Consider the following 56,876-nt stretch of genomic DNA (forward strand, 5'->3'; position numbering starts at 1 on the left):
TGCATGACGCGATGTACCTGATTCCGGTGGCGCTGTTGCTGACCATGGTGTTCCTGTTCCTGGCGTCTCGCTGCTTCGTGCGCGATGCCAGGCGGATGAAGGAGGGGATGAGCGTGGTGGTGGAGCCGGGTGGCGTGGTGGCGACAGCTTGATAACGCCAGGCTCAATCTTTGGCGAGCGAGCTGTTGTGGCGAGGGGATTTATCCCCGCTGGGGTGCGGAGCAGCCCTCGAAAAGCACTCAGTTCACCTGCCACACAGCGGCGTCAGTTTTAGGGCTGCTGCGCAGCCCAGCGGGGATAAATCCCCTCGCCACAGGTGTTGTTCTGGCTACCGAGTCTTTTCTTCTCGTCCGCGCAACAGGCGATCGGGCATCGCCACCGCCGCCGCCAGCCCCAGCAACGACACCGCCGCGCTGATCATCAGCAGGTGACGGAACGTTGCCTGCAATTCTTCGCGCAAAGCGTCCAGCGCCTCGCCCGGTGCGGCATTCAGGCCATCGAGCAGCACGTTGCCTGAGTGCCCTTCGCCCACCACCGACGAACCGGCGAGCTGGGCAAAACCCGAATCCTGCAGCAACGCCAGCAGCAGCGCCGACATCAGCGCCACGCCCACCGCCCCGCCCAGGGAGCGGAACAGGTTGGTGGTGCTGGTCGCGACGCCGATGTCCCGTTGCTGCACCGAATTCTGCGAGCCCACCAGCGACGTGGGAAATTGCATGCCGGAGGCGATACCGCTGAGCAACATGAACAGGCTGCTCAGCCAGAACGCAGCGGGCGGCGTAAAGGCCATGCCGAGGATGGCGAACGGGAAGAGCACGGCGCCACTGAGGATCATCGGTTTGTAGCGCCCGGTGATCGAGGTCCGCCGCCCGGCAAAATAAGCACCGATCGGCAGCCCCATCGCCAGCGGCAGCAAGTGCAACGCGGCGCTGTCGGCGCCGGCGCCGGTCACGCTCTGGAAGCGCAACGGCACCAGCACCGTCAGGGAGATGGCCTGGAAACTGGTGAAAAACACCGTGCACCAGCACAACACCGCGCTGCGGTTGACGAACAGGTGCATGGGCAGCAACGGCTCGCGGGCGCGGCGTTCATGCCAGGCGAACAAGCCCAGCACGACCACCGCGCAACCCAGCGACCCGAGCACTTCGCGGCTGTGCCAGGCGTGGCCCTGGCCGATCTGGGTAATGCCCAGCAGCAACGCGGTCAGGCCGATGATCAGCAACACGGTGCCCAAATAGTCGATGATCGGCGTGCGTTGCGGCACCGGCAGCCCCACCAGCGTGCGCCGGGCCACCAGCCAGGCGCCCAGGCCCAGCGGCAGGTTGATCCAGAAGACCCAGCGCCACGACAGGTACTCGGTCATGTAGCCGCCGAGCACGGGTCCGGCCACGCTCGCCACTGCGTACATGCTGCTGAAATAGCCCTGGTAGCGACCGCGCTCGCGGGGCGGGATGATGTCGCCGATGATCGCCTGGCTCACGGAAATCATGCCGCCGGCACCGATGCCCTGGAAAATCCGCGCCAGCACCAATTGCTCCATGTTCTGCGCCATTCCGCAGAACAGCGAGGCGAGGGTGAACAGGCCCATGCCGAACAGCATCAGCGGTCGCCGGCCATACAAGTCGCCCAGCTTGCCGTAGATCGGCACGGCCACGGTCATGGCGACCATGTAGCCGGAGATCACCCAGGCCAGCAGGCTGACGTCCTTGAACTGCGCGGAAATGGCCGGCATCGAGACCGCGACGATGGTCTGGTCCAACGCCCCGAGGAAAATCGCCAGCATCAGCGCCACCAGCACGCTGCGGATGGCGGGCTGTTGGGCTTGGGGAGTATTGAGCTGAGTCACGGTGGAACCTGCGGGCATCGTGCCTGGCGGCGAAATGCCCGCAGTTTAAATCGATAGCCGGCTATTCGATAGCCTCGTAAGGAAGGCCGACGTAATTTTCCGCGATGGTTTTTCGACCTGCCTCGGAGTCGACGAAATACTCCAGCTCCGCTTCGCTGATGCGCTGGTTGAACGCATCGTCATCGAAGCGGTGCAGCATCGACGTCATCCACCAGGAAAACCGCTCGGCTTTCCAGACCCTTCGCAGGCAGATATCGGAGTAGCGTTCCAGCAGATCCAGGCGACCGTCGCGATAGACCTTGAGCAAGATATTGAACAGCGTGCTGACATCGCTGGCGGCCAGGTTCAACCCCTTGGCACCGGTCGGCGGGACGATGTGGGCGGCGTCGCCCACCAGGAACATCCTTCCGTATTGCATCGGTTCCACCACAAAGCTGCGCAACGGCGCGATGCTTTTTTCGATGGAAGGACCGGTCACCAGCGTTTCGGCCAGGTCGGCGGGCAGGCGGTTTTTCAGTTCGGTCCAGAAGCGCTCGTCAGGCCAGTCGGCCACCTGTTCCTCGGCGGGCACTTGCAGGTAATAACGGGTACGTGTGCGTGAGCGCATGCTGCACAGGGCGAAGCCGCGCTCGTGGCGCGCATAGACGAGTTCTTCGTGGACGGGCGGGGTATCGGCGAGGATGCCGAGCCAGCCGAACGGGTAGACGCGCTCGAAGACCTTGAGTTTTTCCGCCGGAATCGACTGCCGCGCCACGCCGTGGAAACCGTCGCAGCCGGCCACGTAATCGCAGTCCAGGCGCCAGGTTTCGCCGGCGTGTTCGAACGTTACGAAGGGGTGATCGTTCGTGAGGTCGTGGGGCTGGGCATTGTCGACCTGATACAGCGTCCGCGCGCCGGATGCCTCGCGCGCCGCCATCAAGTCGCGGGTGACTTCAGTCTGGCCGTAGACCATGACGTTTTGCCCGCCGGTCAGCCCCTTGAGATCAATGTGCACGCGGCGACCGTTGAGGACCAGTTCAAAGCCATCGTGGGGCAGGCCTTCGGCGTCCATGCGCTGGCCAACCCCGGCCTGGCGCAGCAACTGCACCATGCCTTGCTCGAGTACACCGGCGCGGATGCGGCTGAGGACGTAGTCGGGCGTCTGCCGTTCGAGGATCACGGTGTCGATCCCAGCGTTGTGCAACAACTGGCCGAGCAGCAGTCCAGAGGGGCCGGCGCCGATAATGGCGACTTGGGTCTTGAGGGTTTTCATTGTTGTTATGACTCGCAAGAGGCACGCGACCAGGGTCGACGTTTATTTTTAGTAATCCTGGCGTGCATTTTTCGCTTGCGGACCTGTCAATTGAAGGGGAAAACTGCGCTGAAACCTGTACTTTCTGCCAATCGGTGCGATTACCGCCCGTAACCCAAGGCCGATCCTCGTTATGAAGAAAACTGAGCTGCCTTCGATCCCGGTGTTCAAGCTCTATGGCGAAAGCCTGGATTGGCCCACGCCGGACCTGCTGCACTGCGAAACCATTTCCAGCCGCAGCAGCGAGCACCAATGGGAGATCAAGCCCCATCGGCATGCCGACCTGTGCCAGTTACTGTTTGTCTTCAAGGGCCAGGCAGAGCTGGAAATTGAAGGCCAGCGCACCCGACTCGACGAGCCGGCGGTACAGATCCTGCCGCCGCTGTCGGTCCATGGTTTTCGTTTTTCCGAGGATGTGCAGGGTTATGTCGTGACGCTGGCGGCGCCGCTGGTCACGCACCTGCAAGGGCAATTGGGCCATTCGGTCAATATCCTGGCCCAGGCCGAAGCCTACCCGGCCGGCGAGAACGCCGATTATCTCAACAGTTTGTTCAGTGCCTTGCAGGCCGAGTACGTCGGGCATCAACCGGCCCGGGAAATGCTGATGCATGCGCTGGTCAGCGTGATCATGGTCTGGGTCAGTCGCCAGGTGATGAGCCGGCGCACCTCGACCCAGCGCCCGCAACGGGCCCGGGAATACCTCAACGGCTTCATTCAGCTGGTGGAGGAAACCTATCGTCAGCACGTCAAGGTCGAAGACCTGGCCCATCGCCTGGGTATTTCGGTGTCGCACCTCAACGGTACCTGCCGCGAACTGGCGGGGCAGCCGGCATTGCAGATCATGCATGAGCGGCAATTGTTGGAAGCCAAGCGGCTGCTGACCTACACCGGCATGACGATCTATGAGATATCCGAACTGCTCGGCTTCTCTGACCCGACCAACTTCACCCGACTGTTTCGCCGGCGTGTCGGCATTTCGCCAAAGGCCTTCCGCGACCGGCTCAAGACCGATCAGCTAGACGACTGAAACCGCCTCAGCGCAGAGCGTTCAGGGATGCGTTGTGCGGTATGCAGCGTTCGAAGTTGCAACTGGCGTAGTCACGGGGCAACTGCCTGGCCTGCTCGACCCGATAAGCCGCGGTGCCGTACAGCGCAAGCGTGGCGGTGCAGGTGATGAAGATGGCGAGGCGTCTTCTTGTTTTGATGTTCATGGCGATGACCTCTGAACGAATACCCGGGGGTACTGCTTTCAGCATAGGTCAGCTGTGGCGGGTTGCCAGCGAGGCAGTGAGGGTGTTTAACCGATATTCAGAACACTGATATCCCTTGTGGGAGCGAGCTTGCTCGCGATGAGGGCGGGTCAGTCACCCTGAGTGTCGACTGATCTACCGCTATCGCGAGCAAGCTTGCTCCCACAGGGGATTGGGGTGGTCTTTTAACCGGGTTATGCCAGGTGCTCAGGCTTCATCGGATCCCCCGGCTTGACGTCCAGTTGGTGGCGTACGTCTTCGAACATTTCGTCGTAGTACTTGTGCATCGAGCCGATGCTGGCGGTCTTCGGCATGCCGTATTGCTGGGCGATGCGCGTGGCGTGGCGGGCGAAGTCGAAGGCCTGGTCCTTGGCCAGGAAAAACGTCTCGTCCACGTTCTTGTCTTCCACCGTGCCGTGCAGGCGGAAGGACATGCCCGTTCCCTCCTTGGGATCCTGTGCAATCTCGTAGTCGATGCACAGGTTGTAGCTGTAGTCGTCCTTGCTCAGCGCATGGCGCTCCATGTGCAGGTGACCGGGTTGGAACGTGGCCATAAGGTCTCTCCTTCGAAGGCGTGGAGAACGGCAGACACCGCGCCTGCCGCATAAGTTTTGCCGTTACCGATAAACGATCCCCGGCGTTGCCATGCTGATGCGGGTGCCAGCGGTGCCCTGGACGATAGCATCGATGTCCGACAGCGATCCGATCACCGCGTCCTTGCCGGTGTGGCGGGCGAATTCGCAGGCGGCTTGCACCTTCGGCCCCATGGACCCGGCGGCGAAACCGAGCCGTTCCATGTCGTCGGGGTGGGCCTGGGCGATGGCTTTCTGAGTCGGCTTGCCGAAGTCGATGAACGCGGCGTTGACATCGGTGGCGATCACCAGCAGATCGCTGTCCAGTTGTTCGGCCAGCAGCGCCGAGCACAGGTCTTTGTCGATCACCGCTTCCACGCCTTGCAGCTTGCCGTCGACGTCATACATCGTCGGGATGCCGCCGCCACCGGCGCAGATCACGATGCTGCCTTTTTCCAGCAGCCATTTGATCGGACGGATCTCGAAGATGCGCTTGGGCCTGGGGCTTGCGACCACGCGGCGGAACTTGTCGCCGTCCGGGGCGATGGCCCAGCCTTTCTCGGCGGCGAGTTTTTCCGCCTCTTGCTGGCTGTAGACCGGGCCGATGGGCTTGCTCGGGGTCTGGAACGCCGGGTCGTTGGCGTCCACTTCAACCTGGGTCAGCAGCGTGGCGAAGGGCACTTCGAAGTCCAACAGGTTGCCCAGTTCCTGTTCGATGATGTAGCCGATCATGCCTTCGGTTTCGGCCCCCAACACGTCCAGCGGGTACGGCGTGACCGAGGTGTACGCCGCCGCCTGCAACGACAGCAGGCCGACCTGCGGGCCGTTGCCGTGGGCGATGACCAGTTGGTTGCCCGGATGGATCTTGGCGATCTGTTCGGTCGCGGTGCGGATGTTGCTGCGTTGATTGTCTGCGGTCATGGGTTCCCCCCGACGCAGGAGGGCGTTACCGCCCAGGGCAACGACGATGCGCATGGTGTTGTCCTTTCAAAAATGTAACTAACAATGCAGTCCCCTGTGGGAGCGAGCTTGCTCCGGGCGGCGATCCGACGATGGCGGAGTGTCAGCTTGCATTGATGTTGGATGGGCCGCCGACATCGCGAGCAAGCTCGCTCCCACAATGAAAAGCACTTCAACCGGATTCAGATATCCGCCAACGCCGCCACCAGGATCGCCTTGATGGTGTGCATGCGGTTTTCCGCTTGTTCGAAGGCAATGTTGGCCGGGGACTCGAAAACCTCCTCGGTCACTTCAACGCCGTTGGCGAGATTCGGATAACGTGCGGCAATGTCCTTGCCGACCTTGGTTTCGCTGTTATGGAACGCCGGCAGGCAGTGCATGAATTTCACCCGGGGGTTGCCCGAGGCCTTCATCATCTGCGTGTTGACTTGGTAGGGCAGCAATTGCTCGATGCGTTCGTCCCAGGCTTCTACCGGCTCGCCCATGGACACCCAGATGTCGGTGTGGATGAAATCCACGCCCTTGACGGCTTCTTTCGGGTCCTCGGTGATGGTGATCCGCGCGCCGCTTTCGGCGGCGAAGGCTTGGCATTGATCGATGAAATCCTGGTGCGGCCACAGCGCTTTCGGCGCGCCGATGCGCACGTCCATGCCCAGTTTGGCGCCGATCATCAGGAGCGAATTACCCATGTTGTAGCGCGCATCGCCCAGGTAGGCGTAGCTGATGTCATGCAGCGGCTTGTCGCTGTGCTCGCGCATGGTCAGGGTGTCGGCGATCATTTGGGTCGGGTGGAATTCGGCGGTCAGGCCGTTGAACACCGGCACCCCGGCGAACTTGGCCAGTTCTTCGACAATTTCCTGTTCGAAGCCCCGGTATTCGATGGCGTCGAACATGCGCCCCAGGACGCGGGCGGTGTCCTTCATGCTTTCCTTGTGGCCGATCTGCGACGACACCGGGTCGATGTAGGTGACGTGGGCGCCCTGGTCATGGGCCGCGACTTCGAAGGCGCAGCGGGTGCGGGTCGAGGTTTTTTCGAAGATCAGCGCGATGTTCTTGCCCTTGAGGTGCGGCTGCTCGGTGCCAGTGTATTTGGCGCGCTTGAGGTCACGGGACAGGTCCAGCAGGAAGTGCAGCTCGCGGTTGTTGTGGTGCATCAAGCTCAGCAGGCTGCGGTTGCGCATGTTGAAAGCCATGGTGGATCTCCTTGGGTGTCGGTTATCCCCTGGGCCGTTCTCGATAAAAACGGCCCAGGCTCGAAGGTCAGTAATCGATAGGGTCGCGAATGATCGGGCAGGTCATGCAATGGCCGCCGCCCCGGCCCCGGCCCAGCTCGCTGGCGCTGATGGTGATGACTTCCACGCCGGCCTTTCGCAGCAGCGTGTTGGTATAGGTGTTGCGGTCGTAGCCGATCACCACGCCCGGTTCCAGGGCGACCACGTTGTTGCCGTCGTCCCATTGCTCGCGTTCGGCGGCGAAGCTGTTGCCGCCGGTTTCCACTATCCGCAGCGCCGGCAACTTGAGGGCGGCGGCTACTGTATCGAGGAAGCTGCTTTCCTCGCGGCGTACGTCGATGCCGCCGGGTTTGCTCTCGTCCGGGCGCAGTGAAAACGCCACGATCTGGCTGACGACCTCCGGAAAAATCGTCACCAGGTCGCGGTCACAGAAACTGAACACGGTGTCCAGGTGCATGGCTGCGCGGGATTTCGGCAGGCCGGCGACGATCACGCGCTCCACGGCGTTGTGCTTGAACAGGTTCAGCGCCAGTTGGCCGATGGCCTGGCGGGATGAGCGTTCGCCCATGCCGATCAACACCACGCCGTTACCGATCGGCATCACGTCGCCGCCTTCGAGGGTGGCATTGCCGTGGTCGTGGTCCGGGTCGCCGTACCAGATCTGGAAATCGGCGTGGGTGAACTCCGGATGGAATTTGTAGATGGCGGTGGCCAGCAGGGTTTCCTGGCGTCGCGCCGGCCAGTACATCGGGTTCAGGGTCACGCCGCCGTAGATCCAGCACGTGGTATCGCGAGTGAACTGGGTGTTGGGCAGCGGCGGCAGGATGAAGCTGGAGTGCCCGAGGAAGTCGCGGAACATCTGGATCGTCTTGCCGCCGAAGCTGTCCGGCAGGTCATCGGCCGAGACGCCGCCGATCAGGTATTCGGCGATATGGCGCGGCTCCAGGCTGCGCAGCCACGCGCTCACTTCATGCACCAGGCCCAGGCCCACGGCGTTGGCCGTGACCTTGCGATGCAGAATCCAATCCAGCGCCTCGGGGATGGCGACAATGTCGGTCAGCAGGTTGTGCATCTCCAGGACGTCGATCCCGCGTTCGCGCATCTTGGTGACGAAATCGAAATGGTCGCGCTTGGCCTGGTTGACCCACAGCACGTCATCGAACAGCAGCTCGTCGCAATTGTTCGGCGTCAGCCGCTGGTGGGCCAGGCCGGGTGAACAGACCATGACTTTGCGCAATTTGCCGGCTTCGGAGTGGACGCCGTACTTCACTTTTTCCGTGGTCATTACACATCCTCCAGATAAAACAGTTGACCGGTCAGAGGGTCAGGAAACCCGCGTAGAGCCCGTACGCAGCCACCAGGGCTCCGACGACCACGGCGGCGAAAATCAGCTTCTCGACCGAGGTGAAAACCGGCTTGCCCAGTTCATGCTTGGCCTTGGCGAACAGGATCGCGCCGGGGGCATAGAGCAGGGCGGAAAGCAGCAGGTATTTGATTCCGCCGGCGTACAACAGCCACATCGCATAGATCAGGGCGATGGCGCCGATGGCCAGGTCCTTGCGGCGTTCGACCAGGGCGTTCTGATAGGTCTCGCCGCGTACCGCCAACAGCACCGCGTAGGCGGCCGACCACAGATACGGCACGAGGATCATCGAAGTGGCGAGGTAGATCAGCGACAGGTAGGTGCTGGCGGAAAACAGGGTGATGACCAGGAACAGCTGGACCATCGCGTTGGTCAGCCACAGGGCGTTGGCCGGCACATGGTTGGCGTTCTCCCGCCGCAGGAACGCGGGCATGGTGTGGTCCTTGGCGGCGGCGAACATGATCTCGGCGCACAACAGGACCCAGGACAGCAGGGCGCCGAGCAGCGAGATGATCAGGCCAACGCTGATCAACACCGCGCCCCAGTGACCGACCACGTGTTCCAGCACGGCGGCCATGGATGGGTTCTGCAGCTTGGCCAGTTCAGGCTGGGTCATGATCCCCAGGGACAGCACGTTCACCAGCACCAGGAACAACAGCACCGTGATGAAACCGATGACGGTGGCCTTGCCGACGTCGCTGCGTTTCTCGGCGCGGGCGGAAAAAATACTCGCGCCCTCGATGCCGATGAACACCCACACGGTCACCAGCATCATGTGTCGCACTTGGTCCATCACGCTGCCCAGGTCGGGATTCTTCAGGCCCCAGATGTCGGCGGTAAAAATCTCCAGCTTGAAGGCGAATACCGCGATCAACACGAACAACAGCAGCGGCACGATCTTGGCGACGGTGGTCACCAGGTTGATGAAGGCGGCTTCCTTGATGCCACGCAGTACGAGGAAATGCACGGCCCAGAGCAACACCGAGGCGCCGATTACCGCGGCGACGGTGTTGCCCTCGCCAAAGATCGGGAAGAAATAGCCCAGGGTGCTGAACAGCAACACGAAGTAGCCGACGTTGCCCAGCCAGGCGCTGATCCAGTAGCCCCAGGCCGACGAGAAACCCATGTAGTCGCCGAACCCGGCCTTGGCGTAGGCATACACGCCGCCGTCCAGGTCGGGTTTACGGTTGGCGAGCGTCTGGAAAACAAAGGCGAGGGTCAGCATGCCCACCGCGGTGATGGCCCAGCCGATCAACACGGCGCCGACGTCGGCGCTGGCGGCCATGTTCTGTGGCAGGGAAAAGATCCCGCCGCCGATCATCGATCCTACTACCAGCGCGACCAGCGCACCCAGTCGTAGTTTTCCGGGGGTATCGGACATTGCATGACTCCCATGCGGGGGAAGAGAGTCAACAGCCTATGTCGATTGGGAAGGGCGGTAGCTGATCCAGGTCAGATAACTGTTCGACGTGGAGTTTGTGGTGGCTGGTTCGTCGCTATCGCGAGCAAGCTCGCTCCCACAGTTTCACGCATATCCCTGTGGGAGCGAGCTTGCTCCGGGCGGCGATCCGACGATGGCTCATCGGGCGATCACCACTGCGCCCGATGAGCCCCCAGTTCGCCGGCCGGCAACGTCCATTGCAGCGGCGTTCCGGTGATCCTCAGCGGTACCTGCAAACGATGCGCCGGGCCCCACGGCGTCTGTTCCACCAGCAGCCCCTGGTCAGCCTCGTCTTCAGGGCGCAATGCAACCTGAGTGCCAGCGCCGCCGTCGATCAACAGCTTCGCCGTGCGCGCCAGCGACAGGCGTGCCGAGCCGCCATGGCTGGTGGCCAAGCGGCGGGCGACCAACACAATCGCGCTGGCCGCCATCAGGTAACCCGTCCCATGGTCCAGGGCCTGGACCGGCAGCGGCGTCGGCTTGTCGGCGTGTTTCCAGGCCATGCCGGCCTCGGCGATGCCGCAGCTCATCTGCACCAGGCTGTCGAAGCCGCGGCGGTGTTGCCAGGGGCCGCTCCAGCCGTAGGCGTTGAGGCAGACGTCGATCAGGCCGGGGGCCAATCGTTGGCGCTGCGTGGCGCCATAGCCCAGGCGTTCCAGTGCGTCGGCGCGGTAGCCGTGTAGCAGGATGTCGGCCTCCTTGAGCAGCGCCTCGAACGTTGCGCGGTCGGCGGGTTGCTGCAAGTCGAGGCGGGCGCAACGTTTGCCGAGGGTGACTTCCGGCACCACGCCGGGTTCGTTCCAGGTTGGCGGGTCGATGCGCAGTACGTCGGCGCCTAGGCCGGCAAGAAAACGGCTGGCAATCGGGCCGGCCAGCACGCGGGTCAGGTCCAGCACCTTGAGGCCCGCCAGGGGCTGGGCGACGGAGCCGAGCCAGGGCGCAGGCGAACCTTCGGCGTCGTCATCCAACTGAACGAGAGGCTCGGCATTCACCGCCAAGCCCTGCGGATGGAGTTGCCACGCCTGCCACGAGCGCATCTGTGCGGCGCAACCGCCGGCGTCGACCACGGCTTGCTCCAGGTCGGCCTTGTTCCAACGGATCACTTTGCTGGCCATGTCGGCGCGGTCGGCGCAGGCCCCGAGGACCTTTTCCGCCGCCTGGCGATGATGCGGCGCGTTGGTGTGCAGGCGGATCCAGCCGTCGGCAGTGGCATAGTCGCCTGCCACCGGATCCCACATCGGCGGTACGCTCCAGCGGATGGGTCGCAGGGAGGTGGAAAACCAGAACGAGGCCAGGCGCTGGTCGACTTCAAGCGTCGGCAGGCGACCGGTTTGTTGGTAGATGAGCTCGGCGACCGCTTGACCGGCCACACCGATGCTCGCGCTGGCCAGCTCCGTGACCGCGAAGGCCGAGGGCAGGGCGCCTTCGCCTGTGAAGGGGATCGGTGTCGTGGGCAAGCCGATGGCGGTTTGCATGGATGAGAGTAGGTCTGACATTTGGAAGCCCTCCTGAACCAGAGAGCGAGCATAGATCAAACGAACATCGGGGGTCGCTACGCCCGAGGCGTCGGACCGGCCCAGCGGGAGCAAGCTCCCTTGCCACGGTGTTCCGGGCGTGACCAGATCCAGAGATTGCCCAGGCCCATGCCCGCGAGCGCGAGGTAAACCGGCCAGTGGTGTTCGAGCACCAGCAGCATCAACCCTGCGCAGCACAGCATGCTGGCCGTTGCGGCGATCTTGGCCCGGCGCGGGATGACCTTGCCGTTGCGCCAGTTGTGCAGCATCGGTCCGAATAATCGGTGGCCCTCCAGCCAGGCACTCAGGCGCGGGGAACTGCGGGTCGCGGCCCAGGCGGCGAGCAGGATGAATTCAGTGGTCGGCAAGCCGGGCACGGCGATGGCCACCAGGCCGATGGCCAGGCTGGCGTAGGCGAGGAGGGCGAAGAGCAGTTGGCTGAGTTTCGAGGGCGTACGGCTCATGTATTTCTATCCGACATGCGCTTGGCCCTGTGGGAGCGAGCTTGCTCGCGATAGCGGTGTGTCAGGCGACCAATAGGCTGGCTGGCAGTCCGTCATCGCGAGCAAGCTCGCTCCCACAGGGGATGGTGGGGATTCAAGCCAATTGCGCCGCGTAAGCCTGTTCCAGCAGCACGGTAAAGCGGTTGAAGGCGTCCAGCGCGCCTTTGTCCGCCTCGGCTTCCTGCTGTTCGGTGAAGGGCAACTCGTCGAGGGTCCGGGTGAAGGTTTTCCAGCCTTCGGCGCGGCCGCCCGCCGGTTCTGCCAAGTGGCGGGCTCCAAAGATTTCGTTCATTCCAAGGGTGACGGCGCGCTTGATCAAGAACGCAGCGCCAAGCTTGGAACCCTCGGAGACGAACAGCCAGCCGAGGGCTTCGGCCTGGGTCGGGTTCTTCACTGCGCCGGCCAGGGGAGCCGGCACTTCGGTGTCCAGGTCCGCGAGGTCGGCCTTGGCCGCTTCGGCGCGGCAGCGCGCGGGCAAATCGGCAATCAGCGCGGTCAGTTGCGTGTCGTTGTACAGCGCCGCCAGTTCCGACTGGAACTGGTACTGGGCGACAACGAAGCGGGCGTAGTTGGCCTGGGTTTCGAATGGGGCGTGTGCCTTGACCAGCGCGTCGAGCCTGCCGTGGGGCTCGTGGGTGATCTGGTTCAGGCGTTGGGAGCGGGTAACGGGGCGGTGTGTGGTCATGAAAAATTCCTTTGAGTGGAAGTTGTGGCGAGGGGATTTATCCCCGCTGGGGCGCGAAGCGGCCCCAAAGTCCGCTTCTTTCGGTCCCATTTTTGTTAGGGCTGCTGCGCACCCCAGCGGGGATAAATCCCCTCGCCACAGATAATTGTTTTGGCTGAACGCTGGATCAGATATCCCAGATCAGGTTGACCGCGAAGTTGCGCCCAGGCGCCGTGAGGCGATCGAGATTGGCCGGGTTCAGCACCGCCGCTTCGCCGACGCTGTCGTAGCCGCGCACGTCGTCCCACAGCCAGTACTTCTTGTCGGTGAGGTTGTAGAGGCCGCCGCTGACCGTGACGTCGTCGGTGACCTTGTAGTACCCGCTCAGGTCGACAATGCCGAAACCCGGCGTCTTGAATTGGCTGCTGACGCCATCAGGGGAGTTGAAGTTGCTGTCATCGACGCGGTCTTGCTTCTTCACCAGGGTCCAACTGAGCAAGGTGCCAAACTGCGCCTGGTCGTAACCCAGGCCGAACACGCCGGTCAGTGGGTTGATGCTGTTGAGCGGTTCGCCGGTGTCGTCGTTGCGGCCATGGAGGTAAGCCACCGAGCCTTGGGTGTAGAGCCCCCGTGGTGCGCCGAACATGTCCAGGTCCAGGCGACCCTTGGCTTCGATGCCCTTGATGGTGGCGTGCTTGATGTTGTTGCTCTGGAAGGTCAACCGGTCGGCGCCGGGGATGATGGCGTCCTCGTTGATGAAGTCGCGGTACTTGTTGTAGAACACCGCCACGTCGAACGAGCCGGAATCGAAGCGCCCACGCAAACCGGTCTCGTAGCCCTTGCTTTTTTCCGGTTCCAGGTCGGGATTGGGTTTCACGCTGTAGCCAATACCCGCATTGTCGAAACGGCCATACAGCGCCTTGGCGGTCGGCGTGCGGAAACCTTCGGCGTACTGGCCGTACCAGGTGTATTGGTCAGTCAGGTCATAGGTCAGGCCGAACTTGGGCGAGACGCGATGCCAGGTCTTGTCCTGGCCACTGACCGTGCCGCCGGCGGTGGGGTCCACGGTGCTGAGGAATTCCTCGGTCAGGTGTGGCTTGAGCCGGGTGTAGTCGTAGCGCAGTGCTGGCGTGAAGGTCCATTTGTTCCAGCTGATCTGGTCCTGGGCGAACAAACTGTAGGTGTTGATGGTCGGGTCCGGGAAGTCACTGGCTTTTGCCAGCACGTCCCGTGTGCTGATCGCGCCGACGGCGGAGCAGCCCACGCCGACCGCCAGGCACACGCCATTGCCGCTGCGCGAACCGGTGACCTTTTGCTGCTTGAGCGTGGTGCCGTAGGTCAGTGCGTGGTCGGTGTCAGCAATGCGGAATGACTTGTCCAGTTGCGCGTCGAACACCCACTGCTTCTCTTCGTAGAGCGTTTCTCGCGTGCGCAGTACCTGGCGCGTGATCGGGAAGTAGAATTCGGCGGTGCTCTGGTCGGTCTTGGCGACCTGGTGGTTCAGGCTCCACTTGATGGTGTCGGCCAGCAGGCTGTCGAGGTCGAAGTTGTGCTCCAGGCCGAAACGTTCGCGGGTGATGGTGTCGTTGCCGGTGCGCCACTGGTACATGCCGCCGGGCAGGATCGAGGCGGGAATGGCCGGTTGGCCGTTGGCGTACGGGCCGCCGTAGGCACTTTTCAGATCGATGTCGCGATCGTCCTTGTACTTCTCATACACCAGGCTCAGGCGCGCGTCATCGCTGTAGTTCCAGCCAAGCTTGGCCAGCACGTTGTTGGCGCGCACGTCTTCCGGGTTGGCCGCGGTGCGGTCCAGTCCGGTGCCGTTGTTGCTGCCGTAGGATTCGGTCTCGTGGCCGTCGCGCTGGCTGTAGTGCAGCAGGCCGTCGAATGGCCCTCTGCGACCGGCGACGGTGGAGGACTTGAGCCAGCTCTCGTCGACAGAGCTGTAGCCGGTCTTCAGGCGTGCGCCGACGTCCTGGCCGGGCTTGATGATGTCCTCCGCGTCGAGGGTGAAATAACTGACGACACCGCCAATGGCGTTGCTGCCGTACAGCACCGAGGCCGGGCCACGGAGGATTTCCACGCGCTTGATGATCTCCGGGTCGACATAGTTGCGCTGGGTCTTGGCATAGGGACCGTTGAAGAAACCGCCGGGCACTTCCACGCCATCGACCTGGGTCAGGATCCGGTTGCCGTCGATGCCGCGAATGTTGTAGCCGCTGATGCCGCCACGCTGGCCTGCGCCGCCCACCGAAACACCGGGCTCGTAGCGCACCAGGTCCTTGATGGTGTTGACGTTGTTGCGATCGAGTGCCTGGCGATCATGGATGGAAACGGTGCTCGGTACGCGGGTGATGTCCTGTTCCTGGCGGGTGGCACTGATGGTCACTTGCTGCAAGTCCAGCACATTGCCGGCGCTGCGTTTTTCCAGAACGATGTTGTTATCGCCCAGTTTGCGGTAGCTCAGGTCGGTCCCCACCAACAAGCGCTCCAGGGCTTTTTCCGGCGGCAGCGAGCCGTTCACGCCCGGCGAAGCGACGCCTGCGGCCAGTTCAGCCGGCAAGCCGACTTGCCAGCCCGTCACCGTCGTGAATGCGTTCAGCGCGGAGACCAAGGGCTGTCGGGCGATGTTGAAGGTGTAGTCACCCATGTTGTGGGCGGGCGATTGCCCATTGACGGCGAAGGCTGCTGGTGCGGCACCGGCCATCAGGATGGCGGCGGTCAGCAATGACAGCGCGCGGGAAGGTGCGAGGAACCGGCAAGTAAGGCGAGAGGACATCGATAGCGCTCCGTGTCGCATCTGTTATAGGTGCAGATCGGCATCGTGAAGATGCGAATCAATTGCATTGGCTATAACGAGACGAACCAGCGAAGGTTATCGAGTAAAAATAATTCTCATTTAGTTCAGGATCACCAGTGCCGGGAATTCCTGCAACCGCGCAGAGGTGATGTGCGCCAGGGAGCGGACCGCATCCAGCGGCTGGTCGAGGCGGTAATTGCCCGTCACCGCGATGTTGGCCAGACGTTCGTTGGTATTGATGATCCAGCCAGGGTAGTAGCGCCGCAGCTCGGCCAGGACTTGGCTCAGCGGCCGGTTTTCGAACACCAGCCGACCTTGTACCCAGGCCAGCTCGGTACCCGCATCGAGGCGTGTGGGGCGGTCGAAGCCGTTGGGGCCGATGCGGATGCTTTCTCCGGCCGACAACCGCACGTGGGTGTCGTACCGGGTGGCCCGCAGGTCGATGTCGCCGCGCTGCACCTGGACTTGGGCCACGCCGTCGAGGTAACGCACGGCAAATGTGGTGTCGCTGACGCTGGCGGTGACCGGGCCGGCATCAATTTCCAGCGGCAGGTTGCGGTTGCCTGGCACTTCGAAGAATGCCTCGCCCTTGTACAGGCGGGCCACATGCCGCTGTTCGCTGAACGTGCTGGAAAACGCCGAATCGGTGTTGAGCAGGACCTTGGAGCCGTCTTCCAATTGCAGGCGCTGGCGCTCACCGACCACCGTCAGGTGATCGGCTTCGAAGTGCAGGGGCAAGTCGCTGAAATTGAACAGGCCGAGAAACAGCACGGCGGCAGTCGCCAACGGTTTCCAATGGGCACGCAGGCGCGACAGCGCGGTGACTTTGGGTTGGTCGCGCAGTTGCCGGGCGCTTTCGATGACGTGCGGGCCATTCCAGATCGCCTGGGCCCTGGCGAACGCTTCGCCATGGCGAGGATCGGCCGCCAGCCAGGCCTGGAAGTGTTGGCGCTGCTCCTCGCTGGGGCTGTCGAGCAGGATCAACCAGTCCAGCGCCTGGTCCATGGCGTGGGCGGTGTCCTGTGCCTCGGCGGCGTCAGGTGGGCGATGGTTGTCCGTCACGGTGGATTCTCATTATTGGCGGCAGGCACACGCTACAAGCCGCAAGCGGTGGCTGGCAAGCTTGCGTCCAGCTTGCGGCCCGAAACGCCTGGCTTGTTGCTTGATTCATGGGTTGCGTTCGGCCACGCCCACGCAGATGGCCATGATCAGTTTCAATTCTTTTTGCACGGTACTCAGGGACACGTCCAATCGTTGCGCGATGTCTTGGTAACTGTGGCCATGCAGCCGACTGAGAATGAAGACCTGCCGTTGGCGCGGGCTGAGGGATTGCAGGCTGACGTTAAGGCGTTCGAGCATTCGTTCGGCATGGGCAGCGTCTTCGGCGCTGCTTTGGGGGGCGACCACATTGTTCACGACGTCCAACGGCACGTCATCGACCAGGGTCCGTGACTGGATTCGCCGCGCGCGCAAATGGTCCAGCGCCAGGTTGCGGGCGGTCTGGAAGACAAAGGGTTCGAGATGATCGACGGTGCGCTCGCTCAGGGCGCGGGTGACGCGCAAGTAGGTTTCCTGAAGCAAGTCTTCGGCGGTACTCGGGTTGTTGACCATCCGCTCGAGGGTGCGCAGCAGCGGGGTACGCTGGGCGAGAAAGACGTGATGAAAACGCGATTGACTCACGGTAGGGCCCGATCCGGTTCGAGTAGATGATAATGCTTATCATCTGCGCGACGGGTCAAGCCTTCATTTCACCGATGTTGTAACCCTGTGGGAGCGAGCTTGCTCGCGATGACGGAGTGTCAGTCGCCATTGATGTTGACTGATACACCGCTTTCGCGAGCAAGCTCCTCCCACAGAAAAGCTCAAAAGCTGCTGGGGCGGTTACTCCGCGTTACACAACGCCAGGCAGTTATCCAGCATGCGGTTGGAGAAGCCCCATTCGTTGTCATACCAGGCCAATACCTTGAGCAGCTTGCCGCTGGCCTTGGTGTGGTTGGCGTCGAAGATCGACGACAGCGGGTTGTGGTTGAAATCGCTGGAAACCAGCGGCAGGGTGTTGTAGCCGAGGATCTTCGAATGCTGGCTGGCATGGCGCAGCAGTTCGTTGACTTCTTCGGCCGACGCTTCGCGCTTGAGCTGCACGGTGAGGTCGACCAGGGATACGTTGATCACCGGTACGCGCACGGCCATGCCGGTCAGCTTGCCGGCCAGTTCCGGCAGCACCAGGCCCACGGCTTCGGCGGCGCCGGTCTTGCTCGGGATCATGTTCTGGGTGGCCGAGCGGGCGCGGTAGGGGTCGCTGTGGTAGACGTCGGTCAGGTTCTGGTCGTTGGTGTAGGCATGGATCGTGGTCATCAGGCCGCTTTCGATGCCCAGCTCGCGGTGCAGCACCTGGGCCACCGGGGCCAGGCAGTTGGTGGTGCACGACGCGTTGGAGATGATCTGGTGGGACTGGCGCAGGATGTCATGGTTGACGCCATACACGACGGTGGCATCGGCGCCCTTGGCCGGTGCCGAGATGATCACCTTGTGGGCGCCGGCGCTGATGTGGGCGGCTGCCTTGGCACGGTCGGTAAACAGGCCGGTGCATTCGAACACGACGTCGATCTTCTCGGCCGCCCAAGGCAGTTCGGCCGGGTTGCGGATGGCGCTGACCGAGATGCGGTCGCCATTGACCGTCAGGCTTTCGTGGTCGTGCTGGACGTCGGCATCGAAGGTGCCGTGCACGGTGTCGAACTTGAGCAGATGGGCATTGATTGCACTGTCGCCCAGGTCGTTGATGGCGACGATCTGCAAGTCGCGACGATAGCCTTGGGTATACAGTGCACGGAGGACGTTGCGGCCGATGCGGCCAAAACCATTGATTGCGATTCGAAGAGTCATTAACTGCGCCGCCGTCGATTTGTTGTTGGAATTACAAGATTATTCGCATAAAAATAGAAAACAAGCCTTTTTAGTGGCAATATTTTGTTTTATCTACAACGAGTGACCTGAATCAACTGGTCCGATGGGTCAAAAACCGTTTGTCGCCCTGTCTTTCCAGCGGTGTACAAAGGGCTTTTGAACCAGCATAGACAATCAGGTCGCCACACCCGTTAGCCTGGAGTTCTACCTATGCATCCCCGCGTACTTGAGGTCACCGAACGGCTTATCGCCCGCAGTCGCGCTACTCGTGAGGCTTACCTTGCACTGATCCGCGGTGCAGCCAGCGACGGCCCGATGCGCGGCAAGCTGCAGTGCGCCAACTTCGCCCACGGCGTCGCCGGTTGCGGCACTGAAGACAAGCACCACCTGCGGATGATGAACGCCGCCAACATCGCCATCGTGTCGTCCTATAACGACATGCTCTCGGCCCACCAGCCGTACGAAACCTTCCCCGAACAAATCAAGAAGGCCCTGCGCGAGATCGGCTCGGTCGGCCAGTTCGCTGGCGGTACGCCGGCCATGTGCGACGGCGTGACCCAGGGCGAGGCCGGGATGGAACTGAGCCTGCCGAGCCGCGAAGTGATCGCGCTGTCCACGGCGGTGGCGTTGTCCCACAACATGTTCGACGGCGCGCTGATGCTCGGCATCTGCGACAAGATCGTCCCGGGCCTGATGATGGGCGCGCTGCGCTTCGGTCACTTGCCGACGATCTTCGTGCCCGGCGGGCCGATGGTCTCGGGCATTTCCAACAAAGAGAAAGCCGACGTGCGCCAGCGCTACGCCGAAGGCAAGGCGACGCGCGAAGAGCTGCTGGAATCGGAGATGAAGTCCTACCACAGCCCCGGCACCTGCACCTTCTACGGCACCGCCAACACCAACCAATTGCTGATGGAAGTGATGGGCCTGCACTTGCCAGGCGCTTCGTTCGTCAACCCGAACACGCCGCTGCGCGACGCCCTGACTCGTGAGGCGGCGTTCCAGGTCACGCGCCTGACCAAGCAGAGCGGCAACTTCATGCCCATCGGCGAAATCGTCGACGAGCGCTCGCTGGTCAACTCCATCGTTGCGCTGCACGCCACCGGCGGCTCCACCAACCACACCCTGCACATGCCGGCCATTGCCATGGCGGCGGGTATCCAGCTGACCTGGCAGGACATGGCCGACCTCTCCGAGGTGGTGCCGACCCTGAGCCACGTCTACCCGAACGGCAAGGCCGACATCAACCACTTCCAGGCGGCGGGCGGCATGTCGTTCCTGATCCGCGAATTGCTGGAAGCGGGTCTGCTTCACGAGAACGTCAACACCGTGCTGGGTCACGGCTTGAGCCGCTATACCCAAGAGCCGTTCCTGGAAGATGGCGAGTTGGTGTGGCGCGACGGCCCGATCGAAAGCCTCGACGAAAACATCCTGCGCCCGGTGGCCCGTGCGTTCTCGCCGGAAGGCGGCTTGCGGGTGATGGAAGGCAACCTCGGCCGTGGTGTGATGAAAGTCTCGGCCGTGGCCTTGGAAAACCAGGTCGTCGAGGCGCCGGCCATGGTCTTCCAGGATCAGCAGGATTTGGCCGATGCGTTCAAGGCCGGTCTGCTGGAAAAGGATTTTGTCGCGGTGATGCGCTTCCAGGGCCCGCGCTCCAATGGCATGCCCGAGCTGCACAAGATGACGCCGTTCCTCGGCGTGCTGCAGGATCGCGGCTTCAAGGTGGCGCTGGTCACCGACGGGCGCATGTCCGGTGCATCGGGGAAAATCCCGGCGGCCATTCACGTCAGCCCCGAAGCTTATGTCGGCGGCGCGTTGGCTCGGGTGCAGGAGGGCGATATCATCCGCGTCGATGGCGTCAAAGGCACCTTGGAACTGAAGGTGGACGCCGAGGAATTCGCCGCGCGCGAGCCGGCCAAGGGCCTGTTGGGCAACAACATCGGCACCGGTCGCGAGCTGTTCGGTTTCATGCGCATGGCTTTCAGCTCGGCAGAGCAGGGCGCCAGCGCCTTCACTTCTGCCCTGGAGGCGATTAATTGAAACTGGCTTTGGTCGGTGACATCGGCGGGACCAATGCGCGTTTCGCCCTGTGGAAGAACCACAACCTGGAGAACATCCAGGTGTTGGCGACGGCGGATTACGCCTGCCCGGAAGATGCCATCAAGGTTTACCTGAGCGGCATGGGCATGGCGCCGGGTGCGATTGGCTCGGTGTGCCTGTCGGTGGCCGGCCCCGTGAGCGGTGATGAGTTTCGCTTCACCAACAACCACTGGCGCCTGAGCAACCTGGCGTTCTGCAAGACGCTGCAGGTGGAGAAGCTGTTGCTGGTCAACGACTTTTCCGCCATGGCCCTGGGCATGACCTGCTTGCGTCCCGATGAATACCGGGTCGTCTGCCAAGGCACGCCGGAGCCGATGCGCCCGGCGGTAGTGATCGGGCCGGGCACCGGGCTGGGCGTCGGGACGCTGCTGGACCTGGGCGAAGGTCGCTTCGCGGCGCTGCCGGGGGAGGGCGGCCATGTCGACCTGCCGATGAGCAGTCCGCGCGAGACCCAGCTCTGGCAACACATCTACAACGAAATCGGCCACGTCAGCGCCGAAACCGCGCTGAGTGGCAGCGGCTTGCCCCGCGTCTACCGGGCGATCTGCGCGGTGGACGGTCATGAACCGGTGCTCGATACCCCTGAATCCATTACCGCCGCCGGCCTGGCCGGGGACCCTGTTGCGCTGGAAGTCCTTGAGCAGTTCTGCCGATGGCTGGGGCGCGTGGCGGGCAATAACGTACTCACGGTGGGTGGTCGCGGCGGTGTCTACATCGTTGGCGGCGTGGTCCCGCGGTTTGCCGATTTCTTCCTTGAGAGTGGCTTCGCCAAATCCTTCGCCGACAAGGGTTGCATGAGCGATTATTTCAAGGGCATTCCGGTCTGGTTGGTGACGGCGCCGTACTCCGGCCTGATGGGCGCGGGCGTGGCGTTGGAGCAGTCGACACACGCTTGAAGTTTGAAATACGACCCCTTGTGGGAGCGAGCTTGCTCGCGATAGCGGAGTGTCAGTCGCCATTGATGCTGACTGATACGCCGTTATCGCGAGCAAGCTCGCTCCCACAGGGTTTTGTAGTGTGTTTTGTGGTGTGTTTGTAGTCCTCATCCATCAGGCATAATCGCCCCCAATCCAAACAACAAGGACGAGGCCCCGTGAGTTCAGTGAACAAATCGATTTTGTTGGTCGACGACGACCAGGAGATTCGCGAACTGCTGGACACTTACCTCAGCCGTGCGGGTTTCCAGGTGCGCACCACGCCCGACGGCGCCGGGTTTCGCCAGGCCTTGAACGAGGCGCCGAGCGACCTGGTGATCCTCGATGTGATGCTGCCCGACGAGGACGGCTTCAGCCTTTGCCGCTGGGTTCGCGAACACCCGCGCCAGGCCCATGTGCCGATCATCATGCTCACCGCCAGTTCCGATGAGGCCGACCGGGTCATTGGCCTGGAGCTGGGGGCCGATGATTACCTGGGCAAGCCGTTCAGCCCGCGTGAATTGCAGGCGCGTATCAAGGCGCTGCTGCGCCGGGCACAGTTCGGCCAGGAACGGTCGGGCGGCGACGTGCTGGCCTTCGACGAGTGGCGGCTGGACATGGTCAGCCATCGGCTGTTCCACACCGATGGCGAAGAAGTGATCCTCTCCGGCGCCGACTTCGCGTTGCTCAAGCTGTTCCTCGATCATCCCCAGGAAATCCTCGACCGCGACACTATCGGCAACGCCACCCGAGGGCGTGAACTGATGCCCCTGGACCGGATCGTCGACATGGCGGTCAGTCGTCTGCGCCAGCGCTTGCGCGACACGGACAAGCCACCGCGGCTGATTCGCACGGTGCGCGGCAGCGGTTATCAACTGGCGGCCAGTGTGGTTGCCAGCAATGGTCACTGAAGCGATCAGGAAAATTGTCCGGCGCATACCCGTGCCGCGCTCGTTGCTCGGCCGGATGCTGTTGCTGACCCTGCTGGTCGTGCTGTTCGCCCAGACGCTGTCGAGCCTGATCTGGGTTTCGCAACTGCGTGCCACCCAGCTCGAAGGCCTGGTCACCAGCGCCCGCAGTCTCGCCCATTCGATGACCGCCACTGTCAGCTATCTGCGCTCCCTGCCGGTGGCTTACCGGCCCTTGGTGCTGGACCAGTTGCGGAGCATGGGGGGGACACGATTCGTCGTCACCCTCAATGACAAGCCGCTGGGCATGGACGTGTTGCCCGTGACACCACGCAAACTGGCGGTGCTCCAGGCGGTGGATGAAGTGCTGCGGCGCTCCCTGGGCAACAACGCCGACATCTCCGTCAAGTTCGTCAGCCCCGAAGACCTGCGGATCTTCAACGGCGGGCTCAAGCTCGACGAGCTGCCGCGTTCATGGGCTCATTACGCGTTGACGCTCGAACCGGTAAACCCGCCGGTGCTGGTTACGCAAATCCAGATGGCGCCGGGTGAATGGCTGTACATCGCCTCGCTGCTGCCCGAACCCTATACCAGCCTCGAAGAACAGGACCTGCCCAAGCAACAGGTGGGTTTCATCGTGCTCACCAGTAGCCTGTTGCTGTTGTTCATCGGCTTGCTGGTGCACTGGCAGAGCCGGCCCCTCAAGCGTCTGGCCCGAGCCGCGCGGGACATGTCCCTTGGCGCTGAAGTGCAGCCCGTGGCCGAGGGCGGCGGCAGTGAGGTCGTGGAAGTGGGCCGGGCGTTCAACGCCATGCGCGAGCGCATCAGCCGCTACCTGACCGAGCGCAGCCAGTTGTTCAGTGCGATCTCCCATGACCTGCGCACGCCGATCACCCGGCTGCGGTTGCGGGTCGAGCTGCTGGAGGATGAAAACCTGCAAGCCAAGTTTGGCCGTGACCTGGACGAGCTGGAGTTACTGGTCAAGGGCGCGTTGCAATGCGTCAAGGACACCGACATCCACGAGAACATCGAGCCGGTGGACCTCAATCACGTACTGGATTGCTTGGTGGAACCCTACCTCGCGCCCAACGGCAATGGCCGGGTCACCCAGGATGGTCGGGCGCTGGCGCCGTATTCCGGCAAGCCGCTGGCCCTCAAGCGCTGCATCGGCAACCTGATCGACAACGCCTTGAAATACGGACAGCGTGCCCATCTGCACATCGATGACGATGAAACAGCGTTCATCCTGCATGTCGACGATGAAGGTCCGGGCGTGCCGGAACAGCGCCTGGAGCAAGTCTTCGAGCCGCACTTTCGCCTGGCCGGGCAGCAGCAGGGTTACGGCTTGGGGCTGGGCATCGCCCGCAACATTGCCCATAGCCATGGTGGCGAAGTCAGCCTGCAGAATCTGCGCGAGGGCGGGTTGCGGGTGACGTTGCAGTTGCCTCGGAGTGTGGATTAGTCGGACCGCGCTATCGTTCTTCGCGAGCAAGCCCGCTCCCACATTGGACCTCGTTGAACACAGGTATTGTGTTTGACACAAGTCCCTTGTGGGAGCGGGCTTGCTCGCGAAGGCGCCAGTAGTCCCAACACCCCTTTCAAGAAAATGTCACAACTCGGTGACATAACTCGTCCCTTTCGTTACCTGCCACCGACCCTCCCTTGTTTAGACTCCCCGGGTCAAAACAACAAAAAAGGTCATGTCGATGGACACCTTCCAACCGGCGTTCAGCAGTTGGTTGAACGCTCCTGCCCACCAGCAATGGCTCGCCGCCGAAGGCTTGCGGCTGCTGGCGTTTGCCAAGGCCTCGAAGCTGCCGGACGGTTTCGGCAACCTGGACGAGCTGGGTCGCCTGCCCGCCGATGCCCGCGCCGAAACCATGAACACCGCGCGCATGACCCACAGCTTCGCCATGGCCCACATCCAGGGCCTGCCGGGGTTTGTCGAGTTGGTGGATCATGGCGTGCAAGCCCTCATGGGGCCGCTGCGCGATGCTGAGTTCGGCGGCTGGTTCGCCACGGCCAATCCCGCTGAAAACGAAACCGGCAAAGCCGCCTACCTGCATGCTTTCGTTGCCCTGGCCGCCAGCTCTGCGGTCGTGGCCCAGCGCCCCGGCGCCGAGGCCTTGCTCAAGGAAGCCGTGCGGATCATCGACGAGCATTTCTGGTGCGAAGAAGAGGGCGCCTTGCGCGAATCCTTCAACCGCGACTGGCGCGAAGAAGAGGCTTATCGCGGCGCCAACAGCAACATGCACGCCACCGAAGCCTTTCTCGCCCTGGCCGATGCCACGGACGACCCGCGCTGGCTGGCGCGGGCCCTGCGCATCGTCGAGCGGGTCATCCATGGGCATGCGGCCGCCAACGACTACATGGTCGTCGAGCATTTCGACCGCGACTGGCAGCCGCTGCGCGAGTACAACCACGACAACCCGGCCGATGGGTTTCGTCCCTACGGCACCACGCCCGGCCATGGTTTCGAATGGGCGCGGCTACTGCTGCACCTTGAAGCCGCGCGCGTGCAGATCGGCATGCTGACCCCGGGCTGGCTGGCCCAGGACGCGCAAAAACTCTTCGACCAGAACTGCCGCCACGGCTGGGACGTCGATGGCGCGCCGGGCATTGTCTACACCCTGGACTGGGACAACCGCGCCGTGGTTCGTCATCGCCTGCATTGGGTGCATGCCGAAGCGGCGGCAGCGGCCAGCGCGCTGCTCAAGCGTACCGACGAGGCGCAATACGAAGCCTGGTACCGGCGTTTCTGGGAATTCTGCGACAAGCATTTCATCGATCGCTGCAACGGCAGTTGGCACCACGAACTCGATCCACAAAACCGCCCCAGCGCCGACATCTGGCCGGGCAAGCCGGACCTTTACCACGCCTGGCAAGCCGTGCTGATACCTCGGCTTCCCCTGGCGCCCAGCATGGCGTCTGCGTTGGCGCGGTTATCCGCTCCCGCGCCTGTGTAACCATGCAGTGACATATCCGCGTCCCTTCGTTACCTGCGAAGGGATAACCCCTGATTAGAATCCATGCAGCGCAAGCACCAGACTTGCATGCATAACAACAAGAAAGGTACTTCTAGATGAATGCGATTTCTCGCCTCGCTACTGTCATTTCTCTTGCTTCCTTGCTTCCCGTCGCAGCATTCCCTGTCAGCGCCCTGGCCGCCGAATCGAAAGGTTCCGTGGAAGTCGTCCACTGGTGGACGTCGGGTGGTGAAAAAGCCGCGGTCGATGTGCTCAAGGCCCAGGTGGAAAAAGACGGCTTTACCTGGAAGGACGGCGCCGTCGCCGGCGGTGGCGGTTCCACTGCCATGACCGTGCTCAAGAGCCGTGCCGTGGCTGGCAACCCACCGGGCGTCGCCCAGATCAAGGGCCCGGACATCCAGGAATGGGCAACCACTGGCCTGCTCGACACCGACGTCCTCAAGGACGTTTCCAAGGCGGAAAAGTGGGACAGCCTGCTCGACAAGAAAGTCTCCGACACCGTGAAGTACGAAGGTGACTACGTCGCTGTGCCGGTGAATATCCACCGCGTCAACTGGTTGTGGATCAACCCGGAAGTCTTCAAGAAAGCCGGCATCACCAAGAACCCGACCACCCTCGAAGAATTCTACGCCGCCGGTGACAAGCTCAAGGCCGCAGGCTTCATTCCCCTGGCCCACGGCGGCCAGCCGTGGCAGGACAGCACCGTGTTCGAAGCGGTGGTGCTCTCGGTCATGGGCGCTGATGGCTACAAGAAAGCCCTGGTCGACCTGGACAACACGGCGCTGACCGGTCCGGAAATGGTCAAGGCATTGACCGAGCTGAAGAAAGTCGCGACCTACATGGACGCCGACGGCAAGGGCCAGGACTGGAACCTGGAAGCGGCCAAGGTCATCAACGGCAAGGCCGGCATGCAGATCATGGGTGACTGGGCCAAGAGCGAGTGGACCGCGGCGAAGAAAGTCGCCGGCAAGGACTACGAGTGCGTAGCGTTCCCAGGCACTGACAAGGCCTTCACCTACAACATTGACTCCCTGGCGGTGTTCAAGCAGAAGGACGCAGGCACTTCGGCGGGGCAGCAGGATATCGCCAAGGTCGTGCTGGGTGAGAACTTCCAGAAAGTCTTCAGCATCAACAAGGGCTCGATCCCGGTGCGTAACGACATGCTGGCCGACATGGGCAAGTACGGTTTCGACTCCTGCGCCCAGACCGCTGCCAAGGACTTCCTGGCAGACGCCAAGAGCGGCGGCCTGCAGCCAAGCATGGCGCACAACATGGCGACCACATTGGCGGTACAAGGCGCGTTCTTTGACGTCGTGACCAACTACATCAACGACCCGAAAGCCGACCCGGCCGATGCCGCCAAGAAATTGGGCGCAGCGGTTCAGTCGGCCAAGTAAGGTCAGCACCGCGAGCCCTGTGGGAGCGGGCTTGCTCGCGAAGGCGTCGTGTCAGTTGATACATCCGTTGGCTGGCACACCGCTTTCGCGAGCAAGCCCGCTCCCACAAAGGGAATGCATTTGTAGTTTTTATTCTTTGGTTTGGATTTCCCCATGAGTTCTGTTGCTGTGTTCAGCAAGGCCTCGCCGTTCGATGCATTGCAGCGCTGGCTACCAAAACTGGTGCTGGCGCCGAGCATGTTCATCGTCCTGGTGGGCTTTTATGGCTACATCCTGTGGACGTTCGTCCTGTCGTTCACAACGTCGACTTTCCTGCCCACCTACAAATGGGCGGGCCTGGCGCAATACGCACGGCTGTGGGACAACGACCGCTGGTGGGTAGCCAGCAAGAACCTCGCGGTGTTCGGTGGCATGTTCATCGGCATTACCCTGGTCATCGGCGTGCTGCTGGCGGTGTTCCTCGACCAGCGTATTCGTCGCGAAGGTTTCATCCGCACCATTTACCTGTACCCGATGGCGCTCTCGATGATCGTCACCGGTACCGCCTGGAAATGGCTGCTCAACCCGGGCATGGGCCTGGATAAATTGGTGCGTGACTGGGGCTGGGAAGGCTTCCGCCTGGACTGGCTGATCGACCCTGATCGCGTGGTGTATTGCCTGGTGATCGCTGCCGTATGGCAGGCCTCGGGTTTCATCATGGCGATGTTCCTGGCCGGCCTGCGTGGCGTGGACCAGTCGATCATCCGCGCCGCGCAGATCGATGGCGCGAGCATGCCGCGCATCTACTGGAAAGTGGTACTGCCGAGCCTGCGCCCGGTGTTCTTCAGTGCCGTGATGATTCTGGCGCACATTGCGATCAAGAGCTTCGACCTGGTGGCGGCCATGACCGCCGGTGGCCCGGGTTACTCCTCCGACCTGCCTGCCATGTTCATGTACTCGTTCACCTTCAGTCGCGGCCAGATGGGCATGGGCTCGGCCAGCGCAATCCTGATGCTCGGTGCGATCCTCGCGATCATCGTGCCTTACCTGTATTCCGAGCTGAGGGCCAAGCGTCATGACTAGTCTCGCTGCGAAACCTTCCATCAGCCTGAGCCGCATCGCGATCTACGCGGTGCTGATCCTCGCGGTACTGCTTTACCTGGTGCCGTTGGTGGTCATGCTGTTGACCAGCTTCAAGACGCCGGAAGACATCAGCACCGGTAACCTGCTGAGCTGGCCGACCGTGGTCAGCGGCATCGGCTGGGTCAAGGCCTGGGCGACGGTCAACGGCTATTTCTGGAACTCGATCAAGATCACCGTGCCGGCCGTGCTGATTTCCACCGCCATCGGTGCGTTGAACGGTTATGTGCTGTCGATGTGGCGCTTCCGTGGGTCGCAGTTGTTCTTCGGCCTGCTGCTGTTCGGTTGCTTCCTGCCGTTCCAGACCGTGCTGCTGCCGGCCTCGTTCACCCTCGGCAAGATGGGCCTGGCCAGCACCACCACCGGCCTGGTGTTTGTCCACGTCGTCTACGGCCTGGCGTTCACTACGCTGTTCTTCCGCAACTACTACGTGAGCATTCCCGATGCGCTGGTGAAGGCTGCGCGCCTGGACGGTGCCGGGTTCTTTACGATCTTCCGCCGCATCATCCTGCCGATGTCGACGCCGATCATCATGGTCTGCCTGATCTGGCAGTTCACCCAGATCTGGAACGACTTCCTGTTCGGCGTGGTGTTCTCCAGCGGTGACTCCCAGCCCATCACGGTGGCGCTGAACAACCTGGTCAACACCAGCACCGGGGCCAAGGAATATAACGTGGACATGGCGGCGGCGATGATCGCCGGGCTGCCGACCCTGCTGGTCTATGTGATCGCAGGCAAGTATTTCGTGCGCGGCCTCACGGCTGGCGCGGTCAAGGGGTAATCATGGCTACGCTTGAACTTCGCAATGTAAACAAGACCTACGGTGTGGGCCTGCCCGACACCTTGAAAGACATCCAGTTGTCGATCAAGGAAGGCGAATTCCTCATCCTGGTAGGCCCTTCGGGTTGCGGCAAATCGACCCTGATGAACTGCATCGCCGGCCTCGAGACCATCACCGGCGGCGCGATCATGATCGGCGACCAGGACGTCAGCGGCATGAGCCCGAAGGATCGTGACATCGCCATGGTGTTCCAGTCCTACGCGCTGTACCCGACCATGAGCGTGCGCGAGAACATCGAGTTCGGCCTGAAGATTCGCAAGATGAAACAGTCGGACATCAACGAAGAAGTGGCGCGGGTCGCCAAGCTGTTGCAGATCGAGCACCTGCTCAACCGCAAGCCCGGCCAGCTCTCCGGCGGCCAGCAGCAGCGCGTCGCCATGGGCCGTGCCCTGGCGCGGCGGCCGAAGATCTACCTGTTCGACGAGCCGCTGTCCAACCTCGACGCCAAGCTGCGGGTCGAGATGCGCACCGAAATGAAACTGATGCACCAGCGCCTGAAGACCACCACGGTCTACGTGACCCACGACCAGATCGAAGCGATGACCCTGGGCGACAAAGTGGCGGTGATGAAGGACGGGATCATCCAGCAGTTCGGCACGCCGAAGGACATCTACAACAACCCGGCCAACCTCTTCGTGGCGAGCTTCATCGGTTCGCCGCCGATGAACTTCATCCCGCTGCGCCTGCAACGCAAGGACGGTCGCCTGCAGGCCTTGCTCGACAGCGGCCAGGCCCGTTGCGAGTTGCCGTTGGGCATGCAGGACGCCGGGCTGGAAGATCGCGAAGTGATTCTTGGCCTGCGGCCGGAGCAGATCGTGCTGGCCGGCAACGAGCCGAACGGTTTGCCGACCATTCGCGCCGAAGTCCAGGTTACCGAACCTACCGGCCCGGACACCTTGGTGTTCGTCAATCTCAACGACACCAAGGTCTGCTGCCGACTGGCGCCGGACGTGGCGCCGCAGCCGGGGGAGACCCTGACGTTGCAATTCGATCCCGCGAAAGTGTTGCTGTTCGACGCCAAGTCCGGCGAACGCCTGGGCGTGGCCGCGCAGCCGCAGGCTGGAGACCGGCCTGCCAATGTGGCGCAGTTCAAGGGCCGATGATGAACATATGTGGGAGCGAGCTTGCTCGCGATGGCGGTACATCAGTTGCGGCTGAAGTGAATGACACACCGCTATCGCGAGCACGCTCGCTTCCACAGAAAAAGGAGTATGCGGTGAGTGGGGGACCATCCATCGCAATCGTTGTAAACCGCGTTAGATAAAAACAGTTAATAACAATAAAGACGAGGATGTAGGGATGAAGAAGAAAAACAATGCCCAGCTTATCTGCCAGTTGTCAGCCGTTGCGGCGATGATGCTGGCCGGTAGCGCACACGCTGCCGACGCGTTCAGCGCCGATTCGCAGTGGATGACGGGCGACTGGGGCGGTGAACGGACCAAACTGATCGAGCAGGGTATCGACATCAAGGCCGACTACGTCGGCGAGGTGGGCGGCAACCTGCACGGTGGCTACAACAACGACAAGACCGCGCGTTACGCCGACCAGTTCGGTCTGGGCGTGGCGCTGGACCTGGAAAAGCTGTGGGGCTGGGATAACACCCAGGCCAAGATCCAGCTGACCAACCGTAACGGTCAGAACATCTCCAACGACCGTGTCGGCGACCCGCGCGCGGGTACCCTGAGTTCTTCCCAAGAAGTCTACGGCCGTGGCCACATGGTTCGTCTGACCCAATTGTGGATCAAGCACCAGTTCCTCGACGGCAAGCTGGACGTCAAGGCCGGTTACTTCGGCGAAGGCGAAGACTTCAACACCTTCCCTTGCGAATTCCAGAACCTGGCGTTCTGTGGCTCCCAGGTGGGTAACTGGGCGACCGGTATCTGGTACAACTGGCCAGTCAGCCAGGCCGCGATCCGCGTGAAGTACAACATCACGCCTGAGTTCTACGCGCAAATCGGTGCGTACAACCAGAACCCATCGCAGTTGGAGCACGGCAACGGCTTCAAGCTCAGCGGCAGCGGCACCAAAGGTACCGTCATTCCTGTCGAACTGGTCTGGTCGCCGAAGGTCAACAACCTGCCGGGCGAATACCGCGTCGGTTACTACAAGAGCACGGCTGACGCCAACGACGTCCGTGAAGACGAAGACGGCAACGATGCCGCCACCACCGGCAACGCCTACCGCAGTCACGACAGCAAGCACGGCTACTGGTTCGTGGCGCAGCAACAGCTCACCACTCACAACGGCGACGCTTCCCGGGGCCTGAACATCGCGGCCAACGCGACCTTCCACGACAAGGATACCAACGTCGTCGACAACTACCAGTCGTTGATGTTCGTGTACAAAGGGCCGTTCGACGCCCGTCCGAAGGATGACATCGGGATCGGTTTCTCCCGTATCCATGTCAACGAAGACGTGAAGAAAAACGCCGACCTGACCAACATCGCCAACGGTGTCACCGACTACAACGATCCACTGTTCGCGCCACTGCGTAGCACTGAATACAACTACGAACTCAACTATGGCGTGCACGTGACCAACTGGCTGACCGTGCGTCCGAACCTGCAATACATCACCCACCCGGGCGGTGTTGACGAGGTCGACAACGCCTTGGTGGCCGGTCTGAAAATTCAGTCGGTGTTCTAACGCTGTTGCGATAAGCTCCTCTCTATGTGCGCATATTTGCGGACGGCCAAGGCTGTCCGCTTTTTTTTGTGAAGCATTGATCGTTTGGTTGGGCGCGGAACCTGTGGCGAGGGAGCTTGCTCCCGCTGGGTTGCGAAGCGACCCCTGAGCCATTCAACTCGGTGCTTCAGCCAGACCGAATCTGCTTCCTTAACGACTGCTTCGCAGCCGAGCGGGAGCAAGCTCCCTCGCCACAAAAGCAGATGAGCAACTCAATGATTTCCAGGACCACAGCCCATGCATGAGCATCCCCTGCAACGCTTTTTCAGATCCTTGCGCGAGCGTCCGGTGTTTGCGTGGGAGCGCTATCAGCAGCGTGATGTGTTGGTCATCGATCATCCGCTGTGCCAGGCGGTTTTCAGTCGCCAGGGGGCGCAGTTGCTGCACTTCCAGCCGCGCGGCCAGAAACCCTGGTTGTGGTGCGCGGCGAAGTGGCCGCAGGTCGGTGCAATACGCGGCGGCGTTCCGGTGTGCTGGCCGTGGTATGGCCGCCATCCGAGCGAAAATGCCTGGCCGTCCCATGGCTGGGCGCGTTTGATCAATTGGAAACTGCTCGACAGCCGCAGCGATGACGACGGCGTGCATTTGCATTGGCAATTGCAATTGTGCGACTGGCAAGTGGACCTGCATGCCGACCTGGGCGAACGCATGGAGCTGCGCTTGAGCACCGAGCATCAAGACAGCTTGCCTTGCCAGTTGAGCCAGGCGTTGCACGCCTATTGGCGTATTGGCGACGTCGGTGAGGTAGCGCTGTCTGGGCTCGAAGGTGCACAGGGTTATGACCAATTGAACCGCGAGGTTTGCCGGCAGCAAGGCGAGTTGCGGGTGGACGGTGGCTGCCAGCGGGTGTTCCAGCACGAAGGGGAATTGCAGCTCAAGGATCACGCCTGGCAGCGCGAACTGTGCATCGACACCGGTGACAGTGCCGACACCGTGGTCTGGCATCCGGGCGCCCGGCCGTTGCTGGGGGTGAGTTGGGATGAGGTCAACGAATTCGTCTGCGTCGAAGCGGCCAGCGGCGGCACCGACAGTGTGTGCCTGGCGCCGGGGGAGCGGGCGCATTTGAGTTTGCAGGCGCGGGCGGGGGCTTAGTCCAGAATCTTTGGCGTGGCAGCTGCCATCATCGTCGGATCGCCGCCCGGAGCAAGCTCGCTCCCACACTGGTTCTATGGCGTTCACGAAACCTTGTGGGAGCGAGCCTGCTCGCGAAGACGGATCGTCAGGCGCCGAAGATTCTGAATGGCATCAGTTGAACTCATCCCCAACCGGATACCGGCTGGCATTCAGGCTTTCCTTGATCTTGCGCAGGTGCGGCTGGAAGTCCACGCCTCGGCGCAAGGTCATGCCGGTGGCGAGCACGTCCAGCACGGTGAGCTGGATGATCCGCGACGTCATCGGCATGTAGATGTCCGTGTCTTCTGGCAGCGGAATGTTCAGGCTCAAGGTGCTGGCCTTGGCGAGCGGCGAGCCTTCGGCGGTCAGGCCGAGCACCGATGCGCCGTTCTCCCGGGCGATGCGCGCCACTTCCACCAATTCGCGGGTACGCCCGGTGTAGGAAATGATCACGAACAACTCACCGGTATGGGCCACCGAGGCGATCATGCGTTGCATCAGCACGTCGGCGTGGGCGGTCACCGCCAGGTTGAAGCGGAAAAATTTATGCTGGGCATCCAGGGCCACGGGGGCCGAGGCGCCGAGGCCGAAGAAGTGGATCTGCCGGGCCTGGATCAGCAAATCCACGGCGCGACTGATCAAATTTGGATCAAGGGCCTGGCAGGCACTGTCCAATGACGCAATGGCACTGCCAAAGATTTTCTGCGTGTAGGCTTCCGGGTTGTCGTCGGCCTCTACCGCGCGGCTCACATAGGCCGCGCCGCTGGCCAGGCTTTGGGCCAGTTGCAGCTTGAGCTCCGGGTAGCCGCTGACACCGAACGAGCGGCAGAAGCGGTTGACGGTCGGTTCGCTGACCGACGCGGCCTGGGCGAGGGCGGCGATGCTGAAACGGGTTGCCTGCTGTGGGTTGAGCAGGATCACTTCGGCCACCTTGCGTTCGGCCTTGTTCAGGTCTTCCAGGCGACTCTGGATCTGCTCCAGTAGATTTCGCACGCGGTCCATACAAGATTCCTAGAGAGGCGGGTCTTTGATACGACCCTTTGCGGTGGCCTATCCTACTGATGGCTCCGACGGACCACCACTCGGAATCGGTATTTTCGAAAAATGTTGTGGTTATTACTACATTTTTCCTTGAGTGATACCTTGAAAAAAGGTATTTGTAGCTTAACTTGATAAAAGAACAAACATCATGCATTCGATTACGGTTGAACCGTGCACCTTTGCCTTGTTCGGCGCGTTGGGCGACCTGGCGTTGCGCAAGCTGTTTCCTGCCCTTTATCAGCTCGATGGCGCCGGCCTGTTGCACGAGGACACGCGGATCCTGGCGTTGGCCCGCGAACCCGGCAGCGAACAGCAGCACCTGGCGTTCATCACCACTGAGCTGCGCCGTTATGTGGGTGATAAAGACCTCGACGAAACCGTGATCGAGCGTTTCCTGGCGCGTCTGACCTACCTGCACGTGGATTTCCTCAAGGCTGAGGATTACGTCGCCCTCGCCGAGCAGGCCGGTTCGACCCAGCAACAGGTCATTGCCTATTTCGCCACGCCGGCCGCCGTCTACGGCGCGATCTGCGAAAACCTGGCGAAAGTCGGCTTGAGCGAAAACACCCGTGTCGTGCTGGAAAAACCCATCGGCTCGGACCTGGAATCCTCGCGCAAGGTCAACGATGCCGTGGCGCAGTTCTTCCCGGAAAACCGCACCTACCGTATCGACCATTACCTGGGCAAGGAGACGGTGCAGAACCTGATCGCGCTGCGCTTCGCCAACAGCCTGTTCGAAACCCAGTGGAACCAGAACTACATTTCCCACGTGGAAATCACCGTGGCCGAGAAGGTCGGTATCGAAGGCCGCTGGGGCTATTTCGACAAGGCCGGCCAGTTGCGGGACATGATCCAGAACCACTTGCTGCAACTGCTTTGCCTGATTGCCATGGACCCGCCGGCCGACCTGTCCGCCGACAGCATCCGTGACGAGAAGGTCAAGGTGCTCAAGGCCCTGGCGCCGATCAGCCCGGAAGGCCTGACCACCCAGGTGGTGCGCGGCCAATACATCGCCGGCCACAGCGAAGGCAAGGCGGTTCCGGGCTACCTGGAAGAGCCCAATTCCAATACCCAGAGCGACACCGAGACCTTTGTTGCGCTGCGCGCCGACATTCGCAACTGGCGCTGGGCCGGTGTTCCGTTCTACCTGCGCACCGGCAAGCGCATGCCGCAAAAGCTGTCGCAGATCGTGATTCACTTCAAGGAACCGTCCCACTACATCTTCGCCCCCGAGCAGCGCTTGCAGATAAGCAACAAACTGATCATCCGCCTGCAACCGGACGAAGGGATTTCCTTGCGGGTGATGACCAAGGAGCAAGGCCTGGACAAGGGCATGCAATTGCGCAGCGGTCCGCTGCAACTCAACTTCTCCGACACCTATCGCAGCGCGCGGATTCCCGATGCCTACGAGCGGTTGTTGCTGGAAGTCATGAACGGCAATCAGAACCTGTTTGTCCGTAAAGATGAAATCGAAGCCGCGTGGACGTGGTGTGACCAGTTGATCGCCGGCTGGAAGAAGTCCGGTGATGCGCCCAAGCCTTATGCCGCTGGGTCCTGGGGGCCGATGAGCTCCATTGCACTGATCACGCGGGATGGGAGGTCATGGTATGGCGATATCTGAATTGCAACTGCCCCAGGGCGTCACAGCCCTGGCATTCAAGAGCCCGGTGGCGCTGGCGGAAAAACTGGCGCTGAACGTGGCCGAGCAACTGCGCACCGCGATCGATGCCAAGGGCGCGGCGACCCTGGTGGTTTCCGGTGGTCGCAGCCCTGTAGCGTTTTTCCAGAACCTGGCCAAGCAGGCGCTGGACTGGTCGAAAGTGGTGGTGAGCCTGGCCGATGAGCGCTGGGTGCCGGTTGAACATGCCGACAGCAATGCCGGCCTGCTCAAGCGTTATCTGCTCCAAGGGGCTGCGGCGAAGGCCCAGTTCCTGAGCCTCTACAGCGCCAGCGCCAACCTGGAAACCGCCGCCGAACAGGCGGACCGCCTGCTGGCCGAGCTGCCGCCGATCGATGTGCTGGTCCTGGGCATGGGCGATGACGGGCACACCGCGTCGCTGTTTCCCGACAGTCCGAACCTGGCCGAGGCCCTGGACAAGGAGGGCGCGCGCCGTTGCTGGCCGATGCTGGCGCCAACCGTGCCGCACCAGCGCTTGACCATGAGCCGCGCCTTGCTGGCCTCGGCTCGACACAAAGTGCTGTCGATTTCCGGTCAGTCGAAATTGACCACCCTGAACGCTGCGGTGGCCGGTGACGATGTCGCCGAAATGCCGATCCGCGCGTTTCTGCAACCTACGTTAGAGATTTACTGGTGCCCATGAACCAAGGATCAGCCGCTATGACAAACCCATCCCCGACCGTTTCCATGGCGGACAAAGTTGCCCTGATCGACAGCCTCTGCGCCAAGGCGCGGATCCTGCCGGTGATCACCATTGCCCGTGAACAGGACATCCTGCCACTGGCCGATGCCCTGGCGGCGGGTGGTCTGACGGCGTTGGAAGTGACCTTGCGCTCGCAGTTCGGCCTCAAGGCCATCCAGGTGCTGCGCGAACAGCGTCCGGAGCTGGTGACCGGCGCCGGCACGGTGCTTGATCGCCACATGCTGGCCGCCGCCGAGGCAGCCGGTTCGCAGTTCATCGTTACCCCAGGCATCACTCGCGATCTGCTGGAGGCTAGCGTCCAGAGCCCGATCCCGTTGCTGCCGGGGATCAGCAATGCCTCGGGCATCATGGAAGGTTATGGCCTGGGCTATCGCCGCTTCAAGTTGTTCCCGGCGGAAGTCAGCGGTGGCGTGGCGGCGATCAAGGCCTTGGGCGGACCGTTCGGCGAAGTGAAATTCTGCCCGACCGGCGGCGTCAGCCCGGCGAATATCAAGAGCTACATGGCGTTGAAAAACGTGATGTGCGTGGGCGGCAGCTGGATGCTCGATCCGGAGTGGATCAAGAACGGCGACTGGGCCCGTATCCAGGAATGCACCGCCGAGGCACTGGCGCTGCTGGACTGATTGTCTTACCGAACTTCGTTGTGTGTTCTACGGCTTTACGGTGCGCTTGGTCGGCGCGCCGTTTTTTTTTGCCCATTATTTCGCTGCAGATCCCCGTGGCGAGGGAGCAAGCTCCCTCGCCACGGGTTATGTACTGCTCAGGTTAATCAGCGCCGCAGTGAGTCGCTCGATATCCCGCGCCAACGTAATCAATCCCGGCGTGATGCGAATACACGGTCCAACGCTGGTTTCGCGCACCACGGTGAAAATCCCATGGTCCTTGAGCAGTCGGGCGGCCATCGCCTGCTGGTCCGGCTGTGCGGTGAATCGCATGGACGTGATACCGCAATACAGCCGCCGGTCGTCCGGGGTCATGACTTCAATACCCGGTACGTCACGAACGGCGCTCACCCACATGTCGCGCAGGTAACAGAGCCGCGCGCCTTTGGCTGACGCACCGCCCAGGGCACGGTGCTCTTCGAACACCAGGGGCAGCGTCAGCAACGCGGGGATATTGGGCGTGCTGTGGGGCGTGCGTGAGCGTATGTCGGTGGCAGGGTAGTTGGCTTCGTCCATGTCCGGGTCGATGTCGGCCAGCCGTTGTGGCGCGATGTAGAGAAAGCCCAGGGCCAAGGGGCCGCCAATCCATTTTTGCAGATTGAACCCGGCGAACGGGATGCCGAGTTTCTTCAGGTCGAAATCGATCTGCCCCAAGGCGTGGGCACCGTCGAGAATGATGTCGACCTCGAATTCCCGCGCCGCCTCGGCAATCGCCTGGACCGGCATCACCAGGCCGGTCAGGTGATTGACGTAGGTCAGCGCCATCACCTTCAGGCGCGGGTAGCGAATGAAGGCTTCTCGATAGGTGCTCACCAAGTTGTCGAAACTGGCGGGGTAGGGAAGGACCAGCTCAACGACTTCCGCGCCGCGCTGGCGAGCCAGCCAGCGCATCGCGCTCTTGACCGAGGTGTATTCGACGTCGCTGATCAGCACCTTGTCGCCGGGCTTGAGCCCGTTGTAGTTGCGAATGAGCGTCTGCAGGGCATCCACCGCGCTGTTAGCCAGTGCCACGGTGGACGCGGGGGCACGGATCAGTTGCGCCACCTGGCGGCGAATGGCTTCGCCGTGTTCCCGGTCGAAGTGCTGGCGCACGTACACCGAGTTGCTGCGGTTGATGAGTTCGATGTTGCGCTGGTATTCCTCGACCACGGTGCGCGACATTCGGCCGAAGTAGCCGTTTTCAAGATTGAGCAAGCCATCGGCGTCGACATCGTAGCGACCGATAAAGGTTTCCCAGAAGGTTTCGTCGTGGGCGCGCAGGGTGTTCTCGGGCATGGCGGGGCTCAATCAATCAGCGGCAGTGGTCAATGGCGAGGCTTGGGCAAGCCATGTTTAGCCCGCAACGGGTCCAGCAGGTCCGACAAGCCGTTGTGGTCGATTTCCTGCATCAAGGCCAGCAAGCCGCCCAGTTCGCCCTTGGGAAAACCCTCCCGTGCGAACCAGTTCAAGTACTGACCCGGCAAGTCGGCGAGGATTCGGCCCTTGTATTTGCCGAAGGGCATCTGGCGCGTCACCAGCAGCTCAAGTTTTTCCGGATTCATTGCGATTTGTCTTGATAGGAACCATCGGCAAAATACAGGCATTCTGCATGCAGGCCAAATGACAGATCATGCAAATAACGCGGATACAGATTCGTCATTATTTTTTAATTTATTGATTTTTAAGGATTTATTTCGTTGATAAGGGCTGGCATGGCCGATGCAATATTCCTTGCAGGTTTTTATTCACCAAGCAAAGGAACTGAAAAATGACTGACATCAACAAAGAATCCATCTCCGTCTTGAACGACCTGATCGAGACCAGCAAGGATGGCCAGGAAGGATTCAAGACCTGCGCTGAAGACATCAAGCATCCTGAGCTCAAGGCGCTTTTCGTCAAGCGCTCCGCCGATTGCGCAACCGCTGCGGCCGAACTGCAGGCAGCGGTCCGTTCCCTGGGTGGCGATCCCGAAACTTCCACCAGCGTCTCCGGTGACTTGCACCGCCGTTGGGTCGACGTGAAGTCGATGTTCACCGGCAAGGACGAAGAAGCGGTGCTCAACGAAGCCGAGCGCGGCGAAGACCATGCGCTGAAGGCTTACAAGGAAGCCATCGAGAAAATCAACAAGCACAACCTGGTAGGCATTCGTGATCTCGTCGAGCGCCAGTACCACGGCGTGCAACGCAACCACGATCAGGTCAAGGCGCTGCGTAACCAGGCGCGTGCCAGCTGATACGCATCTTTGATGCCCAAAAAAACGCCAGCTTGCCTGGCGTTTTTTTTGTGTGGAGCGACTCAGGCTGACGGGGAACACTCTTGTGGCGAGGGAGCCTTCACATGAAGGGTCGACAAACAACTCTGGACTCGAATAGATAGCTAGCTAATAATTGCGCCACCTTCCCAGCGATCTATCGTTACAACATCCCTAGAAGAGTTTCTCGCGTGCCCATTACCCTCCAGGCCTTGTTCGCCCCTGATCGCCTCGCTGTGCAGTTCGCCATCAAGACCGTGCTCGGTGGCGGCCTGGCGCTATGGCTGGCGTTGCGCTGGGGCCTGGAGCAGCCGTCCTGGGCGCTGATGACCGCATTCATCGTCGCCCAGCCGTTGTCCGGGATGGTGGTGCAGAAGGGCTTGGCGCGTTTGCTCGGCACCCTGGTGGGAACCATCATGTCGGTGGTGTTCATGGGCCTGTTCGCCCAGACGCCATGGTTGTTCCTGCTGGCGCTGGCGCTGTGGCTGGGCGTGTGCACGGCCTGTTCGACGCTGTTGCGCAGCGCCTGGTCCTATTCGTTCGTGCTGGCGGGCTACACGGTGGCGATTATCGCTTTGCCGGCCATTTCCCATCCGCTTGCGGTGTTTGATCAAGCCGTTGCGCGTTGCACCGAAATCAGCCTGGGCATCGCCTGTGCCACGGCGGCCAGTGCGCTGCTCTGGCCCCTGCGGGTCGAGCGACAACTGGCGGACCAGGCCCGTGCGGCCTGGCTGAGCGGCATGCAGGCGGCCCGCGCCACGTTGGCGGGTGATGCCCAGGCGCGCAAGGGTTTGCTCGAAATCCTCGGCAAGATCGTCGCGGTGGACGCCCAACGCGAACACGCCTGGTTCGAAGGCAGCCTGGGTCGCCAGCGCGCCCGGGCCATCAGTGGCTTGAGCCAGAAATTGTTGATGCTGTTGCGTATTTCCCGTTCGGTGCGCAGGCAGTGGAAACAGCTCGAACCGCAGGAAGCCGAAGCGCTCCAGCCTTGGATGGACGAGGTACAGCAAGCCCTGGAGGCGGACAGCTCGGCATTGCAGGCGTTACGACCGCGGGTCTGGGACGCCTCTCACGACCCGCTAATCAGCTCCGCGCAAAGTTATTGCCTGGCTCGTTTCGCCTTGCTGCTCGATACCGCCCTGGCCGCCTGCGCTGCGCTGGCGGCGGTGCAGGAGGGCAGGGCGACGGTAGACCCGCCGCGAACCTTGGCGCCGCACCGCGATTTGTCCCTGGCCATGGCCTTTGGTGCGCGCAGTGCCCTCGCATTCCTGGCAGTGTCGTGTTTCTGGCTGGCAACCGCCTGGCCTGCCGCGTCCGGTGCCCTGGTGCTCACTTGCGTGGTGTGCAGCCTGTTCGCCAGCCGCGAAAACGGCGCGCAGATCGGCATGAGTTTCTTGCGGGGCATTCTGCTGGCGGTGCCGACAGCGTTCGTGATTGGCGAAATCCTGCTGCCGCAATGGAACAGTTTCGCGATGCTCTGCATGGCCATGGGCGTGCCGCTGTTCCTCGGGGCGCTGGGGATGGCCAAGCCGCCGATATTTGCTACGGCCACTTCGTTCTGCCTGCATTTCGTGGTGTTGGTGTCACCGCTCAATGCGATGAAGTACGACGTCGCGGCTTTTTTCAACAATGCCCAGGCGATGATGATTGGCGTCGGCGCGGCGGTCTTGGCTTTCAAGCTCCTGATTCTGCGTAACCCGGCCTGGCACAGTCGTCGGCTGCTGGCCGCGACCCTGGATGACCTGGTGCGCCTGACCCATCGCAACCTGGGCGGCGCCGAAAGCTGGTTTGGCGGGCGCATGGCCGACCGGTTGCTGCAACTGGCCCGGCACTATCCCGAACTGCCGGTGCCGGCGCGCAGTCGTTGGGACGACGGTTTGCTGGGCCTGGACATCGGCGATGAGCTACTGCACCTGCGATTGAGCCTGGCCGTCGCCCAAATCCCCGAAAGCCCAGCCCAGCGCCGCTATTTCGAAACGCTGGAACAGGTTTTGGAACACGGTCCGGCCGGCGACCAGGCCGAGGCGTTGGTCTGGGTGAGCGACGACTATCTGCAGGTGTTGGCACAGCACCCTTCCAGCGATGCGTTGAAACTGGCCCAGGGCGCCGTCGTGCAACTGCAGAGCAGCTGGCGCGCCTGGTGTCGCCAGCACGAATCCGAACGAGGGGAACTTAGCCATGGGCTTGCGTGAATGGTCGATTGGCGGGGTGTTGCTCAGCCCGTTCCTGATTTACGTGGTGCTGGCCTTGCTGGCGACCGGTGCGCTGCGCCTGTTGCTCGGCCTGCTGCCGGCCGGGCGCTGGATCTGGCACGAAGCCTTGTTCGACTGTGCCCTGTATGTCTGTGTCCTGACTGTCATTACCCTGGTCCTCGGACCGTTATGAGGAGTTGAACATGCGTACCTCCGTACGTGTCGCCGTCACGTTGTGCGTGGTGGCCGTGGCGATCTTCGCCGGGTTTCATTTGTGGCAGTACTACATGCTCACGCCCTGGACCCGTGATGCGCGAATCCGCGCCGACGTGGTGGTGATCGCCCCCGACGTCTCGGGCTGGGTGCGCGAGCTCAAGGCTGTGGATAACCAGCAGGTCAAGGCCGGCGATTTATTGCTGAGTATCGATCGCGAGCGTTTCGAGGCCGCCGTGGAGAAAGCCCGGGCAGTGGTCCAGACCCGTCAGCAACAGTTGAGCCTGCGTGAGCACGAAGCCAGTCGCCGGGCCGCCCTGGGGCCCCAGGCCATCAGTGCCGAGTTGCGCGAGAACGCCCAGATCAACGCCGGTATCGCCCGTGGTGAACTGCGCGAGGCCCAGGCCGAAGCGAAGGTCGCCGAGCTGAACCTGGCCCGCAGCCAGGTCCTGGCTCCGCGTAGCGGCCACATCACCAACCTGCGCCTGGCCGAAGGCAACTACGTGAATGCCGGGCAACCGGTCATGGCGCTGATCGATGACTCGACGTTTTATGTGCAGGCCTATTTCGAAGAAACCAAACTGCCGAGGATTCGCGTGGGCGATCCGGTCAAGGTCTGGTTGATGAGCGCCGGGCATGCGCTGGAAGGCCATGTGGAAAGCATCAGCCGCGGCATCACCGACCGCAACACCAACCCTGACGCGCAGTTGCTGGCGGAAGTCGAGCCGACCTTCAACTGGGTGCGCCTGGCCCAGCGCATTCCGGTGCGGATCAAGCTCGACAAGGTGCCGGAAGGGGTGACGTTGAGCGCGGGGATGACCGCGAGTGTGCAGGTGCGGGACGAACAGCAATAAGCGCTGCGCTGCGCACCCTGTGGCGAGGGAGCTTGCTCCCGCTCGGCTGCGAAGCAGTCGCAAAACGAACGTCGCGTTAATCAGGTTTAGTGCGGCCGCCTTTTCCAGGGGGCGCTTCGCACCCCAGCGGGAGCAAGCTCCCTCGCCACGGGAGCGTCATGTGGCATCAGCCTACGGTAATCGCCGGCAATTCCGGCAACGTCACAGTCTGCTGCTTGCGCGGCGCGAGGATTTCGGCTTCGCCGTCCACCACCAGTTCATCGCGCTGGTTGAACACGCGGGTGGCGATGCGCACGCGGAACTTCGGCAGCTTTTCCAGGATTTCCAGGCGGACGGTCAGGGTGTCGCCGATTTTCACGGGTTTCTGGAAGCTCATCTGCTGGCCGATGTAGATGGTGCCGGGCCCAGGCAGTTCACACGCCACCGCCGCGCTGATCAGCGCACCGCTGAACATGCCGTGGGCGATGCGTTCCTTGAACATGCTGGCGGCGGCGAATTCGGCGTCCAGGTGCACCGGGTTGTGATCGCCCGACATCGCGGCGAACAGCTGGATGTCGCGCTCCTCGACGGTCTTGCTGTAGCTGGCGGTCTGGCCGACTTCGAGGGCTTCGTAAGGGATGTTGGTGACCTGGGTCATGTCTGGTTCCTGTAACGGTAAAAAGGAAAAACGCTGTCGTTCTATTCGCTGCGAGGTGGCCGCTTGTGGCTCAGGGCCTGGGCGATCCAGGCAAGCACATCGGCAGTCACTTCATCGCGGTTGGTTTCATTGAACAATTCGTGCCGGGCCTGCGGGTAGATCTTCAGTTGCAGATGCTGATTGCCGGCGCTGCTCAAGGCATCGGCCAGATCCTTCAGACGCTTGCCTTCACTCACCGGATCACATTCGCCGCCAATCACCAGCAGCGGCAGGCCCGGATCGATCTGCGCGAGATTGGACGCTTTGCTGATCTGCTGCAACCCGCCGAGCAGATCCACCCAGAGCTGATTGCTGCAACGAAAGCCGCACAGCGGGTCGTGGACGTACTTGTCCACTTCGGCGGGGTCACGGCTGAGCCAGTCGAAGGGCGTGCGCGTCGGTTTGAATCTTTTATTGAAACTGCCAAAAGACAGCCATTCGATCAGGGCGCTGCGCCCGGTGGCTCCCTGGCGCCGTCGCTCGAAGCGGGCGATCAGGCGCGCCGCGCGATAAAGCGCCACGGGTTGGAAATTCGAACCGCTGAGGAGGGCGCCATGCAGGCTGGCGCTGTGGTGCAACAGATAGCCCTGGGCGATATAGCTGCCCATGCTGTGGCCCAGCAGCAGGATTGGTGTTTCTGGATGTTGCTGGCCGATGTGGTGGTTCAGGCTCGCCAGGTCGCCGACCACCTTGGCCCAGCCGTCCTCGTCCGCAAAGTGACCGAGTGCCGCTGCTTCGCCAGTCTTGCCATGCCCGCGCAGGTCCGGCGCGTAGACGCCATAGCCTTCATCGCACAACGCTTGGGCCAGGCGCCCATAGCGGCCGCTGTGTTCGGCCATGCCGTGGGCCAGCATGATCACCGCCAGCGGGGCGGCTTCGGGCAACCACTGATTGACGAACAGGCGGCTGTGGTCAGTCGCGGTCAGCCAGAACGTTTGGTGGATCATGGCGTTTCCTTTGCACGAAGTCAGACGCAGCGTCGCTGCATTGTATAGCGCATCCGTTGCGTCTCGCCTGATCAGGCGAGGGCGATCCACGAAGATTCACACAATCTATGACGCAAGTTGCCATATTTGCCTGAATGGCCATAGCTGCTAGTGTCCGAAGAGCTCCGTCTCCATGTGCGATACAGAGGCGGCCCGGATAGGTTCAGGTAAAGAGGATAAAAACAATGCAGCCTGATTTCTGGAATGACAAACGCCCAGCCGGCGTGCCCTTGGATATCGAGCAGGGTGCCTACAAGTCGGTTATCGAGGTGTTCGAGCGTTCCTGCAAGAAATTTGCCGATCGTCCGGCGTTCAGCAACATGGGGGTAACGCTCACCTACGCCGAGCTCGAACGCTACAGCGCGGCCTTCGCCGGTTACCTGCAAGCCCATACCGACCTGGCGCCGGGCGATCGCATCGCGGTGCAGATGCCCAATGTCCTGCAATACCCGATCGCTGTCTTCGGTGCCCTGCGCGCCGGACTTATCGTGGTCAATACCAACCCGCTGTACACCCCGCGGGAAATGCGCCATCAGTTCAAGGACTCCGGTGCCCGGGCGCTGGTGTACATGAACCTGTTCGGGCAGAAGGTCCAGGAAGTGCTGCCGGACACCGACCTGCAATACCTGATCGAAGCGAAGATGGGCGACCTGATGCCCACCGCCAAGGGCTGGCTGGTGAATACCGTGGTGAACAAGGTCAAGAAAATGGTCCCGGCCTATTCGCTGCCACAGGCCATTTCCTTCAAGAGCGCCTTGCGCCTGGGACGCGGCCAGGGCATCAAGCCGTTGAACGTCAGCCTCGACGACATCGCCGTGCTGCAATACACCGGTGGCACCACCGGCTTGGCGAAGGGCGCGATGCTGACCCACGGCAACCTGGTGGCCAACATGCAACAGGCCCGCGCTTGCCTGGGGCAGATCGGCGACGACGGCCAGCCACTGTTGCGCGAAGGTCAGGAGGTCATGATCGCGCCGCTGCCGCTGTACCACATCTATGCTTTCACGGCGAACTGCATGTGCATGATGGTCACCGGCAATCACAACGTGCTGATCACCAATCCGAGGGACATCGGCGGTTTTATCAAGGAGCTGAAGAACTGGCGGTTTTCGCTGCTGCTGGGGCTCAACACGTTGTTTGTGGCGCTGATGGACCACCCGGATTTCAAGACGCTGGATTTCTCCAGCCTCAAGGTCACCAACTCGGGCGGCACCGCGTTGGTCAAGGCCACCGCCGAACGCTGGAAACAGCTCACCGGTTGCGGCATTACCGAGGGCTACGGCCTGACCGAAACTTCGCCGGTGGCCAGCGCCAACCCTTATGGCGGCAAGTCGCGCCTGGGGACGGTAGGGCTGCCGGTGCCGGGTACGCTGATGAAGGTCATCAACGACGACGGCGTCGAGATGCCCCTCGGTGAACGCGGCGAGCTGTGCATCAAGGGGCCGCAGATCATGAAAGGCTATTGGAACAAGCCCGAAGCGACTGCCGAAGTGCTGGACAGCGAGGGCTGGTTCAAGTCCGGTGATATCGCAGTGATCGACCCCGACGGGTTCGTGCGGATCGTCGACCGCAAGAAGGACATGATCATTGTCTCGGGTTTCAACGTGTACCCGAACGAAATCGAGGATGTGGTGATGGCCCATCCGAAAGTCGCCAGTTGCGCGGTGATCGGCGTGCCGGACGAGCGCTCGGGGGAGGCGGTGAAGCTGTTCGTGGTCGCCCGTGAGGCCGGGGTCAGCCTCGAAGAACTCAAGGCGTACTGCAAGGAAAACTTCACCGGCTACAAGGTGCCCAAGCACATCGTGTTGCGTGAGTCGCTGCCGATGACGCCGGTGGGCAAGATCCTGCGTCGGGAGTTGCGCGATATCGCCTGACGCTCGAGAGTGAAAGTGGAACCCTGTGGGAGCGCGCTTGCTCGCGATAGCGGTCTGTCAGTAACAGAAATGTTGGCTGACCCACCGCTATCGCGAGCAAGCTCGCTCCCACAGGTTCTTATGTATTCGGGTCAATTAGGCAAGGCTTAGGTTTTTTACTCTAAAAATGACCATTGCATATTCTTGAGTCATGTTTATGACTGTAGGGGCCACTTTTGGCTCTAGGCGACCCTTGGCAAAGCTGCTACTCTCGGCGCGCTTTTGTGACTTCTCGGCCTTTATCCAAGCCAGATTCACCCAATAAACAAACACCAATAATAATCGCATCAAATGCGGTGAGAATTCGCGTTGCTGAGGAGTGGGGCTTCCATGATCGAAGACTTTTGGAAGGATAAGTACCCAGCTGGGATTGCTGCCGACATCAATCCAGATGAGTATCCGAATATTCAGGCGGTGTTGAAGCAATCCTGCCAGCGCTTCGCCGACAAACCGGCATTCAGCAACCTTGGCAAGACGATCACCTACGGTGAGCTGTACGAGCTGTCCGGTGCCTTTGCCGCGTACCTGCAACAGCATACCGATTTGCAGCCGGGCGATCGAATCGCCGTGCAACTGCCCAACGTCCTCCAGTACCCCGTCGCCGTGTTTGGTGCCATCCGAGCCGGGCTGATCGTGGTCAACACCAACCCGCTCTACACCGCGCGGGAAATGGAGCACCAGTTCAACGACTCCGGCGCCAAGGCGTTGGTGTGCCTGGCGAACATGGCGCACCTGGCCGAAAACGTGGTGCCCAAGACCAGCGTCAAGCACGTGATCGTCACGGAAGTGGCCGACCTGCTGCCGCCGCTCAAGCGTCTGTTGATCAACAGCGTGATCAAGTACGTCAAGAAGATGGTCCCGGCGTATCACCTGCCCAAGGCCATCAAGTTCAACGATGTGCTGCGCAAGGGCCACGGCCAGCCCGTGAACGAAGCCAACCCCAGCCGCGATGACGTGGCGGTGTTGCAATATACCGGCGGCACCACTGGCGTGGCCAAGGGCGCGATGCTGACCCACCGCAACCTGGTGGCGAACATGCTGCAGTGCAAGGCGCTGATGGGCTCCAACCTCAATGAAGGTTGCGAAGTGCTGATCACGCCGCTGCCGCTTTACCACATCTATGCCTTCACCTTTCATTGCATGGCGATGATGCTGATCGGCAACCACAACATCCTGATCAGCAACCCGCGCGACTTGTCGGCGATGGTCAAGGAGTTGTCGAAGTGGAAATTCAGCGGCTTCGTCGGTCTTAACACCTTGTTCGTGGCGCTTTGCAACAACGAAGCCTTCCGCAAGCTGGATTTCTCGGCGTTGAAAGTCACCCTGTCGGGCGGCATGGCCCTGCAGCTGGCGGCGGCGGAGCGCTGGAAAGCGGTCACCGGTTGCCCGATCTGCGAAGGTTACGGCATGACCGAGACGAGCCCGGTGGCGACCGTCAACCCGATCCAGAACATCCAGGTTGGCACCATCGGCATTCCGGTGCCGTCGACGTTGTGCAAGGTGATCAACGACGCAGGCGAAGAGCAGCCGTTGGGAGAAATCGGCGAATTGTGCGTGAAGGGCCCTCAGGTGATGAAGGGCTATTGGCAGCGCCAGGACGCCACCGACGAGATCCTCGACAGCGAAGGCTGGCTCAAGACCGGCGACATTGCGGTGATCCAGCCGGACGGCTACATGCGTATCGTCGATCGCAAGAAAGACATGATCCTGATCTCTGGCTTCAACGTCTATCCGAACGAGCTGGAGGATGTATTGGCCACTTTGCCCGGCGTGCTGCAATGCGCGGCCATCGGCGTACCGGACGAGAAGTCCGGCGAGGCGATCAAGATATTCATCGTCGCGCGTCCGGGTGTCACGCTGACCAAGGAACAGGTGATGGAGCACATGCGCGCCAACGTCACCGGCTACAAGGTGCCAAAGACCGTGGAGTTCCGCGATGCATTGCCGACCACCAATGTGGGCAAGATCCTGCGGCGCGAGTTGCGCGATGAAGAACTGAGGAAGTTGGGGCTGAAGAAGTAAAGCCGCCGCTGACAAAAGCCCCGCTGATGCGGGGCTTTTGTTTACGCGATGAATTCGCTGGTACAAAACTGTGGCGAGGGGATTTATCCCCTCACCACAGAAGCTCCTTTGTCCAAGGAGTCAGTTACAACCGAAACTGCGCAAAATCCAGGTTGGTGCCGCCCGGCCGCATGTCCTGCAGGTAGGAATCCTTGTCGGCGCTCAGTTCCAGGCTCAGGGCGGCCTTGCGTTTGCCCTGGTTGCGCACTTCCAGGCCTTCCATTTTTTCCCGCAGGAACACGGTCGGCACTTTCAGGTGCAGCAGTTCGTCGGTGGCCGGGGTGTGCAGCAGCAGGTGAATCCATTCGTACTGACCGATGGCCAGGCGCGCCACCGGAATATCGAACCAGAAGATGTTGCGGTTGCGGTTCAATTCGCTGAAATGGCAATTGTTGACACCCAGGACGGCACCGCCCAGTTCCTGGTTCCTGCGGGCGATGGCCTGCTTCTTATCGAGTTTCATAACGTTCCTACGGGATTGGAGCTTCGGGCCACGGCCTGAATACGAGGGGCATTCTCGACGGTTGCCGGCCAAACATAAAGCCCCGCTTGCACGAACGATGAAACTTGCCCAATGGATCTCCGGTCAATTCTGCGTCAGTTGGTAAAACGATGAAATTGCTCCAAAGTCGCCAAACAGGCTACTTTGTTGTAGAAAACGGCCCTTGAGTCGCCACGCGACCCCTCTTTTTGCGGCGAAAGGAGACGCTCATGATGTTCCCGGCCTTGAAAGGCTTGCCCTTGCACCGTGTGATGATGCGCACGGTGACCGAGTTTCTCGACGACGAGATGTCGACCTACGCCTCCGCTCTGGCTTACCAGATGCTGTTTTCATTGTTTCCCTTCATTCTTTTCCTGATCGCGCTGATCGGCTTCCTGCACCTGCCGGACTTTTTCTCCTGGCTGCGCCTGCAATCGGAACTGGTCCTGCCGCCCCAGGCGCTGGAGCAGGTCAACCCGGTGATCGACCAGCTGCAGCAATCCAAGGGCGGCTTGCTGTCGGTGGGTATCGTGGTTGCGTTGTGGACCGCGTCCGCTGGCGTGCGCCTGATGATGAGCGCCATGAACGCCGCTTATGACGTGGTCGAAGGCCGCCCGGCCTGGAAGCGTTTCCCGCTGTCGATCCTGTACACCGTCGGCATCGCCGGCATGCTGTTGGCCGCCGCCGCGCTGATGGTGTTGGGGCCGCAAGTGATGGGCTGGATTGCCGCGCAGATCGGCCTGGAGGAATTCATCGTTACCGTCTGGACCCTCGTGCGCTGGCCGGTCATCGTGTTTCTGCTGATGGTGGCCGTGGCGTTGATCTACTACGTGATGCCCGACGTGAAGCAGGAGTTTCGCTTCATCACGCCGGGCTCGGTATTGGCGGTGGTGGTGTGGATCATCGCGTCCCTGGGCTTTGCGTTCTACGTGAAGACGTTTGCCGACTACAACGCGATGTATGGCAGTATCGGCGCGATCATCGTGTTGTTGCTGTATTTCTACATCTCGGCGGCGGTGCTGCTGCTCGGCGCGGAGATGAATGCGGTGATCGAGCACATGTCCGCCGAAGGCAAGGACACGGGCGAAAAGACCCCGGGCGAGCACGAGAAGCAGCATGTGTCGGGCCTGGGGCGCGATCATTCCATCCATCACAACCACACTGACGAAGCCCGACCATGATCCGTGAAATCCTGAAGATGGGCGACGAACGCCTGCTGCGCATCGCTCCGCCGGTGCCGCCGGAAATGTTCGACAGTCCCGAGTTGTGGCAATTGATCGACGACATGTTCCAGACCATGGAAAGTGTTGGTGGCGTCGGGCTGGCGGCACCGCAGATCGGTGTGGACCTGCAACTGGTGATCTTCGGCTTCGAGCACAGCGAGCGCTATCCGGATGCCGAGGCGGTGCCGCAGACCATCCTGATCAACCCGCTGATCACGCCGCTGAGCCCACTGATGGAAGAAGGCTTTGAAGGCTGCTTGTCGGTGCCAGGCTTGCGTGGTGCGGTGAATCGCTACCAGCAGATCCGCTACGAAGGTTTCGACCCGAAGGGCGAGCCGATCGTGCGCGTCGCTTCAGGCTTCCACGCCCGGGTGGTGCAGCATGAATGCGATCACCTGATCGGCCGCTTGTACCCGTCGCGCATCACCGATTTCAGCAAGTTCGGCTTTACCGAGGTGATGTTTCCGGATCTCGATCCCATGGCCGACGATTGACAGCCCACCACCAAACCCCTTGTGGGAGCGAGTCTGCTCGCGAATGCGGTGTATCAGCCGCATCATCTGCTGGATTTTAAATCGCATTCGCGAGCAGGCTCGCTCCCACAGGGATATGCAGCGCCTTAGAGCTGTGCAGGCGCCAACCCCATCGCAATCATCGGCTTGCTACGCGCGTACCGGCTCAGTCGTTCAGCCATCGCATAAGGCAGCTCCGGGTCGAAACTGAACCCGCGTCGCTCATAAAAGCCGCGCAGGTCCGGGTGGCAGAACAACCACACCGGCTCGTCCAGGCCTTTCACGGCTTCGGCGATCAGCCGCCCCGCGACGCCTTGCACGCGGTACGCCGGGTCGACGAACAATCCCGTCAGCCAATGTCCCCCCGAAACCGGTCGCAGGCAGAGTGCCGCGATGATTTCTTCGCGCCGTGCCACCCAAAGCTGCGCGTCGCGCACGGCTTTCATCGACGACTGATGGGCGCGGTAGAACTTGTTCATCAGCGGCCATAGCGGCTCGTCGAGGCGTGTGCAGTGGAATTCGGACATGGCGCGGGCGCGGTGTGTAATGGAGGCGGGCGATTATAGGGGAACAAACAATGCGCCGGGATATTCCCGGCGCTTGTCTGGCGGGTTCACAGCGAGGCGAGGAACATGTCCGTGACCGGGTGCTTCTCATCCGACCGGCTTTCCTGGGCTTTTTCGACCTGTGCCATCGCCGCCTTGTCCTGCATGCGCTGGGCAATTTCCTCGCCGACCGCCAGTTGCTTCTCGGGCGGCATCGCCTCATATTCCTCTTCGGTAATGCCCATCTCCTCGAGAATGCTGTCGCGCAGGCGCTCTTCCGGCGTCTTGCTCATGTAGTCCTTGAACTGCGCCATGGCAGAGCTGGTGTCTTCAAGGGCTGACGAGCCGACCGTTTGCAATTGCACGCGGGTCTTGGCGAAGGCCTCATCAACCTTGTCACTGATCGCGGTAGCGGCGTTGACCTGCTGCGTGGCCTGCCGGGTGATGGACTCCTGGACTTGGGTGCTGCCTTGGTTGGCCTGGGCCTGGATATTGTCGCGCAGCGCTTGCAAGGCGGCGCTTTGCAGGCCGCTGGCGGCTTCGGCGGTGGGGTCTTCGCCCGGGCGCTTGAGGGGTAGGTTTATCGCTTGTTGTTTTACACTGACCAACATGATGAACACCTGCGGGTAATGGCTGAGCGATGGGCAGCAGCATATCCCGTGCCATCGTCGCAACGTCCCGTATTTCAAGGGCTACGGGGAAGGTGCGCTCAGCGGCGGTGGCCAAACCTTGCCGTTCGTCGGCAGGGATCGACCGCATCGTGCCGAGCCTCAGGTACTTTCGCGAACCTTGAGTTCGAAACCGAGGTCCACCACCGGCTGGGCGATGCGATTGCCGGCCATCAAGGTGAGCATCTGTTCCGCGGCGTGGCGGCCGACGGCTTCCCGGGGAGTACTGATGCTGCTCAAGCGCGGCACCATGTGTGCCGAGGCGGGCAGGTCGTTGAAACCGAGGATCGAAACCTGCTCGGGGATCTTGATGCCACAGCGCAACGCTTCGAGCAGGGCACCGTGGGCCAGGTCGTCGTTGCCGAAGAAGATCGCATCGACGTCCGGATGGCTCGCCAGCAATTGCAGGAACAACTCGCCGCCCAGGCCGACCGATGACGGGCGAGGGGTCAACACTTCCAGGTCCGGGTCGTAGAGCCCGACCTTCTGCAGCGCGCGACGGAAACCTTCGCCGCGCAGCAACGTCCGTTGGTCCAATTGCGCGCCGATGTAGGCCAGGCGCTTGCGCCCCCTGGAGATCAGATGCTCGGCAGCCGTTTCACCGGCCTTGAGCTGGGAAAAACCCACGCAGTTGAGGCCGGCCCCGGGGTCCAGTTCCATCATGTATACACAGGGGATATTGCTGGCCTCGATCATGCGCCGTGCGCTTTCGGTTCGGTCGAACCCGGTCAGCAACAAACCCCGGGGCTGATAGGCCATGTAGTTGCGCAACAGGTCTTCTTCTTCGTCCCGGGAATAGTGGTAGTTGCCGATCACCACTTCGAAGCCCTTGGGCCGCAAGACGCGATGAATGGCTTCCAGGGTATCGATGAACAACAGGTTGGACAGCGATGGCACCAGCACCACCACCGAATGGCTCTGGGCCGAGGCCAGGGCGCGGGCGGCGGGGTTGACGACGTAGTTGAGCTCAAGGGCGGCCTGGCGGACCTTTTCCACCAGCTCCACGGCCACGCTGCTGACGCCGCGCAGGGCACGGGAGGCGGTGATCGGGCTGACACCGGCCAGGCGTGCGACTTCATTGAGCGTGGGGCGACCGGTGGTGCGAGTATTCTTATCGTTTTTAGTGACGGTCATCAGGGCGGCTTGCCAAACAAAAATCAAGGCACTAAGGTAGCGCTGTCTCGGCGCGGCTGCAAATGCGTTGATGGGGTTTGCCTGATCCCTGTGCGCTGGTGCCGTGGACGAACATGCTGCAACCACAAAAATGACAAGAAGGCGTCGGCAACTTCTGCTTTTGCTGCGGTGTCATAACTGGCAAAGGTAGCGCTGTCTGCGCGCTGAGGTGTTACATGAATAATCCAATCACCGCCCTGGTCATCATGGGCGTTGCCGGTTGCGGCAAAACTTGCGTCAGCCAGGCCCTGTGCCAACTGAGCGGCGCCACCGCCATCGAAGGCGACACGTTCCACCCCGCGGCCAACATCCAGAAGATGAGCGCCGGTATCCCCCTGAACGACGACGACCGTGCCGGCTGGCTCGACAGCCTGTGCGACGAGTTGCGCCGTGTCGACGCCACGGGCGAGCGCCCGGTGCTGACGTGCTCGGCCCTCAAGCACAGCTATCGCGAGCGCCTGCGCAGCGCCTTGCCTGGCCTGGGCTTCGTTTTTCTCGAATTGACCCCTGAAGTGGCCGCCGACCGTGTTTCCCATCGTCCCGGTCATTTCATGCCGTCGACCTTGATCGACAGCCAGTTTGCCACCCTTGAATCTCCTGTTGGCGAGCCCCTGACCCTGGCTCTGGATGCGTCCAGCCACAGCATTGATGAGTTGGCACGCCAGGCTTACGTCTGGTGGCTGGCCCACGGTTTGAAGCTGGCCAGTTGAGTTTCAAAATTTTGCGTCAGAAAGATAGCGCTGTCCCGACGGTCCATAAATAACTGCTTCAATAACAACAACAAATCAGGAGACACCCCCCATGTTTGGCATGTCCCACGAGACGTACCTACTGCTTGATGCAGTGGTCACGGTGATCGGACTCATCGTCCTCATCACCAAGTTCAAGATCCACCCCTTCATTGCGCTGACCATCGCCGCCGCGTTTCTCGGCCTGACGTCGGGCATGCCGATCGGCACCATCATCAAGGCGTTCCAGGACGGCTTCGGTGGCGTGCTCGGTTTTGTCGGCATCATCCTCGCGCTGGGCACCATGCTCGGCAAAATGATGGCCGAGTCGGGCGGTGCCGATCAGATTGCCCAGACCCTCATCCGCGCCTTCGGCAAGGACAAGGTGCAATGGGCCATGATGTTCGCCGCGTTCCTGGTGGGCATCCCGCTGTTCTTCGAAATCGGTTTCGTGCTGCTGATCCCGCTGGTGTTCATCGTGGCGCGCCGCACTGGCGTGTCGATCATCAAGATCGGCATCCCGTTGCTCGCCGGCCTTTCCGCAGTCCACGGCCTGGTGCCGCCGCACCCGGGCCCGTTGCTGGCGATTGGCATCTTTGGTGCTGACATCGGCAAGACCATTCTCTATGGCCTGATTGTTGCGCTGCCGACCGCCATCATTGCCGGCCCGATTTTCGGTACGTTCATTGCCAAGCACATCCCCGGTCATCCGAACCAGGAACTGGTGGATCAACTGGCGCGTGAAACCGACGGCACCGAACTGCCGAGTTTCGGCATCACCCTGGTCACCGTGCTGTCGCCGGTGTTCCTGATGTTGCTCAAGACTTTTGCTGACGTGACGCTGCCGGACGGCAACTTCTTCCGCACCTGGATGGACATGATCGGCCACCCGATCTCGGCGCTGCTGTTGGCGTTGCTGTTGTCGCTGTACACCTTTGGCTACAAGCAGGGCATCGGCTCCAGCCAGATACTGAAATGGCTGGACGCCAGCCTGGCGCCGACGGCCGCGATCATCCTGATCATCGGTGCCGGTGGTGGCTTCAAGCAGATGCTGGTGACCAGCGGCGTGGGTGACGTGATCGGCCACATGGCGGTCAGCGCGCAGATCTCGCCGATCCTGTTGGCGTGGCTGGTGGCTGCGGTGATTCGGATTGCCACGGGTTCTGCGACCGTGGCCACCATTACCGGTGCCGGGATCGTGGTGCCGGTCGTTGGGATGATGCCGGGTGTGAACCGTGAGCTGCTGGTGCTGGCGACCGGTGCCGGTTCGTTGATCCTGTCCCACGTCAACGACGCGGGCTTCTGGCTGGTCAAGCAGTACTTCAACATGACCGTGGCCGAAACCTTCAAGACCTGGACGGCGATGGAAACCATCCTGTCGGTGGTGGGCTTGATCTTTATCCTGCTGCTGTCGTTGGTGATCTAACAGGCGCTGTGGCACAAACTGTGGGAGCGGGCTTGCTCGCGAAGGCGGTGTGTCAGTCATCATCTACTCGACTGACACTCAGCCTTCGCGAGCAAGCCCGCTCCCACACTGGTTCTGTGCTGCGCCGAAGTTCTGAGCCTGGCACAACAACCTGTGGGAGCGGGCTTGCTCGCGAAGGCGGTGTATTGGTTGACAGAATCTTCAGCGCTGCTTCAACCGGTCAATCACCACCGCCAGCAACAGGATCGAGCCGCGGATGACGTATTGGTAGAAGGTGTCGATGTTCTTCAGGTTCATCGCGTTCTCGATGATCGCCAGGATCAGCACGCCCGCGATGACGTGGCGGATCATGCCGATGCCGCCGCTCAACGAAACCCCACCGAGCACGCAGGCCGAGATCACGGTCAGCTCGAAGCCTTGGCCGATCATCGGTTGGCCCGACGTCATGCGCGAGGCCAGGATCACACCCGCCAGCGCACCAATAATGCCGTGCACGGCGAAGATGATGATCTTGGTGCGATCAACGTTCACCCCTGCCAACAACGCCGCTTCCTGGTTGCCACCGATGGCCATGGTGTTGCGCCCGTAGGTGGTGTAGTTCAGCAGCCAGCCGAAGAACAGGAAGCAGGCAATGGTGATCAGGATCGGCACCGGCACGCCGAACAACTGGCCGTTGCCGAAGACGAAGAAAGATTCTTCGGAAACGCCAACTGCTTTACCGTTGGCAAAGATATAGGCCAGGCCACGCACGATCTGCATGGTCGCCAGCGTGGTAATCAGCGCATTGACCCGCAGTTTCGCAATCACGATGCCGTTGATCAGGCCAACGATCAGCCCCATCACCAACGCCGCGCTGACCCCGAGGAAGACGCTGTCAGTGTCGCGCATCACCACTGCCGCAACCACGCCGGCACAGGCAATGACCGACCCCACCGACAAGTCGAAGTGCCCGGACGCCAGGCAATACAACATGGTGCAGGCCGCGATACCGGTGGTGGAAATCGCCAGGCCCAGGCCCCGCATGTTCAACGGCGACAGGAAGTTGTCGATCATCAGGGTGCAGAGCACGAAGATGCCGATGGCCGCCAGCAGCATGACCCAGTCGTCGAGGAAGCGGCGCAGGTCCAGGGGTTTGCGTGCCGTTGGCAGTGCATTGTTTTGAATGGTCATGATTTACCTCTCAGTTCGCCGCGTCGGCAACGCGTTGGCGCGGCAGCGCCAGTTGCAGCAGGTTGGATTCGTTGGCCTGGTCGCGCGGCAGCTCGCCACGCATGGCCCCTTCGCAGAGCACCAGGATTCGGTCGGAAGTGCCCATCACTTCCATCAGGTCACTGGACACCACAATCACCGCGATGCCCTCCGCCGCCAGGTTGTGGATAATCTGGTAGATCTCGGCCTTGGCACCGATGTCGATGCCACGGGTCGGCTCATCCAGCAGCAGGACTTTCATCGGCATCGACAGCCAGCGACCCAGAATCGCCTTCTGCTGGTTGCCGCCGGACAGGTACATGATTTTCTGGCTCGCCGCCGGGGTCTTCACCTTCAGCGACTTGATCTGCTTGTCGGCATTGCCCCGCTCCCAGTCACCACGCAACAGGCAGCCGAGCGCGGAATGAGCCGGACGAGCGCTGATGTTGATGTTCTCGCCCACGCTGCCCAACGGGATAATGCCTTCCTTCTTGCGGTCTTCCGGGCAGAGCAGCACGCCAGCGGCGATGGCATCGCGGGGCGAACGCAGTTTCAATTCCTTGCCGTGCAGCACCAGGCTGCCCTCGCTCTGGCGCTCCAGGCCACTGAGCAAGCGCAGCAGCTCGGTACGACCGGCGCCGACCAGCCCGAACAAGCCGAGGATCTCGCCCTTGTGCACCTGGAAACTCACCGGTTCGCGCAAGCCCGGCCCGAGCAGGCCCTTTACCTGCAACGCCACATCGCCGCGCTCCCGGGGACGATAGTCATAAATGTCCTGGATATCGCGACCGACCATGCACGTGACCAGCTGATCATGGGTCAGCTCGCTCATGTTCTCGAAAGTACGGACATAACGCCCGTCCTTGAAGACCGTCACTGCGTTACAGATACGGAACACTTCCTCCATGCGATGGCTGACGTACAGCACCACTTTGCCCTCGTCCCGCAGACGGGCGATGATCGCCATCAACCGGTCGATTTCCCGGGCCGACAGGCTGCTGGTCGGCTCGTCGAAGGCGATGACATGGGCGCCACGGGACAACGCCTTGGCGATTTCCACCAATTGGCGCTGACCCAGGGACAGGCGACCGACTTTTTCCTGTGGGTCGATTTCGTCCGCCAGGCCTTTGAGCAGCGTCAACGCCTGCTGGCGCAGCACGCCACGATTGACCAGGCCGAAACGCGCCGGCAAGTGACCGAGGAACAAGTTCTCCGCGACGGTCATTTCCGGCACCAGGTGTAACTCTTGGTGAATCACCGCGACACCACTGGCGATGCTGTCGGCGGTGCCTTTGAAGGCCATCGTCTGCTCGCCGATCTGC

Annotated in this window: 52 protein-coding genes (2 of these 52 running past the window's edge); 26 read left to right on the plus strand and 26 right to left on the minus strand. The window is 61.7% G+C overall.

The genetic code is table 11. The features are described 5' to 3' along the window. Positions 1 to 152, plus strand: the final stretch of a protein-coding gene (locus tag JMN22_RS16795; RefSeq protein WP_198797676.1) for a spinster family MFS transporter. Its footprint begins 1,198 nt before the window's first position; the window shows 152 of its 1,350 coding nt (coding positions 1,199–1,350); the start codon falls outside the window, past its left edge; its stop codon occupies positions 150 to 152. Between the two features lie 176 nt (positions 153 to 328). Here JMN22_RS16795 and JMN22_RS16800 read toward each other — a convergent pair whose 3' ends face one another. Together JMN22_RS16800 and pobA are read right to left on the minus strand one after the other, a co-directional pair. After that, on the minus strand, positions 329 to 1,846 hold the full coding sequence (locus JMN22_RS16800) for a DHA2 family efflux MFS transporter permease subunit (RefSeq protein WP_198797677.1): 1,518 nt from the start codon (positions 1,844 to 1,846) through the stop codon (positions 329 to 331). 61 nt (positions 1,847 to 1,907) lie between these two features. After that, positions 1,908 to 3,098: a 4-hydroxybenzoate 3-monooxygenase gene (pobA, locus tag JMN22_RS16805; RefSeq protein WP_198797678.1), complete on the minus strand. Its 1,191-nt coding sequence runs from the start codon at positions 3,096 to 3,098 to the stop codon at positions 1,908 to 1,910. A 172-nt stretch (positions 3,099 to 3,270) separates the two neighbouring features. On the opposite strand from pobA, the gene JMN22_RS16810 reads away from it, so the two are divergent. Beyond that, positions 3,271 to 4,164, plus strand: coding sequence for a helix-turn-helix domain-containing protein (locus tag JMN22_RS16810; protein ID WP_198797679.1), 894 nt, complete (start codon positions 3,271 to 3,273; stop codon positions 4,162 to 4,164). 7 nt (positions 4,165 to 4,171) lie between these two features. Here the strand turns inward: JMN22_RS16810 and JMN22_RS16815 are convergent, their stop codons facing one another. The 13 genes from JMN22_RS16815 to gap all read right to left on the minus strand — a co-directional run bounded on the left by JMN22_RS16815 (position 4,172) and on the right by gap (position 18,319). Further along, on the minus strand, positions 4,172 to 4,348 hold the full coding sequence (locus JMN22_RS16815) for a hypothetical protein (protein ID WP_181289314.1): 177 nt from the start codon (positions 4,346 to 4,348) through the stop codon (positions 4,172 to 4,174). Between the two features lie 233 nt (positions 4,349 to 4,581). Then, entirely contained in the window at positions 4,582 to 4,941 is a 360-nt protein-coding gene (locus tag JMN22_RS16820; RefSeq protein WP_198797680.1) for a DUF5064 family protein, read from the minus strand. Positions 4,942 to 5,004: 63 nt separating this feature from the next. Beyond that, a complete protein-coding gene (gene arcC / locus JMN22_RS16825) occupies positions 5,005 to 5,934 on the minus strand; it encodes a carbamate kinase (RefSeq protein WP_198797681.1) in 930 nt (309 codons plus the stop codon). A 167-nt stretch (positions 5,935 to 6,101) separates the two neighbouring features. Then, the gene (locus JMN22_RS16830) at positions 6,102 to 7,112 is read right to left on the minus strand and encodes an ornithine carbamoyltransferase (RefSeq protein ID WP_198797682.1); all 1,011 of its coding nucleotides are present in this window, start codon (positions 7,110 to 7,112) and stop codon (positions 6,102 to 6,104) included. Positions 7,113 to 7,179: 67 nt separating this feature from the next. Further along, complete coding sequence (gene arcA, locus JMN22_RS16835; protein WP_198797683.1) at positions 7,180 to 8,436, minus strand: arginine deiminase; 1,257 nt, start codon at positions 8,434 to 8,436, stop codon at positions 7,180 to 7,182. Between the two features lie 31 nt (positions 8,437 to 8,467). Further along, a complete protein-coding gene (gene arcD, locus JMN22_RS16840) occupies positions 8,468 to 9,895 on the minus strand; it encodes an arginine-ornithine antiporter (RefSeq protein WP_030139374.1) in 1,428 nt (475 codons plus the stop codon). Positions 9,896 to 10,104: 209 nt separating this feature from the next. Then, a complete protein-coding gene (locus tag JMN22_RS16845; protein ID WP_198797684.1) occupies positions 10,105 to 11,451 on the minus strand; it encodes a CoA transferase in 1,347 nt (448 codons plus the stop codon). Positions 11,452 to 11,507: 56 nt separating this feature from the next. Next, positions 11,508 to 11,933, minus strand: a complete 426-nt coding sequence (locus JMN22_RS16850) for a YbaN family protein (protein WP_030139372.1) — start codon at positions 11,931 to 11,933, stop codon at positions 11,508 to 11,510. Between the two features lie 133 nt (positions 11,934 to 12,066). Beyond that, on the minus strand, positions 12,067 to 12,657 hold the full coding sequence (locus JMN22_RS16855) for a biliverdin-producing heme oxygenase (protein ID WP_030139371.1): 591 nt from the start codon (positions 12,655 to 12,657) through the stop codon (positions 12,067 to 12,069). A 166-nt stretch (positions 12,658 to 12,823) separates the two neighbouring features. After that, positions 12,824 to 15,415, minus strand: coding sequence for a TonB-dependent receptor (locus tag JMN22_RS16860; protein ID WP_198797685.1), 2,592 nt, complete (start codon positions 15,413 to 15,415; stop codon positions 12,824 to 12,826). A gap of 120 nt (positions 15,416 to 15,535) precedes the next feature. Further along, a complete protein-coding gene (locus tag JMN22_RS16865) occupies positions 15,536 to 16,498 on the minus strand; it encodes a FecR family protein (RefSeq protein WP_198797686.1) in 963 nt (320 codons plus the stop codon). A gap of 105 nt (positions 16,499 to 16,603) precedes the next feature. Further along, positions 16,604 to 17,116: an RNA polymerase sigma factor gene (locus tag JMN22_RS16870; RefSeq protein ID WP_030139368.1), complete on the minus strand. Its 513-nt coding sequence runs from the start codon at positions 17,114 to 17,116 to the stop codon at positions 16,604 to 16,606. 201 nt (positions 17,117 to 17,317) lie between these two features. Then, the gene (gap, locus tag JMN22_RS16875; protein ID WP_198797687.1) at positions 17,318 to 18,319 is read right to left on the minus strand and encodes a type I glyceraldehyde-3-phosphate dehydrogenase; all 1,002 of its coding nucleotides are present in this window, start codon (positions 18,317 to 18,319) and stop codon (positions 17,318 to 17,320) included. A gap of 231 nt (positions 18,320 to 18,550) precedes the next feature. On the opposite strand from gap, the gene edd reads away from it, so the two are divergent. The 11 genes from edd to JMN22_RS16930 all read left to right on the plus strand — a co-directional run bounded on the left by edd (position 18,551) and on the right by JMN22_RS16930 (position 32,380). Then, complete coding sequence (gene edd, locus JMN22_RS16880) at positions 18,551 to 20,377, plus strand: phosphogluconate dehydratase (RefSeq protein WP_030139367.1); 1,827 nt, start codon at positions 18,551 to 18,553, stop codon at positions 20,375 to 20,377. Then, positions 20,374 to 21,333, plus strand: coding sequence for a glucokinase (locus JMN22_RS16885; protein WP_030139366.1), 960 nt, complete (start codon positions 20,374 to 20,376; stop codon positions 21,331 to 21,333). Before edd ends, JMN22_RS16885 begins: the two co-directional genes overlap by 4 nt. A gap of 197 nt (positions 21,334 to 21,530) precedes the next feature. Further along, the gene (locus tag JMN22_RS16890; protein WP_030139365.1) at positions 21,531 to 22,262 is read left to right on the plus strand and encodes a response regulator; all 732 of its coding nucleotides are present in this window, start codon (positions 21,531 to 21,533) and stop codon (positions 22,260 to 22,262) included. Next, positions 22,252 to 23,721 carry an ATP-binding protein gene (locus JMN22_RS16895; RefSeq protein WP_030139364.1) on the plus strand — a complete coding sequence of 490 codons (1,470 nt, stop codon included), beginning with the start codon at positions 22,252 to 22,254 and terminating at the stop codon, positions 23,719 to 23,721. Before JMN22_RS16890 ends, JMN22_RS16895 begins: the two co-directional genes overlap by 11 nt. 244 nt (positions 23,722 to 23,965) lie before the next feature. Next, entirely contained in the window at positions 23,966 to 25,225 is a 1,260-nt protein-coding gene (locus tag JMN22_RS16900) for a D-mannose isomerase (RefSeq protein ID WP_198797688.1), read from the plus strand. Positions 25,226 to 25,341: 116 nt separating this feature from the next. Further along, on the plus strand, positions 25,342 to 26,643 hold the full coding sequence (locus JMN22_RS16905; RefSeq protein ID WP_198797689.1) for an ABC transporter substrate-binding protein: 1,302 nt from the start codon (positions 25,342 to 25,344) through the stop codon (positions 26,641 to 26,643). A gap of 153 nt (positions 26,644 to 26,796) precedes the next feature. Then, entirely contained in the window at positions 26,797 to 27,705 is a 909-nt protein-coding gene (locus JMN22_RS16910) for a carbohydrate ABC transporter permease (RefSeq protein ID WP_198797690.1), read from the plus strand. Beyond that, positions 27,698 to 28,543, plus strand: coding sequence for a carbohydrate ABC transporter permease (locus JMN22_RS16915; RefSeq protein ID WP_030139359.1), 846 nt, complete (start codon positions 27,698 to 27,700; stop codon positions 28,541 to 28,543). The genes JMN22_RS16910 and JMN22_RS16915 overlap by 8 nt, the downstream gene beginning before the upstream one ends. A gap of 2 nt (positions 28,544 to 28,545) precedes the next feature. Continuing rightward, entirely contained in the window at positions 28,546 to 29,706 is a 1,161-nt protein-coding gene (locus JMN22_RS16920; protein WP_198797691.1) for an ABC transporter ATP-binding protein, read from the plus strand. Between the two features lie 196 nt (positions 29,707 to 29,902). After that, positions 29,903 to 31,249, plus strand: coding sequence for a carbohydrate porin (locus JMN22_RS16925; RefSeq protein WP_198797692.1), 1,347 nt, complete (start codon positions 29,903 to 29,905; stop codon positions 31,247 to 31,249). A 276-nt stretch (positions 31,250 to 31,525) separates the two neighbouring features. Next, positions 31,526 to 32,380 carry a D-hexose-6-phosphate mutarotase gene (locus tag JMN22_RS16930; RefSeq protein ID WP_030139356.1) on the plus strand — a complete coding sequence of 285 codons (855 nt, stop codon included), beginning with the start codon at positions 31,526 to 31,528 and terminating at the stop codon, positions 32,378 to 32,380. Positions 32,381 to 32,533: 153 nt separating this feature from the next. On the opposite strand, the gene JMN22_RS16935 is transcribed toward JMN22_RS16930, so the two are convergent. After that, a complete protein-coding gene (locus tag JMN22_RS16935; protein ID WP_181289374.1) occupies positions 32,534 to 33,394 on the minus strand; it encodes a MurR/RpiR family transcriptional regulator in 861 nt (286 codons plus the stop codon). A 196-nt stretch (positions 33,395 to 33,590) separates the two neighbouring features. Between JMN22_RS16935 and zwf the strand changes: the two genes are divergently transcribed. The 3 genes from zwf to JMN22_RS16950 are packed head-to-tail and all read left to right on the plus strand — an operon-like array spanning position 33,591 to position 36,446. Continuing rightward, positions 33,591 to 35,063, plus strand: coding sequence for a glucose-6-phosphate dehydrogenase (zwf, locus tag JMN22_RS16940; RefSeq protein WP_030139354.1), 1,473 nt, complete (start codon positions 33,591 to 33,593; stop codon positions 35,061 to 35,063). Then, positions 35,050 to 35,763 (plus strand): 6-phosphogluconolactonase, encoded by a 714-nt coding sequence (pgl, locus tag JMN22_RS16945; protein ID WP_198797693.1) that lies wholly within the window; start codon positions 35,050 to 35,052, stop codon positions 35,761 to 35,763. Before zwf ends, pgl begins: the two co-directional genes overlap by 14 nt. Before the next feature lie 17 nt (positions 35,764 to 35,780). Next, positions 35,781 to 36,446 (plus strand): bifunctional 4-hydroxy-2-oxoglutarate aldolase/2-dehydro-3-deoxy-phosphogluconate aldolase, encoded by a 666-nt coding sequence (locus JMN22_RS16950; RefSeq protein ID WP_030139352.1) that lies wholly within the window; start codon positions 35,781 to 35,783, stop codon positions 36,444 to 36,446. Between the two features lie 126 nt (positions 36,447 to 36,572). Here the strand turns inward: JMN22_RS16950 and JMN22_RS16955 are convergent, their stop codons facing one another. Further along, complete coding sequence (locus tag JMN22_RS16955; RefSeq protein WP_030139351.1) at positions 36,573 to 37,760, minus strand: aminotransferase class V-fold PLP-dependent enzyme; 1,188 nt, start codon at positions 37,758 to 37,760, stop codon at positions 36,573 to 36,575. Positions 37,761 to 37,789: 29 nt separating this feature from the next. Beyond that, complete coding sequence (locus JMN22_RS16960) at positions 37,790 to 38,026, minus strand: DUF3820 family protein (protein ID WP_053119117.1); 237 nt, start codon at positions 38,024 to 38,026, stop codon at positions 37,790 to 37,792. Between the two features lie 206 nt (positions 38,027 to 38,232). On the opposite strand from JMN22_RS16960, the gene JMN22_RS16965 reads away from it, so the two are divergent. The 4 genes from JMN22_RS16965 (at position 38,233) to JMN22_RS16980 (ending at position 41,974) form a co-directional block, all read left to right on the plus strand. After that, the gene (locus JMN22_RS16965; protein WP_030139349.1) at positions 38,233 to 38,697 is read left to right on the plus strand and encodes a PA2169 family four-helix-bundle protein; all 465 of its coding nucleotides are present in this window, start codon (positions 38,233 to 38,235) and stop codon (positions 38,695 to 38,697) included. 209 nt (positions 38,698 to 38,906) lie between these two features. After that, positions 38,907 to 40,907: an FUSC family protein gene (locus JMN22_RS16970; protein WP_198797694.1), complete on the plus strand. Its 2,001-nt coding sequence runs from the start codon at positions 38,907 to 38,909 to the stop codon at positions 40,905 to 40,907. Beyond that, the gene (locus JMN22_RS16975) at positions 40,894 to 41,100 is read left to right on the plus strand and encodes a DUF1656 domain-containing protein (protein ID WP_030139347.1); all 207 of its coding nucleotides are present in this window, start codon (positions 40,894 to 40,896) and stop codon (positions 41,098 to 41,100) included. Before JMN22_RS16970 ends, JMN22_RS16975 begins: the two co-directional genes overlap by 14 nt. A 10-nt stretch (positions 41,101 to 41,110) precedes the next feature. After that, positions 41,111 to 41,974, plus strand: coding sequence for an efflux RND transporter periplasmic adaptor subunit (locus JMN22_RS16980; RefSeq protein WP_030139346.1), 864 nt, complete (start codon positions 41,111 to 41,113; stop codon positions 41,972 to 41,974). A gap of 166 nt (positions 41,975 to 42,140) precedes the next feature. On the opposite strand, the gene JMN22_RS16985 is transcribed toward JMN22_RS16980, so the two are convergent. Then, positions 42,141 to 42,611, minus strand: a complete 471-nt coding sequence (locus JMN22_RS16985) for a MaoC family dehydratase (RefSeq protein ID WP_030139345.1) — start codon at positions 42,609 to 42,611, stop codon at positions 42,141 to 42,143. Positions 42,612 to 42,652: 41 nt separating this feature from the next. Next, complete coding sequence (locus JMN22_RS16990) at positions 42,653 to 43,597, minus strand: alpha/beta hydrolase (RefSeq protein ID WP_030139344.1); 945 nt, start codon at positions 43,595 to 43,597, stop codon at positions 42,653 to 42,655. A 224-nt stretch (positions 43,598 to 43,821) separates the two neighbouring features. On the opposite strand from JMN22_RS16990, the gene fadD2 reads away from it, so the two are divergent. Continuing rightward, positions 43,822 to 45,510 (plus strand): long-chain-fatty-acid--CoA ligase FadD2, encoded by a 1,689-nt coding sequence (gene fadD2, locus JMN22_RS16995; RefSeq protein ID WP_030139343.1) that lies wholly within the window; start codon positions 43,822 to 43,824, stop codon positions 45,508 to 45,510. A gap of 369 nt (positions 45,511 to 45,879) precedes the next feature. Continuing rightward, complete coding sequence (gene fadD1 / locus JMN22_RS17000) at positions 45,880 to 47,571, plus strand: long-chain-fatty-acid--CoA ligase FadD1 (RefSeq protein WP_198797695.1); 1,692 nt, start codon at positions 45,880 to 45,882, stop codon at positions 47,569 to 47,571. 124 nt (positions 47,572 to 47,695) lie between these two features. On the opposite strand, the gene JMN22_RS17005 is transcribed toward fadD1, so the two are convergent. Next, positions 47,696 to 48,073: a hypothetical protein gene (locus tag JMN22_RS17005; protein ID WP_030139341.1), complete on the minus strand. Its 378-nt coding sequence runs from the start codon at positions 48,071 to 48,073 to the stop codon at positions 47,696 to 47,698. 248 nt (positions 48,074 to 48,321) lie between these two features. Here JMN22_RS17005 and JMN22_RS17010 point away from each other — a divergent pair, with 248 nt between their 5' ends. Together JMN22_RS17010 and def are read left to right on the plus strand one after the other, a co-directional pair. Next, entirely contained in the window at positions 48,322 to 49,272 is a 951-nt protein-coding gene (locus JMN22_RS17010) for a YihY/virulence factor BrkB family protein (protein ID WP_030139340.1), read from the plus strand. After that, entirely contained in the window at positions 49,269 to 49,808 is a 540-nt protein-coding gene (gene def / locus JMN22_RS17015) for a peptide deformylase (RefSeq protein WP_198797696.1), read from the plus strand. The genes JMN22_RS17010 and def overlap by 4 nt, the downstream gene beginning before the upstream one ends. A gap of 125 nt (positions 49,809 to 49,933) precedes the next feature. Here the strand turns inward: def and JMN22_RS17020 are convergent, their stop codons facing one another. The 3 genes from JMN22_RS17020 to JMN22_RS17030 form a co-directional block, all read right to left on the minus strand. Further along, the gene (locus tag JMN22_RS17020) at positions 49,934 to 50,353 is read right to left on the minus strand and encodes a GNAT family N-acetyltransferase (protein ID WP_198797697.1); all 420 of its coding nucleotides are present in this window, start codon (positions 50,351 to 50,353) and stop codon (positions 49,934 to 49,936) included. 86 nt (positions 50,354 to 50,439) lie between these two features. Next, a complete protein-coding gene (locus tag JMN22_RS17025; RefSeq protein WP_030139337.1) occupies positions 50,440 to 50,982 on the minus strand; it encodes a hypothetical protein in 543 nt (180 codons plus the stop codon). Between the two features lie 159 nt (positions 50,983 to 51,141). Further along, positions 51,142 to 52,173, minus strand: a complete 1,032-nt coding sequence (locus JMN22_RS17030; RefSeq protein ID WP_030139336.1) for a LacI family DNA-binding transcriptional regulator — start codon at positions 52,171 to 52,173, stop codon at positions 51,142 to 51,144. Positions 52,174 to 52,388: 215 nt separating this feature from the next. Here JMN22_RS17030 and JMN22_RS17035 point away from each other — a divergent pair, with 215 nt between their 5' ends. Continuing rightward, positions 52,389 to 52,922: a gluconokinase gene (locus JMN22_RS17035; RefSeq protein ID WP_030139335.1), complete on the plus strand. Its 534-nt coding sequence runs from the start codon at positions 52,389 to 52,391 to the stop codon at positions 52,920 to 52,922. 91 nt (positions 52,923 to 53,013) lie between these two features. Then, positions 53,014 to 54,366 (plus strand): GntP family permease, encoded by a 1,353-nt coding sequence (locus JMN22_RS17040; protein ID WP_198797698.1) that lies wholly within the window; start codon positions 53,014 to 53,016, stop codon positions 54,364 to 54,366. A gap of 201 nt (positions 54,367 to 54,567) precedes the next feature. On the opposite strand, the gene araH is transcribed toward JMN22_RS17040, so the two are convergent. After that, a complete protein-coding gene (gene araH, locus JMN22_RS17045) occupies positions 54,568 to 55,536 on the minus strand; it encodes an L-arabinose ABC transporter permease AraH (protein WP_030137724.1) in 969 nt (322 codons plus the stop codon). A gap of 10 nt (positions 55,537 to 55,546) precedes the next feature. Next, positions 55,547 to 56,876 carry the 3' portion of an L-arabinose ABC transporter ATP-binding protein AraG gene (gene araG, locus JMN22_RS17050; protein WP_198798198.1) on the minus strand. The gene runs 215 nt beyond the window's last position, so the window shows 1,330 of its 1,545 coding nt (coding positions 216–1,545); its start codon lies beyond the right edge, outside the window — the gene reads right to left on this strand; it ends in the stop codon at positions 55,547 to 55,549.

Source organism: Pseudomonas sp. HB05 (assembly GCF_016756915.1).
In the GTDB taxonomy this organism is placed as follows: domain Bacteria; phylum Pseudomonadota; class Gammaproteobacteria; order Pseudomonadales; family Pseudomonadaceae; genus Aquipseudomonas; species Aquipseudomonas alvandae.

What these genes read in the sequence shown, in the direction of transcription:
- pobA (WP_198797678.1), bottom strand. Translation starts at nt 3,098, where the DNA reads ATGAAAACCCTCAAGACCCAAGTCGCCATTATCGGCGCCGGCCCCTCT.
- JMN22_RS16810 (WP_198797679.1), top strand. Translation starts at nt 3,271, where the DNA reads ATGAAGAAAACTGAGCTGCCTTCGATCCCGGTGTTCAAGCTCTATGGC.
- JMN22_RS16815 (WP_181289314.1), bottom strand. Translation starts at nt 4,348, where the DNA reads ATGAACATCAAAACAAGAAGACGCCTCGCCATCTTCATCACCTGCACC.
- JMN22_RS16820 (WP_198797680.1), bottom strand. Translation starts at nt 4,941, where the DNA reads ATGGCCACGTTCCAACCCGGTCACCTGCACATGGAGCGCCATGCGCTG.
- arcC (WP_198797681.1), bottom strand. Translation starts at nt 5,934, where the DNA reads ATGCGCATCGTCGTTGCCCTGGGCGGTAACGCCCTCCTGCGTCGGGGG.
- JMN22_RS16830 (WP_198797682.1), bottom strand. Translation starts at nt 7,112, where the DNA reads ATGGCTTTCAACATGCGCAACCGCAGCCTGCTGAGCTTGATGCACCAC.
- arcA (WP_198797683.1), bottom strand. Translation starts at nt 8,436, where the DNA reads ATGACCACGGAAAAAGTGAAGTACGGCGTCCACTCCGAAGCCGGCAAA.
- arcD (WP_030139374.1), bottom strand. Translation starts at nt 9,895, where the DNA reads ATGTCCGATACCCCCGGAAAACTACGACTGGGTGCGCTGGTCGCGCTG.
- JMN22_RS16845 (WP_198797684.1), bottom strand. Translation starts at nt 11,451, where the DNA reads ATGTCAGACCTACTCTCATCCATGCAAACCGCCATCGGCTTGCCCACG.
- JMN22_RS16850 (WP_030139372.1), bottom strand. Translation starts at nt 11,933, where the DNA reads ATGAGCCGTACGCCCTCGAAACTCAGCCAACTGCTCTTCGCCCTCCTC.
- JMN22_RS16855 (WP_030139371.1), bottom strand. Translation starts at nt 12,657, where the DNA reads ATGACCACACACCGCCCCGTTACCCGCTCCCAACGCCTGAACCAGATC.
- JMN22_RS16860 (WP_198797685.1), bottom strand. Translation starts at nt 15,415, where the DNA reads ATGTCCTCTCGCCTTACTTGCCGGTTCCTCGCACCTTCCCGCGCGCTG.
- gap (WP_198797687.1), bottom strand. Translation starts at nt 18,319, where the DNA reads ATGACTCTTCGAATCGCAATCAATGGTTTTGGCCGCATCGGCCGCAAC.
- edd (WP_030139367.1), top strand. Translation starts at nt 18,551, where the DNA reads ATGCATCCCCGCGTACTTGAGGTCACCGAACGGCTTATCGCCCGCAGT.
- JMN22_RS16895 (WP_030139364.1), top strand. Translation starts at nt 22,252, where the DNA reads ATGGTCACTGAAGCGATCAGGAAAATTGTCCGGCGCATACCCGTGCCG.
- JMN22_RS16900 (WP_198797688.1), top strand. Translation starts at nt 23,966, where the DNA reads ATGGACACCTTCCAACCGGCGTTCAGCAGTTGGTTGAACGCTCCTGCC.
- JMN22_RS16905 (WP_198797689.1), top strand. Translation starts at nt 25,342, where the DNA reads ATGAATGCGATTTCTCGCCTCGCTACTGTCATTTCTCTTGCTTCCTTG.
- JMN22_RS16910 (WP_198797690.1), top strand. Translation starts at nt 26,797, where the DNA reads ATGAGTTCTGTTGCTGTGTTCAGCAAGGCCTCGCCGTTCGATGCATTG.
- JMN22_RS16915 (WP_030139359.1), top strand. Translation starts at nt 27,698, where the DNA reads ATGACTAGTCTCGCTGCGAAACCTTCCATCAGCCTGAGCCGCATCGCG.
- JMN22_RS16920 (WP_198797691.1), top strand. Translation starts at nt 28,546, where the DNA reads ATGGCTACGCTTGAACTTCGCAATGTAAACAAGACCTACGGTGTGGGC.
- JMN22_RS16925 (WP_198797692.1), top strand. Translation starts at nt 29,903, where the DNA reads ATGAAGAAGAAAAACAATGCCCAGCTTATCTGCCAGTTGTCAGCCGTT.
- JMN22_RS16930 (WP_030139356.1), top strand. Translation starts at nt 31,526, where the DNA reads ATGCATGAGCATCCCCTGCAACGCTTTTTCAGATCCTTGCGCGAGCGT.
- zwf (WP_030139354.1), top strand. Translation starts at nt 33,591, where the DNA reads ATGCATTCGATTACGGTTGAACCGTGCACCTTTGCCTTGTTCGGCGCG.
- pgl (WP_198797693.1), top strand. Translation starts at nt 35,050, where the DNA reads ATGGCGATATCTGAATTGCAACTGCCCCAGGGCGTCACAGCCCTGGCA.
- JMN22_RS16950 (WP_030139352.1), top strand. Translation starts at nt 35,781, where the DNA reads ATGACAAACCCATCCCCGACCGTTTCCATGGCGGACAAAGTTGCCCTG.
- JMN22_RS16955 (WP_030139351.1), bottom strand. Translation starts at nt 37,760, where the DNA reads ATGCCCGAGAACACCCTGCGCGCCCACGACGAAACCTTCTGGGAAACC.
- JMN22_RS16960 (WP_053119117.1), bottom strand. Translation starts at nt 38,026, where the DNA reads ATGAATCCGGAAAAACTTGAGCTGCTGGTGACGCGCCAGATGCCCTTC.
- JMN22_RS16965 (WP_030139349.1), top strand. Translation starts at nt 38,233, where the DNA reads ATGACTGACATCAACAAAGAATCCATCTCCGTCTTGAACGACCTGATC.
- JMN22_RS16975 (WP_030139347.1), top strand. Translation starts at nt 40,894, where the DNA reads ATGGGCTTGCGTGAATGGTCGATTGGCGGGGTGTTGCTCAGCCCGTTC.
- JMN22_RS16980 (WP_030139346.1), top strand. Translation starts at nt 41,111, where the DNA reads ATGCGTACCTCCGTACGTGTCGCCGTCACGTTGTGCGTGGTGGCCGTG.
- JMN22_RS16985 (WP_030139345.1), bottom strand. Translation starts at nt 42,611, where the DNA reads ATGACCCAGGTCACCAACATCCCTTACGAAGCCCTCGAAGTCGGCCAG.
- JMN22_RS16990 (WP_030139344.1), bottom strand. Translation starts at nt 43,597, where the DNA reads ATGATCCACCAAACGTTCTGGCTGACCGCGACTGACCACAGCCGCCTG.
- fadD2 (WP_030139343.1), top strand. Translation starts at nt 43,822, where the DNA reads ATGCAGCCTGATTTCTGGAATGACAAACGCCCAGCCGGCGTGCCCTTG.
- fadD1 (WP_198797695.1), top strand. Translation starts at nt 45,880, where the DNA reads ATGATCGAAGACTTTTGGAAGGATAAGTACCCAGCTGGGATTGCTGCC.
- JMN22_RS17005 (WP_030139341.1), bottom strand. Translation starts at nt 48,073, where the DNA reads ATGAAACTCGATAAGAAGCAGGCCATCGCCCGCAGGAACCAGGAACTG.
- JMN22_RS17010 (WP_030139340.1), top strand. Translation starts at nt 48,322, where the DNA reads ATGATGTTCCCGGCCTTGAAAGGCTTGCCCTTGCACCGTGTGATGATG.
- def (WP_198797696.1), top strand. Translation starts at nt 49,269, where the DNA reads ATGATCCGTGAAATCCTGAAGATGGGCGACGAACGCCTGCTGCGCATC.
- JMN22_RS17020 (WP_198797697.1), bottom strand. Translation starts at nt 50,353, where the DNA reads ATGTCCGAATTCCACTGCACACGCCTCGACGAGCCGCTATGGCCGCTG.
- JMN22_RS17025 (WP_030139337.1), bottom strand. Translation starts at nt 50,982, where the DNA reads ATGTTGGTCAGTGTAAAACAACAAGCGATAAACCTACCCCTCAAGCGC.
- JMN22_RS17030 (WP_030139336.1), bottom strand. Translation starts at nt 52,173, where the DNA reads ATGACCGTCACTAAAAACGATAAGAATACTCGCACCACCGGTCGCCCC.
- JMN22_RS17035 (WP_030139335.1), top strand. Translation starts at nt 52,389, where the DNA reads ATGAATAATCCAATCACCGCCCTGGTCATCATGGGCGTTGCCGGTTGC.
- JMN22_RS17040 (WP_198797698.1), top strand. Translation starts at nt 53,014, where the DNA reads ATGTTTGGCATGTCCCACGAGACGTACCTACTGCTTGATGCAGTGGTC.
- araH (WP_030137724.1), bottom strand. Translation starts at nt 55,536, where the DNA reads ATGACCATTCAAAACAATGCACTGCCAACGGCACGCAAACCCCTGGAC.